This window comes from Oceanobacillus sp. FSL W7-1293, assembly GCF_037969815.1.
In the GTDB taxonomy this organism is placed as follows: Bacteria; Bacillota; Bacilli; order Bacillales; family Amphibacillaceae; genus Oceanobacillus; species Oceanobacillus oncorhynchi.
This window is the reverse complement of sequence record NZ_CP150212.1, coordinates 173,015-230,685: the sequence shown is the minus strand read 5'-3', so window position 1 is coordinate 230,685 and position 57,671 is coordinate 173,015. Positions and strand designations below refer to the sequence as shown.

Below are 57,671 nucleotides of genomic sequence, written 5' to 3'. Positions count from 1 at the left end.
ACATCTCTTTATTTTTGGGTATAGAGTTTACATACCTTCATCTTTCCCTAAACGTTATGGATATATTTATTCCATTTTTCTGGGATTCCCTCTAAAATGGAAAGGTATGAAAAAAATTTTTATTGGAGGCGACTATGGATATTAAACAATTCGGCAAAGATTTTATGAAACGTTTTACTGAGAATAATACGACATTACTTGCAGCTGCGCTTGCTTATTATTTTCTATTAGCCGTCTTCCCGCTTCTTATCGTTGGCTTTGCAATTATTCCTTATTTTAACATAAGTCCAGATGATGCTGTCGGGTTTCTCGGCTCCATCTTGCCGCAAGAGCTTGCAGCAACCTTTGAAGAAAATATCATCAGCTTGGTTGAGACCCCACGCGGCGGATTATTGACTGTCGGGATTTTAGGTACAATCTGGTCTGCATCCAACGGGGTTAATGCTTTCATCAAGGTATCCAACCAAGCATTTGAAGTGGAAGAAACCAGATCATTTATTAAAGCCCGGGGAATAGCTATCCTGCTGACTATCGGCGTACTGTTAGCGGCCATTTCGTCTATCATTTTGCTTGTATTCGGAGATGCTATTATCAATTTCTTGATTTCCTTTATCGGCATCAGCGAAGGCACTGGATTTATCCTGCAAATCTCACGTTTAGTGATGGTCATTGTGATTGTTACCGTTATTTTACTCGGCTTATATCGATTTGCGCCAAATAAACGGCTTCCTTTCCGCCATATTTTACCTGGAACATTAACAGCAAGTATTTTATGGCTGGTAAGCTCTTTTGCTTTTTCCATTTATGTATCTAACTTCGGCAATTACTCTGCAACGTATGGAAGTCTCGGAGGAATTATCATTCTGATGATCTGGTTCTTCTTAACAGGCATTATTCTTCTGGTAGGCGCGTTGTTAAACAGTATGTATCACCAGAAAAAAATAGATGATGCTACAAAAGCCAAAAAAGAAACGGCAAGCAGCAAGGAAGTCTAATGAAAAAACCAAAGTCGGTCTTCTTGATATAGAGGGCCGACTTTGGTTTTTATGATGGTTTAGAAAAAGTCTGCAAGATACGGATGTTTTTTCTTAGGGAGATACGTATCCAGCTTTACCATATTTTCTAATTCACCAGAGATAAACGCCTGCTGGTAAAGCTGCTCCAAGGTTTGTTTCCCTAACAAAATCATCGTTAATTGTTGAATTGTCACCGATGCTGTCACATTCTCTCCTGCCGTGTCCTCTGTTTTTTCTGCATAATGTGATCCATTTTGAAAATAAATCTGATAAACGCCGCTGTTTTCTTCCAAAACGTCATCTTCCACTTTCAACCTAAAGCTTTCTTCCTTTTCTGCCGGCGTCAAGAATGGATATACCTTTAGAAATGCTTCTACATCAACAATTCTTGTCATAAAATATGGCTTTTGTTCTTGCTTTGCCCTCGGTTCTTCCATAAAAAGCGTTAGTAAATCATCATCCGGCAGTGTCATTTGTACTTCCTTTGCCATCGAATCATGATTGGCAATAAACTGCAGCAGCCGCTTTTTACTTTCCGGAGTAACCGCAGCCCATTCATCGATGTCCAGCTTACTATTCTTTACCTGATAACGGACATATCCGTCTGCCATTCCCGCATCATCATAACTAATCGCTGTGATTAATTCTTCTTTGCTGAAAATCTTGTGCTCCCACCAATGATCATCGCGTACCAGCATCCCTGTATACTGTTCGGTATAAGCGTGATAAACCTCTTTTAAAATCGCTTCTTCACCCTTTTTCATCCGACGCACACAGCCTGTTATATCCTTAAATTTAGGTACATGCTCCATCGGAATCGTAAACTGCATCTCATTAATGGTCATTTCCCAGCCAAACTTCCGGTAAAATGGAACACTGAACGGCGCCAGATAAGAAACAAGATAACCTGCTTTTTTCATTTCGCCTAGAGCATGGATAAGCAGCTGCCGAACAGCTCCTTTCCTCCGATACTCCGGCCAAGTTGCCACAGAGGCAATGCCCCCTGTTTTGATAACCTTGCCATGGATACGTGTTTCCAATGGAATCAGATGGACCTTTGCAGCAAGATTTTCTCCTTCCATCCAGCCCCAAACCGTTTCATTCTTTTTTGCTTCTTTTTTCTTTTCTATTTCTCCTGGTGCGGGCGTAGCTTGAAAGGCAAAAGCGGACAGCTCATAAATTTCATCATTGGTTACTGGAATTTGTTTAATCATAACAATCCTCCTCTTTGACGAATAAAAACTTCATTCAGTGAAAATGATAGGGGCGATTCCTCGTGTTAAACCAATTATTTCTTCTGCTGGCGGTACAAATCAATCGATTTATATCCTTGAGACAAAATATCAAGCATCTGCTGTTTACGCTTGTCACGTGTTTTTTTTTGTTTCGCAGAAAAAAGGTAGCGCGCCCAGTCTTTTTGATAGCCAGGTGTCAGACTCCGGTAAAATGAAAGCACCTCAGGAAATGCAGCTAATAACGCTTCAATATCTTTCACATTCTCGGCATAATCTGCTATGCGCTGACTCGATGAGGCAGATTTCTTCTCTTTTCGCTCCTCGCGTTTTAAGCCAATTACAGTAAACACATCATCCATACGTACCATACGGGAAAATTTCAAATCACTGCCTGACACATACCCTTCTTCGTCCACCTTCATGGCGGGGAAAATCTCATCCCTATGAATAGAGGTATTATACCGCTTGTTTCCCTTTTTAGGGTAAGCAAAAAATAAATATCCTTTTGGGAGCAGTAATTGCTGCGCTACAATTTGATTTGTATATGTAATCATGTCATCCAACGTTTCTACAAAAATAAAAATCGCATCATGCGCTTGCTGCAATGCTTGATTTTGTTCCGTGAATACATCATAGTCATTCGGCTGGTTGATGACAGCCAAGTTTGTGTATTTATGAAGCTTTAATTTATCTATAATAGACATTATATTCACTCCCTGTCTTATGTAAATATATCATTTTTACCAAGAATCAAGAAAGCATATTGATAGGCAAATACGGTGTTCTCGTTCTTTTCTATTTAGTAAAGCACATAATGACTGAGTAATGAGCGTGTAAGCATCCTATTCTTTTTCTCATCGTTATCCCGCCCCATCTTATTTTTTCATGCTGCTTACTTTACACGGAGTGATATTAAAAAGTCCCGGAATCAACCAATTGACTCCGGGACATCATAGCATTATTAAAAATCAAACATCTTTCTCACAAATTCATTAAAACCATTGTGAATGGAATACACCATCTTTATCCTTACGCTCATACGTATGCGCACCGAAATAATCGCGCTGCGCCTGGATTAAGTTAGCTGGCAGGTCCTCTGAACGATAGCTGTCATAGTAAGCAATCGCACTCGCGAACGTCGGTACAGCAACACCATGCTGCACAGCTAACGAAACAACCTTACGAAGAGACGCTTGATATCCTTCTACAATCTCTTTGAAATATGGATCGAGCATCAGGTTTGGCAGGTCTCCATCGCGATCATATGCTTCTTTGATTTTTTGCAGGAAGTTTGCACGAATAATACATCCGCCGCGCCAAATCATTGCGATATCGCCATATTTCAAGTCCCAATTGTTTTCTTCAGACGCTGCACGCATTTGTGCAAAGCCCTGTGCGTAAGAAACAATCTTACTCATATAAAGCGCCTGACGGATAGCTTCAATTAGCTCTTCCTTGCTCTCAGCTACATCTGTTTTGGCAGGCCCAGAGAACACTTTGCTTGCATTGACGCGCTCGTCTTTTAAGGAAGAAATAAAGCGTGCAAATACAGACTCTGTAATTAATGGAAGCGGCACCCCTAAGTCGAGGGCATTTTTGCTTGTCCATTTTCCAGTACCTTTTTGGCCTGCTTTATCAAGAATCACTTCAACTAACGGTTTGCCCGTTTCCTCATCCACTTTTGTGAAAATATCTGCTGTAATTTCAATCAGGAAGCTATCAAGCTCTCCTTTATTCCACTCTTTAAACACTTCATGCAGTTCTTTTGCATCTAAGCCGACCACATTCTTCATTAAATCATATGCTTCGGCGATTAACTGCATATCTCCATATTCAATTCCATTATGAACCATTTTCACAAAATGACCTGCACCATTTGGTCCGATATACGTTACACATGGTTCGCCATCTACTTTTGCCGAAATTGCTTCAAAGATTGGAGCAACTAAATCATATGCTTCTTTTTGTCCGCCAGGCATCATTGAAGGTCCTTTTAATGCGCCTTCTTCCCCGCCGGATACACCAGTTCCAATGAAATGGATACCTGTTTTATCTAATTCTTCATTACGGCGCATCGTATTTTCATAAAGTGTATTTCCTCCATCAATCAACACGTCGCCGTCTTCTAAGTATGGCTGCAAGGATGCGATCGTTGCGTCTGTCGCTGGACCAGCTTTCACCATAAGCATTATTCTGCGGGGCTTCTCTAAAGATTGAACAAAATCTTCAATCGTTTCGGCACCGTAAAAGTTTTTCCCTTTTGCTTCGTTCGCCATAAATTCTTCTGTTTTCTGGTAGGTACGGTTGAAAACAGATACAGCGAAGCCACGGCTTTCTATATTTAACGCAATATTTTTACCCATAACAGCTAAGCCAATAACACCAATCTCTTGCTTCATATATACTCGATCCTCTCTGCCTAAAAATTTAAAATGAACCTTTTCTTATTATAACGGATTTCTTCTAAAGAAACCAAGTCCCACGCTATTTTTTCTCAATACTATGATAACTTGGCCGGTTTTTTGACAGAAAAAATCACCAATCCGCAGCATCACATCAAACTGCGAATCGATGATTTTTCTAGTTACACACAAATCTCCTTAGCACCCGCAAGGGCCTTGCGGCGGACAAGGATGATGCGGCTTTCCGCACATAACATGCTGTTCTTTAATATCATTTACAACAGATTCTGTATGAGGGAAATAGTGCTTGTGTGTTGTCATATGCTTATTAACATTTGTAGTGTGACTAGGATGGACATGCTTTACCTCAGTATTAGAAACGTTTGTTTTTACGTATTGCTTTGTTGGAGATACTTGTGTTGGACCTTGTTGTGTAGGTGATACTTGTGGTGCACAGTATTCTGGCTGCATTTGTTGCTGCGGCATTTGCTGTGGCATTCCATTGCCATTGCAATTTCCATTCATACCATTCATAGAAGCTCCTTGTACCTGTTGATTTTGGTTCCCCCAGCCTTGATTAAATTGTCCTTGATGATGTTTGTTACTACCTCTCACCGTAAAGGACCTCCTTTCCATTTCTTTAATCTTTCTCTATAGACTATGTGTCCCCCCCGTACTCGGTTTGATATAATAACCTATTTTTCAGGAATTTCTCTTGGATTCTTATTTAAGGGGTGTTCTAAAAAGGATTGGAAAGCTTTATTTTCCTGCTCTTTGTAAGAGAGAGGAATTAGGATAAAAGTGTCAGATTAATTACATCCAAAATCGGGAAACTTTATACAATAGAAGCGTCATATTTAGTTCAGTTACTGGAGTGATATAATGGAATTTTTAACAGGATACTTACCAATCATGCTTGGCGTTGCCGTTATTCTCATATTAATAAGTATATTTGTGAAAGAGAAGCGGATTGTTCCACCGATGGTTGTCAGCTCAATCAGTCTTATTTCTATCTTTATCAGTTATTTCTTTGAGGGGGAAGATGCTGCTCTTATCGGCAATATAAGTCTGGCTGCTTTTATCAGTTCCGTGATTGTTCTGATTGTAATGACAGCTATTTCCTGGTCTCGTACACGTCCAAAAGCATAAGACTGTCTATCTCCATCAAAGGAGTTACAGGAAATCTGGCTGTGAAAATATTGCTTATACAAAATCCCAGGATGTCTTCCGAGCAAATAATAGAAGACACCCTGGGATTTGTTTGTTTCTAAACCAAGAGTGTGAACCATTGAAAGATACCTTTCAGGTTATCGCCGACATTTTTTGGTTAAAACGCTTTGCAATTTCCTTTCCTATTTCAATCGAGCATGTTGCAGCAGGCGATGGTGCATTCAATACATGCAGACTTGACGCATTTTCTTCAAAATAGAAATCATCCAGCATCGTTCCATCCGGCTTCATCGCTTGCGCACGTACTCCCGCTTCCATCGGCTTAATATCCGCTGCTGTTAATGAAGGAATTAATTTTTGTGCTTCCTTTACAAATGCTTTTTTACTAAATGACCGATAATATTCACCGATAGCTTCCTTCATGTTTTTTATGCCCATTCGATACAGCCCCGGAAAGGTTATGATTTGCGACGTTTCCTTTAAATTAAAACCGATTTTTTGATACGCTTCTTTCTTAAACCCCAACACGGCATTAGGCCCTACATCGACTCCGCCGCCAATCATGTTTGTAAAATGGACACCCAGGAATGGCAAATCCGGATTAGGGACTGGATAAATCAATGTTTTCACATAATGTTCAATACGCTTATCTAATTCAAAATACTCGCCGCGAAATGGAATAATTTGAACATCTGTCTCGATATGGGCCATACGCGCTAGCTTATCACTATACAGTCCGGCGCAATTAATCAAATAATCCGCTTCATATGTCGTTTCATTCGTTACTACGGTTATTTTTTCTGTTTCCATTTGGATATCTTTCACTTCATTATGTAACTGCAGCATGCCGCCATTTTCTATAAACAGCTCGGCGTACTTCTCTGTAACCTTTTTAAAATCCACAATGCCGGTATTTTTAACGTGGATCCCGCCGACTGTATTTACAAATGGTTCAATCTCTTTCACTTCATCACGGCTTAAGCGCTCGACATCTAACCCATTTTCGATTCCCCGCTCATATAGCTTATTCATGTTCGCAAGTTGGGACTCACTTGTTGCCACAATTACTTTGCCACATTGGTTATATTCTATTTGATGCTTTTCACAGAACTCCATCATCGATTTCGATCCATTCCGGGCAAATCTCGCTTTGTAGGAGCCCGGTTTATAATAAATCCCTGAATGAATCACACCGCTATTATGTCCTGTCTGATGCTTCGCTACCTCTGCTTCTTTATCTACGACTGCAATGTTTTTATCTGGATGCATTTTCGATAGCTGGTAAGCGGTGCTCAAGCCAATAATCCCTGCTCCAACAATCACTATGTCTACTTTCACTGTGCTTCCCCTGCCTCTGCTTAAGTTGTTTGAATACCGCAAGCTTCCGCGACTACTTCCACAATATGCTTCACTGAAATCACATCCGATAAGCCTTCTCTTTCTACTCCTAGCTGCATTTGGATATGACAGCCCGGATTGGAAGTAATAATCAGCTCCGGTCTTGCTGTTTTAACGTTTTTCATCTTCATATCTAAAATTTGCATGGATTCCTCAAAATGCAGGATATTATAAATACCTGCTGAACCGCAGCAGAGCGATTTATCCTTTAACTCCATATAGTTCAGTCCAGGAATCCGTTTAATGATTTTTAATGGGTCCTCAAACACCTGCTGTACATTTTCCAAATGACACGACGGCTGAAATACAGCATTCTTCGGAATTTCATAGTGAAAATCCAAATCAGCCATTGCCATCAGCTCAGAAATATCTCTAACCTTTGCCGTAAACTTCAATGCCCGCTGATGCCATTCTGTTCCTTCTTTAAACAGCTTTGGATATTCTTTTAACGTTGCTCCACAGCCGCCAATGGTATTGACAATATAATCAAAGTCATAAGCTTCATAGGCTTCTATATTTTTTTTGGCCAGCTCTGCCGTTTGATCGTGTTCTCCTGCATGATGCTGCAGGGCACCACAGCATGTTTGTGACGGAATATTCGTTACTTCCATTCCATGTCCGTTTAAAATGTTAAAAGCTAAATCATTAATCCGGCTGAAAAATACGTCCATAATACAGCCTTGAAAGAAACCAACCTGAATTGCTGATTTTCTAAAAGGATTCGGCGGGTTTTTCAGCCGCTTACTTAGTTGGACTTCCGGCATGGCTTTATTCAAGTCTCGGTATTTCTCCATCGGTTTTAGAAGATTACGCCGATTAACCACACGCTTCACTCCGGTCACCTGATAAGCATATAAACTCCTATTCACCAATCTCAGAATCTGTTTGTTTTTCAAAACCACTTTAAAAGCAGCTGTTCTGACTCCCTTCTCGAATAGACCCATTTTTTTATTATCTTTCAGCACCTCGACGGCCGACATCAGAATATCGCCGTAACGGACATTGGTTGGACAAACGGTTTCACATGCCCGGCAGCCCAGACATAAATCAATCCCTTCCCGCATGTCCTCAATATCTATCTTTCCTTCCGCTGCCATCTGCACTAAATTGATACGTCCTCTTGGAGAATGCTTTTCTTTTTTGAAAGCCAGATAGGTGGGGCAAGCAGGCAAGCAGTACCCGCATTGCACACAATCAAAGGTTGCCTGATAATCCAATTTTTCAATTAATTGCTCAGTCATTTTTTAACACTAACCTTTTCTCTCCCGCTTCCGGGAATATTTTTCCTGGATTCAAGATATTCTTCGGATCAAGCGCTTGTTTAATCGCTTTTTGGAATAGCATGCCGGCTTCTCCCACTTCTTTTGGAAAAAACGGCTTTTTCATCGTTCCGATTCCATGTTCACCTGATAAGGTTCCGCCTAATTCAATGGCGTAATGAAAAATTTCTTCGACCGCATCCTCCACCCTGGAAACTTCATCCGCATCCCGCATATTGGTATTAATCGTTGGGTGCAGGTTGCCATCACCAGCGTGGCCAAATACAACAATATTCAGATTATACTTTTTCTTCATTTCATCTATCTTCCGAAACATGTCTGGAATCTTACTCAACGGGACGGTCGCATCCTCTGATATTTTGGTGTAGCCGCTTTGGACAATCGCAGGTGAAACTAATTTTCTCACCTGCCAGAGCCTTGCTTCTTCCTCTTTGGTTTTTGCAATTTGCACATTCTCTACACCAATTTCTAAAAGAGCTTGTTGAATAACATGCAGTTCCTTCATCAATACATCTGAATCCCCATCCACTTCAACAAGCAGAATAGCCGCGGCCGTTCTGGGTAAATCCAGTCCAGCATAATCCTCCACTTTATTTATCGCATTCTGATCAAGAATCTCCATTTTAGAAGGTCTTACCCCTGACGTTAAAATTTTGGAAATAGACTTTCCGGCGGTATACAAATCCTCGAATATAATCATTGCTGTCTTCGTATCCATCGGCTTTGGAATCAGCCTTAAAGTTGCCTCTGTAATAATTCCAAGGGTCCCCTCTGATCCGATTAAAAGCTTCGTTAAATCATAGCCGGTCACATTTTTAACAGTATTTCCGCCCGTACGGATAACTTTTCCTTCCGCAGTAACCACTTCCAGTCCTAATACATAATCCTTTGTCACACCATACTTTACTCCGCGGGGACCACCGGCGTTTTCTGCTAAATTCCCGCCAATGGTGCAGATGGAGGAGGAAGAAGGGTCTGGCGCATACATTAAGTTATGCTCCTCTGCCAATTGATGAATATCTCCTGTTTTCACACCTGGGCTTGCCTTGATTAACAAATCATCCGGAAAAATTTCCAGGTACTGATTCCATTGTGAAAAATCTATCACAATACCTCCATGTACAGGTAATGGTCCTCCGGAAAGGCTGGTGCTCGCCCCTCTTGGATAAATGGGAATTTCATAAGCATTCGCCAATTGCACAATTCTCTGCACTTCTTCTGTAGACATCACTTGAACCACATAATCCGGCATATATTGCCCAAAAGACGCATCATAGCCGTATGATATTCGGTCATCAACATCTATTAACAAACGCTCTCCTACTATTTCAGTCAATTTTTCTATTATTTTTTCTTTCATTATTTAACCCACCTATATTCTGTCGTCACCCAACTTTCTGCGCATGTTTGTCAGATGTAATTGCATCGCTTCCATGGCTTCTGCTGCATTTTGGGATTTTATTGCCAAATAAATACGTTCGTGCTCGCTATAAACCTCTTCTCTTTTTCTAGGTTTTCCTATATTCAGTTTCAGTGAATATTCCAATGCATTCCTGTGAACGCGCTCTAAGTTTTGAAAGGTTTGGATTATATAATTATTTTCTGTCGATTGAATAATCGCCTGATGAAAATTATAATCTGCCTTTAAACCAATCGAATATTCATTGCTTGTAATTTCTTCAAAGTCCTTCAGTGCCTGTTCAATTTTCGAAAGCGCTTCTTGCGTATGCCTTACTGCACTAAATCCTGCTGCTTCCACTTCCAATAGCGCTCGCATTTCTAACAGATCAAATAACTCTTTTTTTGTAAATTCGCCGTAAGTATATTCCTTAAATTCATCCGCCGCATCCAGACGTTTGACATAACTTCCCTTTCCCTGCATCGACTCTACGTAGCCGACAGAGACTAATTTACTGATTGCTTCCCGGATGGGTACTCTGCTGACATCAAAATATTTCGCCAGCTCATTCTCTGAAGGAAGCTTTTGTCCTTCAGCGTATTCGCCAGTTTTAATCATATTTTCTAACTGGGAAAAAATAATATCAGATAACTTTTCTTTTTTGAACGGTTTCATTTTATTATCCTGCCTCCAGGAGCCGCCTGCTTCTTATGAAATGGAAAACAAGTACGATTACAAATAATGCCAGTCCGATGACGTCTAATAATTGACTCGTAGAAATCAAGAAGAAGGCCACTCCGATTAATATGATTCTTTCTACTATATTTAATTTTACTCGAATATAGTTCCCGAATCCAACAGAGAGGGCATAAACTCCTATAACCGCAGAAATAAATGCTTGTGCTAATAAGAAATAATTAATTGGTCCATCATCCGTCTGCAGCAGCAAGATTGGATCATAAACGATAATGATTGGGATAATAAATCCTGGAAATGCTAACCGTAAAGCTGTCCAAGCCGTCTGCATCGGATTCGCTTTCGCAATTCCTGCTCCGGTATAGGCAGCTAACGCGACAGGCGGCGTTACGTTAGACATGGCGCCATAATAAAATACAAAAAAGTGAGCTGCTAAAGGATTAACGCCTACTTGAACAAGTGCCGGCGCAGCTGTTACAGCTACCACAATATATAATGCTGTGGATGGAAGCCCCAGACTAAGCACAATACAAGTAATCATAATCAGTATTAATATAATAAACAGATTTCCTCCTGCAAGATCCGCGACATTATAGGCAAGCATCGATCCGACACCGCTCATAGAAACAACAGCAATAATAATCCCTACAGAAGCACAGGCAATAGCGACCTGTACGGAGTTTCTGGCTCCATCAATAAGTGCCTCAAAGAGCTTAGAGAAGGTAATCCGATTTGTTTTGTCTTTGGTTAAATAAGAAGTGATAATTGTAGCAATAATTCCGGCAAAACCGGCAAAAATCGCTGTTTTCCCTAATAGAAGCACACCCATCACAACAATAATCGGCAAAAGTAAGGCGCCTCTTTCCAATAGTACCTTTTTGATATCTGGGATATTCTCCTTACTAATTCCTTTCAGTCCTAGCTTCTTTGCTTCTGTATCAATCGCAAATACCAAAGCAATAAAATATAACAAGGAGGGCAGGATACTGGCTAAAACAATCGCCGTATAAGGAATTCCTAAAAAGCCTGCCATAATAAATGCTGCCGCTCCCATAATCGGCGGCATCAGCATGCCTCCCGTAGAAGCTGCAGCCTCTACTCCTCCCACAAACTTCGGCTTTAATCCGATACTTTTCATCAGTGGAATCGTAAAGGCACCCGTTGTCGCCACATTCGCTACAGCGCTGCCGTTCAATGACCCTGTCAGTGCACTTGTAATAACGGCAACCTGGGCTGGCCCTCCCCGGCGCTGTCCTGCAATCGCCAGAGCTAAATCATTAAACAAATTACTTGCACCGCTCACGGTAAGGAATGAACCAAATAAGATAAACAATACAATATAAGTAGAAGCAATGGATAGCGTGCTGCCGAAAACTCCATCAGACGTCATGTAAATTCGATACAGCAATCTTTCAAATGTAAAACCGGAGTGAGCAAAATCAATAGGAAAGTACGCACCATAAATGCCATAAAGCAAAGCAATAACACTCAAAATAGGAATAAACCAGCCGATAGCCCGGCGTGTTATCTCAAACAATACTAAAATACATAAGACAGCAAATATATAATCAACTGTATTTGCCTGGGATAACCGATCCACATGCAAATTTGTATACGTGACCGTAATATATCCAATGGAAATAATCGACAGGAACAGCATAACGATATCTATTGATGATATTTTCCCTGTCTTCTTTTTGTTTGACGGATGAAGCAAAAATCCCATTACAAAGATTAAGATTAAAAAGATTGTATTTCTATAAAATTCCTGAATGTTTAGATAACTGGAAGTGAGTAAAACAAAGACTGATAAGATAATACCGACAACAGCGATAATTTTATTACGCAACGATTTCGGATCTGCAATCGGGTTATCATTTGGATTTTTCTCGATATCTACGTTTTTTGCCTGTGCATTCGCCATTAATTTTCCTCCTCTCTTAACTCTTCTGGTTTCAGATGCGCTTCAATCTCTATACCTTGCTCTTCAAAATAGCGGTAAGCTCCTGCATGAAGCGGTGTATTCAAGCCTTCCAACGCTGTCTCCACCTGCATTTCCCGGGCGGAATTATGAATCCCAATCATATATTCACGATTTTCAAATAGTATCTTGGTTAAGTTATAAACCATTTCTTCATCCATATCCGAAGTGGTAACTAAAATATTTGGCTGGGCAATCGTATCAATATCTTCTTCCTGCCTTGGATAAGAACCAGCTTCAATAGTATAGCGGTACCACGTATGAACGATATCATTAATATCGTCCATTTGTTCATCGGTCACCTCTAAAATAGCGGCATTCAATCCGCTTGCATACATATCTGTAATAGCAGATACGGGTACTCCTGCAGGAAGAGATCCACCATTTAACCGGCCATCCCTCATTGCCGAAATCGTATCATCATATCCAAGATACTCTGTTCTGATATCACTTTTTCCTAACTCAATCCCTTCCATCATTGTTACGGTAGATTGTTCTGTACCACTTGCCTGAGGACCTACAGAAAACGATCTGCCCGCAATATCAGAGATATCTCCAGACTCAACAAAATCTTCCATTAATACAAAATGCTCTACGTTTGGCCAAATCATCCCCACAGACCGAAGCTCTTCGTATTGGTCTCCTTCATAAATACCGCTTCCCTCCGCTGCCTGTGTCGAAATCAACCCTTGGAGTATGGCAAAATCAGCTTCTCCATTCTTGAGTAAATCGATATTCTCAACAGAACCTGCAGAGGCCTGTCCGTTAAATTTGATATTCTGTTCCCGGTAATGCTCTGTCCAAAGCTGCCCCATTCCGACCCCGATCGGATAATATGTACCTCCAGTGGTTGCTGTTGCGATGTTGTAAATTTCTTTCTTCTCAAAATTACATCCAGATAAAACAAAGGTAAAAATAAGTACTGTAAATAAAAATAGCTTACCTTTCATTCAAACACCCCTTTGTATGCGCTTTCAAATTAACTTGTAATACAATGTTACAACATTGAACATTTTGTGACAATACCTAAATATAAAATTCTGACAAATGATTTAAAATTTATTTTAAATTTCCCATTTTTTAAGGTTTATTCAATCCGCGTTCCGTATAGGCCCAAGCCTTGTTTTAGTAAGCATTAAAAACAGGAAGAGATATCTACCCTTGCACAAAAATAGTTAAAAAGACATAACAGCAGGGAATTTGCCACTTTTATTGGGCAAATCAAAAAACCAGAGTAATCCGAAGATCGCTCTGGTTTTTCCGTTGAGATAAATTAAATTCCTCCAAAGTCCACGCCAACCAAGAAATACGACGCAACAATAAGTACCAGCTGATATACCGTTAAGGTCCAAAAAACATCAAAACGAGATTTTTCCATAAGCGCTAAAAATAAATAAACATGTATAAAGCCGAAAAGTAATAATGAAAATACATATGTCACAATAAATAAATCAATGAATAATAAGCCAAAAAACAATGTCACGAGACAAAACACAAGGACAAACGGAATATTGACCACCACGTATTTCGTCAATAATTCCTTATGCTCCATTGTTTTATTCCCGAACTGCTTCAGCAAAATATAGAGCGAGAAATAACCTATCGCAAATGTAATAAGCCAAGAGACAAAGGTTTGTAAAACAAAGGTGAAATTAATGTCTCCCAAAAAGTAGAACAGCCCATCAAAGCCATATCGATAAAATAAATAATGGCAAATACTTACAAGCACAGCTAATAAAGCGAAAATAATGAGACTGGTTTCCACTTTTATCGACCGGCCGGAATGAATAAGTGTATTTGGCCTTAATGCTGCGTCTAATGCAATCCCTTTGATTTCATTAAAGCTTTCCTGAAAATCAAATTGCGATCCCTTTGTTTTTTCCTTCTGACCTGCCTCACTGGATTCGCCGGCAGCCTGCTCTAGATGTGTTTTGGCTTCATTCGGCTCTTGCTCCGGCTGATTCGAAGCATCCAGCTGCTGTGTCTCCTGCTCCATCGCCAGTTCTTCCATTTTCTCTCCATCCGGTGCTGATGCAGCGTGTTCCTCCTCTACACCTTTTTCTTGCTGTTTATCCTCTTTCTCCATCCTACCACTCCTTGTATAATTTTTTGAGTTATACTACTTCAAACAAATCTTCCTAAGCGAGATTTCTACCCAGATTCAATATGTTTGATATTTTAGTATATACTTAACATTAGCATAAATTAATTATTTTCAAACTCAAAACCTGCAGAAATAAGGGATTTAACAAAAAACAGGAAGGAAGTTTCATGTTTTATATAAAAGGGTCTTTAATCCTGTGAATTAAAATTCAAAACAAAACTAATTACCTATATACCAAATATCAGAATCGACTTCTATGCTTTATCAATAAATTTGATACGCATAACACCTATAAACGTTTGAAAAATCAAATGTTTTTAACGTATACTGTTAAAAAAGAACAAAGGAGGAAACTTTATGAACAAATTTTTTAGTTTTGAAGAGATGATTACACCTATTATCATCAAGGTATTATTTTGGATTGGACTTGCTGCGTCCGTTATATTTGGCCTTATTACTATTTTTACAGGAATTATTGAAGAAGAATTTTTACTTATTTTCTCAGGTCTTCTTACGATTGTTGTTGGAAGCCTCTTAGTGCGAGTTTATTGTGAGTTATTGATTATTATGTTCAAAATCTATGAAACCTTAAAACAAATAAGGGATAAATAATTCATCAGAGTAAAAAAAGAAAGGGAATGGTGTATCACATAAAGCGATACACCATTCCCTTTCAAACTTCAAACAAGAAATCTTATTTCAATTGTACTCCTTCAATAATTACCCCGCTCTCTGGAACAGGCGGAATTTCATTCATCTCATAATCCAAATCCTGTTCAATAAATGTAAACGAAAGATGGTTTACGAAAAAGTCGAGTGTCGTTTTTAAGACATCCATTGTCATCCATTCGCCGGCACAGCGGTGACCGATGTCAAATTCTCCGCCGCCCTGCGGAATAAAATTAAACGGAGACTCCTTCCACCCTTGAAACCTTTCCGGCTGAAACCGATTTGGCTGTTCCCAAATAACCGGGTCATGGTTTGTACCATATAAATCCAATAATGTTAATGTCCCTTCTTTAAAGGTATATTCTCCCCAGGTAAAATCCGCTTTGACCCGTGCAGGAGCAACTGGGAAAAATGGATAAAATCTTCTTACCTCCTGAATAAACCGATGCAAATCTTCTTCTGTCTTCAATTTCTCTGCTTCTTCCGGGTAATCGTGTACAGCCAGCAGAACAAAGTCTATATAAACAGCAATTGCGACGATTGGGCGCAACAGATTCAGTAATTCAACGGCAACAACGGAAGCATCCAGTAATTCTCCGTTCACGTCCCGATGCATTGCAAAATGGTATACGGCACTATCCTTACGAACCTCTTCTGCCGTGTTTCCGCGGACTCTCTCCACCAAGCCCGTTATTCGTTCTTCCGCTTTTGATCTTGATTGTCTGGCCTGCCAATGGCTCCATCCAACTGCACCGGCATCTTCAAACATGTCACTTAGCTGGTCTGCCCATTCTGGGATGTCTTCTTGTTTATAAGGAACCCCTGTCCATCGTAAGGCGGATTTCGTCAATACATATTTGGCTGTTTGATAAACTTGTATTTCTTCTTTAGAATTACGTTTCATTTCCTGCTCCCATTCCTCCCGAATGATAGCAGACATCTCGTTCAGCCTTTCTTCTGTCATCAGAGACATAAACATTGCTTTCCGATGATGGTGATCCGCTCCGTCTAATCCCTGAACGCCTCCCTCACCAAACAGCGTTTTCTGAATTCGGCCAGGCGAAGCATCTTTTCGAGAAAATTTAGCATTATCATAAAAAAGTTCTGCTTCCTTCTCACCTACCATACAAATGGTTTTCTCCCCTAACAGCCTTGTTTCAAACACACGGGATTCAAACTTATCCGAACGATTGGTTACAAATCGGTACCCTTCATCCAAGAGCTTCAGCGTATGATCCAAACCTTTGTCTTTTGGCATATGTGTCTCTGTCATTTCGTTTCACCCTCCATAAATAATGTACTTTATTATATCGTTCCTTTTTTATTTCTTATTTAAACAAAAAATAGTGATTCTCCACCCATTGGTGAAAAATCACTACCTGTTATCTATATAAATTGAAGCAAGAAATTACACTTTATTTTTCTTATAAAAATGACGAAATAATGATTGAAAACAGTAACTAGCGGAAGAAAAACACGGAGACTCCTGTGGGAATGCGCGGAGGGAAGACCCCGCAGAAAAAAAGCGAACTTCTTTTTTTCGAGGAGGCTGAGCTCAAGCCCACGGAAAGCGTAGTGTTTTTCTGTAGCGGTAGCTATTAATTTCAATTTATATAGCGTATATTTCTGTCCTAATCTTTTTTCCCGCTTATCTCTAAAACCGTATCATAAAGCACATTGGCGGCAATCACAATGTCTTCATCCGAACTGTATTCCAATGGGTTATGACTGATCCCATCCCTCGACCTGACAAATAACATCGCAACCGGAGCGGCCGCAGCGATATTCATGGCATCATGGCCGGCACCGCTGACTAAAGTATAAGGACGGATCCCCTGTTTTTCGATACTAGCTGCAAATTGCTGCTGCAGGGCTCCGTCAGCCTTTGCCGGCTTCGCACGCTGCAGTTCTACTACCGCTGCGGTGACATGCCGTCGCGCTGCTATGTCATTAATTTGCTGCTTCACTTCTTGTTCTAATTCACGGATAGTCTTTTCATCAATATCACGAATATCAATGGTAAAGGTTACTTTTCCCGGAATAACATTGACACCGTTTGGCTCGACCTGCAATTTTCCTACGGTGCCGACAGAATCGCCTTTTGTCTGGAAGCTTTGTTCCACTGCCAAAATCATCTCACTGGCTGCGGTTAATGCATCGTGCCGAATATGCATTGGGGTTGCTCCGGCATGCTCACTGATTCCATTCACAGTTACCTCTAACCACAATGGAGCGGCAATTCCAGTGACTACACCTACCGGCAAATCTTCCTTTTCCAGTACTTTTCCCTGCTCAATATGCAGCTCCAAATATGCTTTGATATCCTCCCGCTTTAATTTTTCTAAAGGAAAGGGGGATAATCCAAATTGCCGTGCTGCTTCTTCGATGGTGATATTCGCAGCATCGGTTTTCTGTAATTGTTCTGGCTTTAACAGTCCTGCCATCGCGCGGCTTCCAATCAGTCCGAAACCAAATCGCGTTCCTTCTTCATCTTTAAATGCAGTTACTTCCACCTTTTTATGAAGGGGAATCTGGTTTTCATGAAGGGTTTGCACGACTTCAATGGCCGTCAGCACCCCTAAAGCGCCGTCGAATTTCCCGCCATCCGGAACGGTATCGATATGCGAGCCCAGCATAATTGTTTCTTCTGCATCTCCATAAGAGCCAATAATATTTCCAATTCCATCCACATTTACCTGCATGCCTGCTTCTTTCATATATTCTATTACAAGGTCAATTGCCTGTTGCTCTTCCTTTGTAAAAGAGAAGCGGTTTATACCGCCTGTTTCGTGGTTCCGGCCAATCTGGCTTAACTCATCCAGTCGCTGCAACAATCTATTGGCATTTATCATGGTCTTACTCCTTCATCTGAAATTGGAAGTGACATTGGCCTTCACGTAGTACATATTGGTCATGCACAACTTCAAAATTTTTATTATATCCTTTCGCCACAGAAGGATCGATTACCTGGCAGTAAAGAATGCCGTATTTGCCCATATCATCATCTGCCCATTGCTGACCGAACGGACAATACGTAAAGGTTTGTTCTACTTCATTTTCTTTATGCACGGTATCTACTTCAAATAGTTCACTCCGGGCCATATCATAGTTTTTCAAGTAATTATCCGAATTATTTTCTAATCCATTGGCACGCGCACGCTGGGCAATCCCTTCTCCGCGCTTTCTTCCGTACCTTTCTACAGCACGCCGAATGACATCCTCACCCTCTTCTTCATATTTGTCTACGACCTGTTTTGAAATTTGGGCAAACATTTTGGAAAAACGTGCAAAGGTTGTTAATTCTGCATATTTTTCTTCTTCCTCCACAACTTGAGGTAAATATTCATAAAAGGCATGATTTTGTCCTTCTGCTGTTGCTTTTTGTGCCATGGTTTCGGCATCTTTTAATCCGAATGCTTCCAAACCTTGCTGTACAAGCTTTCGCCCTTCTTTTTCACCATATGCTTCTGTAATCGAAAGATGAAGTTCCGTAAACATTTTCGCTGTAATAATATCCATGGACAAAGCTTTCATCATCAGCTTTTCTTCACTCATCTTATCTATCTCCTTAAATTCTTATTATTTTACTTGGGTTTAAATCTATTATAAAATAAAATCAACTATAAATCGAATGAATATTTTAATATAGTACTATGAAATAAATTCATAAAAATATATTTAAAAAAGGAGTTTGTAATATGCCTACATTAGCGCAATACATCGCTCTTCACACGTTAATTGAAACCGGCAACTTTACGGAAACCGGCCAGAAGCTCAATCTGACACAATCATCCATCACGCATGCAATGAATAATTTAGAAAAGGAGCTGGACCTTTCCTTAATCATTCGGAATAGGAATAATATTATTTTAACAAGCAATGGAAAAATGGTCTATGAACACGTTTCGAAAATTCTGCAAGAGCAGCAAAAGCTTGAAAATACCGTCGCCAATTTAAAAAAATTGATTGGCGGAACGATTACCGTCGGTGTCCTTCCCAGTATCTCGCTTGTATTGCTGCCAAAGGTTTTATCCTACTTCGAGGAGCATCATCCGGACGTCACTATTCAGCTGATGGAAGGAGATTATGATCAAATTGAAAATTGGCTGCAGCATGGTGTGGTGGATATTGGATTTCTTGCGGAGCCAGTATCTGAAAATCTAGTATTTGATTTTATCTTTGAGGATGAGCTTCTGTGCATTATGGCAAAAGATCACCCGCTTGCTGCAGAAGAAGATCTGGTCTTGAAGCAATTAAAGGATGAGCGCTGGATTATGCCAAAACAAAATATTGACCGCGATGTATTACGTATCTTATCCAAGCATGACATTACCCCAAATGTCGTATATGAATTATCGGTCGATCAAGCCATTTTAACAATGGTTACGGAAAATTTAGGTGTTTCCATTGTTCCCAAATCTATTTTACACCATGCGCCTGCAAGTCTTGTTCAAAAGAACTTTTCTGAACACCATGCACGCACCGTTGGCATTGCTTATAAACGAAACACGTATCCATCACCGGCAGCAATGAAATTTGTAGAAATATGTAAAATATTAACGGAGGATTTTCCAATTAATGATTGACAAATCTTTAAAAACAGCATAATATCTGATAAAACTAATAGGTTTTATCTCATTTTAACTATAGATGGAGGAAAAAGCTTGTGCAAACGGTAATTTACGTAGAAATTATTCTCTATTTGCTCGCCATGCTTGCAATAGGAATTTATTTTAGCAAAAAAGATTTAACACATAACGATTATTTTCTGGGAGGCAACAAAGTCCCGGGCTGGGTCCTCGCTTTTTCAGAACGTGCTACCGGGGAATCTGCCTATATGTTCCTTGGAGCGATTGGATTTATTTATGTCGCCGGTTTATCCGGTATCTGGGTATTATCAGGAATGTTCTTTGGAGTGCTCGCTTCCTGGTTATTCCTGTCCAAACGATTTATGATGGAGCAGCAAAAATACAAGGTGAATAGTTTAACTGATTATATTGCAGTTAAATTTCCGAAGCATGCGGATATAATCCGCTGGTTAGCATCGATTGTCATGGTATTTTTCTTTGTCTGTTATTTAGCAGCCCAGTTTTCTGGAATGGGAAAAACCATTTATTCTATTTCCGGATTCAGCATTACCTGGGGAACGATTATTATCGCAATGATTATTATCGCCTATTCCTGTTTGGGCGGCTTTATGTCCGTTGTCTGGACAGATGCTGTACAAAGCTTTTTAATGCTGTTTTCTTTTATTATCATACCTATCGTTGCCTTTATAGAGATTAAGAATCAAGGTTTGAGCGTCTCTGCAGAACTCTCTTTAAGAGGCGGAGGTGCTGACAGCTGGACTGGCGGCCTAAATGGTCTCGCCTTAGGAGCAATGCTATTTACCAACTTCTCTTGGTTTTTTGGCTGGCTCGGCGGACAGCCGCAGCTAAGCTCCCGGTTTATGGCAATTACAACAGAAAAAGAACGGGTTACCGGCCGAAACATGGCTATTATCTGGACAATGATTGTCTATATAGGAGCCTTTCTATCAGCTATTTTTGCCTCTGCTCTATATTCACAAGGCACACTGGCTGATCCAGAAATGATTCTGCCACACATGATTTTTGAAATTTTACCGCCATGGGTTTCCGGAATTATCATTGCCGGGATTCTGGCTGCGATTATGTCGACAGCATCTTCGCAGTTATTAGTCATTACTACTTCCATCAGCGAAGATATTATCCATAAAACGCTCAGGTGGAATATTACCAGTAAAAAACTCGTACATTTATCCAGGTTCGTGGCATTAATCAGCGGGATTATCGGCATTATTATTTCACTGAAATCAGAATCTGTTATTTACAGTCTCGTTTCCTTTGCATGGGCAGGGATTGGAAACACTTTTTCCGTCGTTGTGCTGCTCATTTTCTTTTGGAAACGCGTTTCGGGAATCGGTGTTATTGCAACCATTATTGTCGGCGCAGTCAGTGCTGTCGCCTGGTCTCTTTCACCGCTCGAAGCAATTGTATCTGCCAAAGCTGCAACCTTCTTTATCTGTTTGATAGTCGGGATTGTATTTTCTTTACTTTATCCGGATAAAGAACCAAAAGCTGCAGCTTAAAATAAGAAATAGATATAAAAAGAGCTCATTCTCCAGATGGAATGAGTTCTTTTTTGTCCTTATGTTACTGTTTACCCGCATGTGCCGTTATTCGGGAACAGGCAATTGTTTATTTTATTCAATATTATCCGGAAAAACCGATTCATCTAAATCATACGCATCTACCGCTTCTTGCACGCTGATTTCCGTATCTATCAGTTCTGCTTCATAGAAGGTATCAGCTAATTGCTGCTGGTTTGCAATCACTTCTTCTGTCATTCTTTGCACGCCAAACTGCCGTCGCTCATTTGCAGCCTCCAGCGGTTCCGGATCTAATCCTAACTCGTCTGCCAGTATTTCAGCAGCCTCTCTTTTCTCTTCATTTGCCCACTGATCCATATTTTCCAATTCCTCTAAAATAATGGTGAGCGCTTCTGGCTGTTCATCAGCAAAATCATCTCTTGCTAAATAGAACGTACGATTTTCAATGAGGTCTGTTCCATCAAGAATCGTATGTGTTTCATTCTGGTCCTGTACAATCGCATAAAAGGGGTCCCATGTTCCAAACACGTCAAATTCATCGTTGGAAAAAGCCATCAAGCCTTCGGAGGCGTCCTTATAAAACTTCATATCTACTTCATCCCAATCGATACCAGCCTGCTTTAATGATTCTAATAGAAGATAGTGCTGATTCCCGCCATTGGTCACACCGACTACTTTCCCTTTTAAATCTTCTAAGGTTTCAATGCCTGAACCTTCTCTTGCCAGTAACGCAACGCCTTTTGGATAAGGGGACTCCGAAGCTACATAATTAACGTTATGCCCTCCAGATTGCATCAGCACACTATGTACATCCGAGGAATGGCCAAAGTCGATATTATTCGTATTCAACGCTTCAATCAATGGAGCACCCATTGCAAATTCTTTCCATTCTACATTATAGCCGGCTTCATTTAATGCTTCATCTAACGTACCATGGGCTTTTAATAGATTCATAGTATTCCCTTTTTGATAGCCTAGACGGATCGTCTCGCCATCTTCAGACGCATCTGAATCAGCGCCGCAAGCTGCCAGTACAGCTATGAAACTAAAAGTAATCAGTGCAAAGAGTAATTTCCTCATCATTTATCCTCCTACGATTTGGTCTAGTATTTTCTTTTCATAACTTGTAAACTTTTCATTTCGCTCCCGCGGCCGCTCTAAATCAATCTCCTGATCCAATTTCACGCCGCCTTCATCCAGTACAATAACACGATCTGCTAAATGAACCGCTTCAGATACGTCATGCGTTACTAAAACAGAAGTAAAATTTTGCTCTTGCCAAAGTCCTTCCATTAAATGCTGCATATCCATCCGGGTTAAGGCATCCAGCGCTCCCAGCGGCTCATCGAACAATAAGACATCCGGGCTGCTTGCCAGAGCTCTCGCTAGTGCCACACGCTGTTTTTGCCCGCCAGACAATTCATCTGGCCAATCCCCTTTTTTACCACGCAGTCCTACCTTTTCTAATGCTGCTTCCGCGTCTGCCTTATTTACTCCGCCAATAGCGATATTCTTTAAAATATTTTTCCATGGAAGCAGGCGATCATCCTGGAACATAATGCGTATATTCGATTTTTTTGCTTCTGCACCGGTATAAGCTAAAGAGCCGCCCGTCACCTCTTCCAGTCCAGCAATCACTCTTAACAGTGTACTTTTCCCACAGCCGCTTTTTCCTACAATTGCTGTAAAGCTGCCTTTCGGTATGGATAAATCAATATTTCGTAGAACCTCATTTGCCCCAAAACGTTTCCCTACGTTCTTTAACTCGATACCAAACATGTAACCCCTCCTGACTGACTTTAGCAGTTAATTCTTCCGGTATGCCGGGTCCCATTTCAACAAGCGCTGTTCACATACTTTAGCAATGAAGTCAGACAGCTTTCCTAAAATTGCATAAAGTACAATCGTTAACACCACAATATCCATTTGCATAAACTCGCGAGCTGTTGTTGCCAAATAGCCAATCCCTGCATCAGCACCTATTGTCTCCGCAACAATTAGCGAAATCCATGTCACTCCAAGCGCATAACGAATTCCGACCAAAATATTCGGCATGGCTCCAGGTAAAATAATATTCGTGAACATCTGCCACTTCGACATGCCGTACACTTTCCCCATCTCGATTAATTTATAATCCACATTCTTGATACCATTAAACGTATTGATATAAATCGGAAACATCACGCCGACCGCAACAAGAAATATTTTGGCGCTCTCTCCAATTCCAAACCATAAAATAACGAGCGGGATAAGCGCTAAATGCGGAATCGTCCGTATCATTTGAATCGATGTATCGATTAATTTTTCTAAAAATAGAACGGTTCCATTAAACAGCCCAAGCAGAAAACCAATCGTTCCGCCTATGAGGAATCCGATGACAGCACGCTCTGTACTTATATATACATGCTTCTGCAGCTCCCCCGTTTGAAATAAGTTTTTCCCGGCTTCGACAACTTCGAGCGGAGTCGGCAGCATAGTAGACTTAATCAAATCGCGGTCGCCAAGCACCTGCCATAAAAGTACCACAACAATCGGTAATAACCACGGAAATAGCTGGTTATTATACCACTTATTCTTTTTCACTCATTCTGCCCCTTTCGTATGTATGAATTTTTCGACAAGATTTTGTATCTTACTCCCTGCACTCTGTTTCAATTCAATCAACAAAAATATGTAAACAGATTGATTGAATCTGGCAAGAATCGAACAGAATACACTTGCTTCATGATAATATATGTATATTCCTAAAGCTTTAAATATCTTTACTCTATTGAATAATGCTTCAATTATAACCTTTCCTCTAGGAATTGTAAACATTCAATATTTGTATCGCTACAATTTATATAACTGTACCATATTCTAATTAGTTTCACATGTTAAATTTATATAACAGGTTTTATTCAATGAACAAAGGATAAGGTATTTTATCCATTTTGAAGAAGAATAACTGGCTAATTTTCTATCATTTTTTTAGTGAAAGTACAAGCTTTCTTGTAAAAATAAGCACATAAAATCGGCCTCATAGCATATTTGCTCCATAAAAAAATACCCCCTGGCCAGGGGTAAGGTGATTCGTTAATTTGAATAGCAGAAAAATCACTTATACAGCAGGTTTAATCAGCTGTTTAATGCGTTAAACAAACCGGTAAATGGCATCCTTTACTTTAAATTGCTCCTGCCGATTTCCTCCTGAAATAGTAACGATAAAAGGTTTCTCACCTCTTTTTTTCAGCGTATCAGAAACTATCCCTTCACCTTCAGGCTCATAAAATAGAATGTCTCCGCCTGGCAGCTTTAAACGGTGTCCTGTCGCATCTAGACCTTTATCAAAGAACGCTTCTCCCTGCTCCAATCCCAAATAAGTCTCCCACTTTTCGATAACAGCTTTTGCATCTTTCACAGCAAAGCCGACAGATTCTAAGGAAAGGTTTCCTTTTTGATGAGCGGCAATCGTTCCTTGCTCTTCCAGGCTTTTTCTGCGTTCTTCATCTGCTTCTTCCCATTCAATAAAGAATGGCAAGACTAGCTTTTCTTCCGGCTTCCCTGCAAATAACAGCTTCCAATTTATCGTGCTGCCATCGGCTCTTTTTCTCCCTAAAGGAACTGGACCAATAACCTCCAGTCCAAGTGATTTAAAACGCTTTGCTTCCTCCTCCAGATTACGGGACCTTAATGCAATTCTGGATAAACCTGAAGCATAACCATCTTTTTGAAAGGTATCTCTCAGGCTATATTTTTCGGCTGGCTGATCAGCTAACTGCTGATCAAACACGCCAATCAGTTCGATATAACTTAAACCAAAATAACTAAGCGCATTATAAGTGCCGCCATTATCATGCTTTCCTCCATCTACAGCGTGGAGACCAAGCTTCTTTAACTCCTCTTTTGCTTCTTCTGGACTGTCAACAAAATGAACAAGGTGGTCAAACTGAAAAGGCATTTGTATTCTCTCCTTTTTACATTTCATTTTATAGGAAATAACTAATGAATTAAAATATTATTCAGAAAAAAATTGTAGTTCTTCGTTATTTAAAATACCACCTGCATGATTTACTGTATTCTACCCTCTAACTTTCAGCGTGATTCCCCATCGCAATAGACAATCTATTCCACGTATTGATTTGAATAATGACCATTACAAGCTCCACATATTCCTTTTCATCAAAATATTCCCTTACCTTCTCATACAACGCATCACTGACTCCATTTTCTGAAACTAGCGTCATATTCTCTGCCAGTTCAAATGCAGCCCGATCCATCTCCGTAAATATTTCTTCCGTTTTCCAATGCTTCAGTGCATCTATCTGTTTGTCAGATACGTTTAACTTTTTAGCCGTCTTGGTATGCATGCTTAAACAATAGGAGCACCCATTAATCTGTGAAACTCTAATCTTAATAAGCTCTTTCAGCTTCCTGTCAATCGAAGTCTTCCTGACATATTTTTCAGATTCCATAATGGGTGCCATTGCACCTGGAGCAACTTTAAAATAGTTTATTCGATTATCCATTTTCATCATTCCTGCCGCTTTCACAATCCCTTTGTTGACCAGTTTCGCCATATCCATTCTCCTTTTTGTAAATGTTTTAAAATCCACGTACCTTCTTATTTCCCATCAAATAAGTGCAACATTTGTTGCATTGTTAAGGGTATCGTATACTAGCAGTAATAAAGAATCAATACAATTTAAGTAAGTCCTACAACCCCCCATTATATGTAGGATGTACAAAGAGGGGTGGAACAAGATGTCTGATACAAGCAATAATCCTTCTGCCATCAGGTCTCAAGAATGGCTTACAGACGCACTTTTATCTCTTTTGGAAGAAAAATCCTTCCATAAAATCACCATTAAAGAGATTGCTGAACAAGCCGTTTTAGACCGAAGTACCTTCTACCGGCATTTTGATTCGAAAAATGCTGTTCTGGAACGATACCTCCATCAGCTGGCACAAGAATACCTGCGAAGGCTGGATGCAGGAGAAAATATGGACATGGGGAAAGTGGCAAGCATTTTCATCATTTTTTGGATGGAAAATATAGACTTTATTCGTATCATTCGAAAAAATGATTTAGATAGTTTACTATTAAAGACTTTTAATAAACACCTGCCTTCTATCCATGGACTCACTGAAAACAAATTTGCCTATGCCATCAGTGAAGAAAATATTGAATTTGCTTTAGCTTTCAACGCAGGCGGAATGTGGAATATCCTGATGAAATGGGCAGATAGTGATTTTCAACATACGTATGACGATTTGATAAAAGCTTTTGAGGAAATAACGCGGTTTAACTATGTTAGGCAGGATATGAAAACAAAAGAAAAGTGAGCTGAACTTTTTAGCAGGGCTCACTTTTTTACTACAGTATAAGGAAGAACCGGCTTCTTTGATGGTGGATTACTTCAATTTATTGGCTGGGTTATTCTTGGGACATTAATGACTGTCTTCACACTAGGAATTTGTTATCCTTGGTCAATTACAATGATTTATGGGTGGAGAATAAATCATACATTTGTTGACGGCAAACGAATGCATTTTTCAGGTTCAGCTGTCGGTCTTTTTGGCAACTGGATCAAATGGTGGGTTTTAACGATTATCACATTAGGTATCTATGGATTCTGGGTGTTTATTAAACTGGAAGATTGGAAAGCACGTCATACTCATTTTATTAAATGATTTTTATACTGCAAACATGTTGGTTTTTTTAAATAGAAACTCCTCTCATTACAAATTTGTAATGTAGAGGAGTTTTGTTGAAGCAGTAAAGAACACTTTTTTCGCTTTTACCTTCAAGCTCTAGTTTACTTCCTTTTCATCTAATTTCTTTTCAATGGCAGCAATTTTACTGTCAAAAGTACTTTTATAGTAAGCATTGTTTACTTTGTACTCCAGGTTTTCGATATATTGCTCCATCTCTCCAAACTTGGAGAAAGGTTTTTCTGATGATTCATCCACGACCCGATTAATTTGGTGATTCGCTTTGGCTATATTTTCGCGGCCCATCAATTCCATACGGCGCAGGTGCATATCCTTCAGACGATGCTTCATTTCTTCGTATTTCTGCTCCAGATTTTCCAGCTGCGTGATTGCCTCTTCTCTGGACGCTTTCATGCGATCAGCACGATTTTGATATTCTTCATGTTCTTTTAAAGCAAATTCATGCATTTCCTCTTCTTGCGCACGATCGGCAATTTGTGCTTGTTTTAAGCGCTTATCTGCAAGTTCTTGTGCTTTTATATACTCACGTGCAAACTCTTCTTTCAATTTATACTGACGGTCAATCAGCTTTCTTACTTTTTCTTTTTCCTGCTCACTTTGGCGTAAATAATGGTTTAGTGCTGCAATCGGATTTTTTTGTTCCTTTTTGTCCATCATCGTGTGTAAATCTGCTGAAATAGAATCCTTCATTCGTGTAAAAATATTTGTTGACATAGTCAATCTCTCCTTTAAATTTTTTTATTTATTTAACTCTGCCCACTGTTTTTCAAAATTCGTAAATGGATCATCATCTTCCTTTATTTCGTGGACAACAGAGCCTTCCGGTGTGTTCCAGTTTTTATAGATAAGGTAAAGTGCATAAGCCGCTGCAATGCCTAAAACAGCATAAATGTTAGAGAATGTGATGCTTAATACGATTAACCCTAAAATCACCCATCCTATTTTTGCGGCAACTGAATCTGTTTTAATAAATTTTTTAAAGCATACATAAAGTAAGCCTACACTTAACACCAGCAATACCATTGGACCTAAATTTGCGAGAAGGACAAGTACTGCAATGAGTCCTCCGATAAACAACATGAATTTTTTCATTTTGTTTTTTCCCCTTTCGTTATCGTATCTTTATCTTATCGGTTCTAGCATTTTTTCGTAATGAGCCTAAGAAATATCTTTGTCTACGCCTTAAGGTCTATTTGCATCTAATCCATTGTGGAAGGGGCGGCAAATTAAAGCTTCATCTAGACGTAAATACTTGCATGTCGCAGATATAAAATGGACAGATAAATGCTTTGAACAAGCTTATAACGTTTTGTAAAAGCTAAAAATGCTATTTTAAACCGGGAACTAAATTGAAGGTTATGGAAACAATAAGACTAAAGAAAAATGAGCAGCTCCGTCTGAGCTCCTCACTTATGTTCGACAAATTATAGTTGATTATCTGATCAGCACATTCTTTTATTCCTCCCATAAAAAAACTCCAAACTACTTTCCATTCAAATGGTAGTTGGGAGTTTCCTTATTGCCTTTATTCTCAGATATACTTTACAAATTTCCTTTTCTCAATTTCTATTCCAAACTACTAATTTCATTTCCGTCATTTCTTCGATTGCATATTTGATACCTTCCCGGCCAATCCCGCTTTCTTTCACTCCTCCATAAGGCATGTGATCGACACGAAAGGTCGGAATATCATTTATAAGTACTCCTCCTACATAAAGCTTATCAATAGCTTCTAATGCTGTCTCGATATCCTTTGTATAAATACCTGCCTGTAGTCCAAACCTGGATTCATTAACAAAATGGATTGCTTCTGCTGCAGATTTTACTTTATTTAAAATGACAATAGGAGCAAAAGCTTCTTGGCAAGATACCTTTAATCTATTCTCTGCCTCCAAAATGACTGTTGGACATAACACAGTTCCTTCCTCTTTTCCACCAGTTGCTATTTCTGCACCTGATTCCTTCGCTTCACGAATCCACGATAGTCTGTCTTCCAATTCTCTTTTGGAAATCAATGCCGATATATCTGTATCTGAATCTAATGGATCTCCAATTTTTAGTTTATTTGCTGCTTCTATAAACTGCTCCGCAAATTTATCATATATATTTTCATGTACGTACATTCTTTGTATCGAAATACAAACCTGACCATTATTAGAAAAAGCACCCGTAATGCATCTATCTATTAATTTTTTATTCACTTCTGTATCCTTATCAATAATAACTGCAGCATTGGATCCCAACTCTAATGTTACTTTTTTTAATCCTGCTTTATTACGTATTCCTACACCTACTTCCGGACTTCCTGTAAAAGTTATCATATTTATTCGCGAGTCCGTCACCAATAAATCACCAACTACACTTCCATGACCAGTGACTACATTAAATACCCCCTTTGGAAGACCAGCTTCTTCAAGAAGTTCTGCAAGATAGAATGAAGATAGCGGTGTTTGTCTTGCTGGTTTTAATACAATGGAATTTCCTGATGCAAGAGCAGGACCTATCTTATGAGCAACCAGATTTAGAGGAAAGTTAAATGGTGTGATTGCACCAATTACTCCTAAAGGCTCTCGGATTGTATATGATACTCTTCGCTCTCCTCCTGGCGCCGCATCTAAGGGAATTGTTTCACCATGTATCCTTTTTGCTTCTTCAGCAGCAAACTTGAAGGTTTGAATGGTCCTGGAAACTTCCATTTCAGCTAATCGAATTGGTTTTGCTGACTCCATAGCGATAATTTCCGCTGCTTTTTCCAGATTTTTCTCATATAGCTTTGATAGTTTTTCTAGGATGCTAGCTTTTTCATGTGCTGGTATCCTTGCCCAAGAATCTTTCGCCTTAAATGCTCCATCAATAGCCAAATTAACTTCTGTTTCTTTAGCAATCGGTATTTCTGCAATTTTTTCCTCTGTATACGGGGAATAAAGATATTCAGAACTTTGGGTCGTTACCCATTCTCCATTAATGAATAGTTTTTCCATTACATCTATCCTCTCACGACAATAATAAAACGCTTTCAAAATAACATTAATTATTTTTCCCAACATTAAAATTAAAAGTTAAGCATGTCTAATCCCCAAACCATAGGCAAATAAATGGTTGCGATTAATAGAATTAAAAAGAAGGAAATAATATTTAGAGCTCCTCCAACTTTTATCATTTCTAATATAGAAACTTTTCCCGTCCCAAACAAGATTGCATTAGGAGGGGTTGCTACGGGCAGCATAAACGAAGCATTTGTCGCAAATGCACTAGCTAACATTAAAATTATCGGGTTCACTCCAATAGCTACGCCTAACATTCCTACAATCGGCATAAGCAGCGTAGCAGTTGCCGTAGTAGATGTTATCTCAGTAAGAATAAGCACAGAAGCAATTAGTACACTTAAAATCAAGAGGTAATGTGCACCTTCCAGCAGCACCAGTTGTTGACCAATCCATTCAGCAAGTCCTGTATTTGTAAATGCTGCAGCTATCGCTAATCCGCCACCGAAAAGTACTAAGATTCCCCATGGTATTTTTTTCGTATCATCCCACTCCAAAATTCTTTCCTTTCTGTTAGCTGCAGGAATAGAGAACAGGAGTATTACCGCTAACATGGCAATCATTCCATCTGAAACCTCTATTAAAATATTAGTCCAGATAAAAGATCTGGTAATCCACATAAAAGCAACAAAAGTAAATATAATAAGAACTATTTTTTCTTCGAAAATCATTTTTCCCAGCTTTTTCTTCTCATCTTTAATTATTTCAGAACCACCTGGGAAATATTTTATTTTCGTTCGATATTTCACTTTTGTTAAATACAGCCAGACCAGCGTAATAAATATAGCAACAAATGGTATACCTACCATCATTATCTGCCCAAAAGTAATATCCACATCAAATAATTTCTTTGCCTGAGCTGCCATAATTGGGTTAGCCGTTCCACTAATCAACGTTCCTGAACCGGCAATTGTTGCCGCATACCCAATCCCAAATACAATTGACTTTTCAAACTTCTTTAAATCGTCTATACTCTCGGGTTTATTCTCAAATGATTTTGCTGCTTGGGTAATTATCGCCAAACCAATTGGAATCATTATCATCGCCGCAGCTGTATTGGATATCCAAAGCGATAAAAAGCCTGTAGATACCATAAACCCTAATACTAGCCGATTCGAACTGACTCCTATCAGGTTGATAATAAATAACGCAATTCTTAAATGAAGATTCCACTTTTCCATCGCACCTGCAATTAAGAAGCCGCCCAGGAACAAGAAAATGATGTCATCTCCATATGAAGACACGACCTCTCCACTTCCCAGCGCCCCAAATGAAGGAAATAAAATGATAGGCAATAAAGCAGTTGCAGGAATTGGAATAGCTTCCGTAATCCACCATGTGGCTATCCAGAGTGTTATCGCTAAAGTTGCTACCCCTTGAGAACTTAAATCTGATGGTTGAAAGAATAATAAGGTTACTAAAAATAATGCTGGTCCTAAAATTAATCCAATTAATCTTGCTTTTGTATATGTGGGTTTAAAATTAGGATCATTATTATTTGTTTTTTCTTCCTCAATACTGTTATCTTCAATTTCTTTTAAGCTTTCTTTCTTCTTCATATACGAAGAAAACTGAAACAATTCTTTAATTCTGTAGTGTTGTTTCCACATTGAATTCCACAAATCGGCCGCAGTATTGGTTCTGGACATACATATCCTCCCTTACCCCTGTCTTTGATTGATTTTGAATGGAAGGATTCCCTAAACCTGACCCATTCAGGAAATCCTTTCATCAGCTTTATGAATTAGCGTTATAATCCTCAATAACTTCTTTTGCCGTTCTAAAAGCATCAATCGCAGCAGGAACACCACAATATACGGCTGTCTGCAGCAACACCTCTTTGATTTCATCTTCTGTTAAACCATTATTTAGCGCTCCTCTTACATGAAGCTTTAATTCATGCGGACGATTTAATGCTGTAATCATAGCCAAGTTAATAATACTTCTAGTTTTTTTGGGTAACCCTTCTCTTCCCCAAATCTCTCCCCAGCAATATTCTGTAACAAACTTTTGGAGATCCATATTAAAATCAGTTGCATTATTGATAGACGTTTCCACATACTCCTTACCTAACACTTCTTTTCTAATTTCAAGACCTTTATCAAATTTTTCAGTCATTTATAACTCTCCTTCATCTTTAATTTTTTAATTACTTACATACATCGTTTTCTTCGCCTATTAAGTTAATTTTTCTTCACTAATACGTTCTAGAAATTTAATTATTTCTGTATGATCTTGTTTATCACCCCCTGTAATGCTAGCTGCTTCATAAATTTCAATTAAACTGGAGCCAAGGAGCATAGGCATATGAACATCTGAAGCCATATCCTTCGCCATATTGATATCTTTAAGCTGTAAGCCCAATGAGAAATTAGATACAAATTCTCTTGGTAAGACATAGGTCGGGTACTTAAATTCCGACGAATGACTTCTTCCAGTACTCGTGTTAATGGACTCTAAAGCGGTTTCCGGGGCTATCCCTACTTTTTTAGCTAACATGAGCGCCTCAGCAGTGGCATACATTGTTGCTGCTGCTAAATAATTATTAATTGCTTTCAAAGCATGTCCAGTCCCTGTCTTTCCAATCAGCTTGATTTGGGTGCCTAAATGTCTGATAACTTCATTTGCCTCTTGTAAATCATCCTTATCCCCTCCAACCATAATGGTAAGCTCTCCACTTTTAGCTTTAGGAACTCCTCCAGAGACTGGCGCGTCCAGCAATCGTATTCCTTTTTTATCCAAAAGCGCTTTCATTTTAGTAGTTTCAAAGGTATAAGAACTACTCATATCAATAATCAAAGCATTTTCTCTTAGTGAATTTATCAATCCTCCTTCTCCGAGAACAACATCTTGAACTATCGTTGAATTAGGAAGCATTAAAATAACAAGATCTGATTTCTCTCCCACCTCAGCTATTGAATTCGCCAAGTCAATATGCTCGTGCTCAAACATCTTTAATGCTTTTTTATTAGCATCAAAAATAATTAGACTTTCAACATGGCCAACCAAATTTTTAACCATCCAATGCCCCATGGCGCCCACGCCGATAAAACCAACCTTCTTCATAAACTTCACCTCTGTTATAATAATCAAAACATCTTGTATCGTATTTTGGTACAATGTATCATATATTGAGATTATATTACAACATTGAAATTATGTTGTCAACAAAAAATAAACCCATTTCATAAGTTTATGAAACGGGTTTATTTTACTTTGTTGCACCTAAGATGGAAGAAATTTCTTTAGCTGTATTTTTTATATCAACCGATGCAGATTCTATTACTTCCTTCGTAACTCTGGGTGTTGGCGCTGTCAGGATGATACTCGCTATTGGCTCATTATCTGAATTAAATATAGGAGAACCGATTCCTGAAGATCCTTCCAGTCTTTCACTAACTGAATAATGATATCTTTCTTCTCTTATTTTGATTAACTCTTTTTTTATAGTAGCTACTTCTTTTTCAGTGAATTTGTCGTCTTTCAAAATCTCATCAATTATATCTTCATCCAGAAATGCTAATATAGATTTCCCGCTGCTTCCATAGGGCAGTGATTGCAATTCTCCCAGAGGTATAATATATTGCAGCGGTTTAGGGCCGTTTACTTTATCTGCCCAAAAAATTTCTCTGGTATCTTTTCTTAACATCAAAAGGCATATTGTCTCCTCATATTTCTTTGCAAGTGCCTTCAAGAACGGTCTTGCTATACTTTGTAAACTGGATCTAGACGCCACTTTAGCACTTATTCTTATCAGTTCTGTTCCAACAATATATCTATTTTTATGTTCGTCATAATCTAAGATACTATGTTCTTTTAATTGTAATAAAATCCGGTGAGTGGTCGGAACGGTATAATCCAAATACGCAGCTAATTCTCTGACTCCCCAACTCTCATTGTGATCAATAAATGCTTGAATGATTTTTAATGATTTATCTAAAAGATTATCTTTTGCTTTTTTCTCCATTTTGTATGTACTCACTCCTTTATTTTCTTAGATTCAATAGTAATACAATTAATCATTTTATTACCAAAAATTCTTCTTTATATTATTTTATACTATTCAATAACAACTTTATTCCTGTCCTACTCGTAAAGAGAAAGTAACTTCATTTTACTTTTAATTAACCATCCGGCAATACAGCAAATCATCGCGCTCATATTGAAAGGTAAAGAAAAAGCTTTTCTGTCTACCATATCTGCACTAATAAATAGCACACTAAAAAAACAAATACAGCTGATAATTCCCACAAATAAAGAGGAAACTTATTCCTTTTTTTGAGAAGCAGATATCCGATTAAAACAAATAAATATAGACTTATCACAACCATGATAAGGAGATAGATTGGTGAATGTTTCGCTGCATATACAAAAAAACCCAAACAACTAAGTCACTTGCTTTTGTTATTATTCCATTAGACGGATTAAACATTGTAACAGAAGTATTCCATGCGTCTGAAGAGATGATTATTCCGCTTCCTTCGTACCAGGCAATAACGGCACATATAGCAATAAAGCAAAAGCATAGCCCGATTTGTAATCCGATTATACTGCTTTTCAACTCCTTATTATCGTACTTCTAATTTTAGACGATAAAACGAACGGAAACAACGTACTTTTTCTTTTATACGCGCTTTTACTTCTACACTCCTCTCATAAAAAAACAACTAACACCTCAACTACCTTTCTATATAAGATAGTTGACAATTATCTTTCATTCAACTATAGTGTATTATAAGATAGTTAAGGAGGTACGACATGTCAGTATCTGATCAGATGATGAAGGGATTATTAGACGGTGCAATACTAGGATTGATTTCGCAAGGAGAAACGTATGGATATGAAATCCTTGAGAAATTAAAAGAACGAGATTTTCCGGAAATCAGTGATGGTAGTATCTACCCTGTCCTTCTTCGCTTAAGCAAAAAAGGGTATGTTCAAACCGAACTTAAAAAATCCGATACGGGCGGCCCGAAACGAAAATACTACACCATTACAGATAAAGGATTAGAAGAATTAGCTGTATTTCGCAATAAATGGTCTTATTTGAATAAGGGGATGAATAATTTGATGAGGAGTGTGGAGGATGCTAAGTAAAGAAGCGGAAAAATTCTTATTGAATTTGCGTCTGGAATTAATGAGCCGGGGAAAAAAGGATAAAGATATTCAAGAAATAGAAGAAGAATTGCGAGATCATTTAAAAGAAGCAGAAGCACATGGACAAAGTGTCGAAAGCATTACCGGAGGCTCTGTCAAAGATTATATCCGTTCCATTTCCGAAGAACTGCCGCGGGATAAAGGCTTTATAAAATACAGTATTTTATTGCTTATCTATTTGCTGGGGGTATTTATCATTCCCGATTTAATTAGCGGGGATTTCGAGTTAAATACTAGTGTCATCCTTTATAACCTTGCAGTGTTGGCTATTGGAACAGTTGGTACAATTATTATTGTAAAAAAAATCGTTACAAAATACGGGGATAGTAAAAAAACCTATATTAGCTATGGAATTTTCTTTTCCCTTTTCATAGCATCTATGGTCGGCGCACAGTTTATTATCCGAAACTACCCGGGAATTGTTATCGCAGAAAGTAATCAAACTGTAAACCTTATTATCGGGGCTATTCTCTTAAGCATATTCATTATCGTTCCGCTTATTATGAAACAAGGCTTTTTGGCTTTGTTTATATTCTTGATCTGCTTGCCCGAGATCATTGCAAAAATAGTAACTGGCGGCAGCAGCCCAGAGAGCGAATCTTATGTATGGATCTCTGCCATTGTATTTTTTGTTATCGCTATTACTGCGATAGGAATTTTAATATACACATCGAAAAAAGAGGATAAAAAGACCTCTAATTAAGAATTTTATAACGAAGCAGCACGTATAATACAGAAAACGTGCTGCTTTTTTCGATTATTCTTTTCATTTCTCCAATCTATTCTCCATCTGCTCTGCAATCCGCTCAGAATCAGAATCCCCCTCCTTCTTCAAATGATCAATAATACGCTGATAATCTGTCTCGTTCCGATTCTGACTTAATTTATACGCAGCCTGCACCTCTGTCACTTTTATCTCCAAACCCACAATGGCTTTCAACTGTGCATCCAATAGCTTCGGCGTATAACCCTCCACTGAAAAGGAAGGGTCCCGATGATTTTCATACGTATCCGATAACGTTTTTAATGATTCCAAAAGTTCTTCTTTTTCCAATATACGCGGCGTTCCATACATATGGACAGCCTGATAATTCCATGTCGGAACATTCTCATGGGCATACCATGTCGATGAAACATAAGCGTGAGGCCCTTGAAATATCACTAATGCATCATCCACGCTTTCAAATGTTTTCCATTGCAGGTTGGCATACGCCATATGACCTGTGATTCGATAATCATCATCCGCCCTGCTCACAGTTACTGGCAGATGTGTCGCAACAGGTATATTATCTTCTGCTGTCACCAGCGTTGCAAAAGAATGCTGTTTGACAAATTCCCATATTTCTTTCGTATCGGTTACTTTAAAACGCTTCGGTACATACATTGTCTGCCTCCTTTAAGCGTATACTTTCAGTGTTTTCGTCATGATATAATCCGTCTGTTCATCGCTTCCCATAAAAAAGGAATGTGATCCCGTCTGTACAAAACCATTCTTTTCATAAAAAAGAAGCGCCTGTTTATTATATTCCCAAACTCCCAGCCATACTTTTTTCTTCTTTTTGTCCTTCGCTATTTCAATTGCTTTGTCCATCAAATATTTTCCTAATCCCTTTCGCTGGAACCCGCTTCGAATATAAATCCTTTCTATTTCCAATGCGTCTTCTCCAACTTCTTCTGATTGCGCATCATCGGTATTCACTTTCATATATCCAGCATGCTGGTCATTATAAAAGATGAAAAAGAATGTTGAATCACTCTGTGACATTTCCTTTTGAAGCTTATCCAATGTATATGCGTTTTCTAAATACGCTTGCATATTCTCCGGTGTATTCTGTTCTTGGAATGTTTCCGTAAATGTTTCGATACTGATTTCTTGGAGCGCCTGCAAATCATCCTGACTGCAAACTTTTATTTTGATAGCCATCTTTCTATCTTCCCTTCTTCCCATTTAATATGCACGCTTATTACCCTTCTTCACAAATTCCCAGTCTACCTCCATATTTTTTCGAACCTTTTCGAGTAAATAAACCAGGGCTGCTGCTTCTTCCTCTGTCAGTCCTTCTAAAGCAACCTGATTAGAGTAATCATTTTCCTTTTTGATCATTGGATAAATGCTTTCTCCCTTTTCTGTGGGGAACAGCTTTTTTATCTTTCTGTTATTCGCATCCGACTTCTTGTGAATAAAACCATTTGTCTCCAGCTTTTTGATGGCGCGTGCTGCTGTTGTCCGGTCTACTTTAATCATTTCAGCGAGCTTTTCTTGAATAATACCCGGATTTTCACAAATACGGACCAGGTATAAATATTGACCTTTGGTAAGATCATATTCTTTAAATTCGATGTTGCTGATAGAATCAAGCGCTCTCGCAATCATTCCAATTTCACGCAGGATTTCAGCCATGCTTTCACCCCCGGCGATTTCTGTTATACGTAAATTTTAATTTATTTTTGTTGTATTTACAACAAAAAATACTCAACGAAATTTAAACAGTTCGCTGAGTATTGATTACTTATTACTCCATATTACTTTCCCTGCCCGCTCCTACAATTAAAACTGCAGCCTTTTTCTTTCAGAAAATCGATAATAGAATTAGCAAACATTTCCAAAAGGAAAGGATTTTCGTTTTAAAAACAGGTGATGACTGTCCGCTTCTCACAGTCATCACCTGTTTAGTAAATTTCTATTCCACCGGACCATCCGTCACTTTAGTCAATGTCTCATTGATCCCGAACACTTTTGCCCGTACATTCTCCAGCCCAAATTGTGCCAGACGTTTTGTATGCATATCTAAATATTTCTCAGCAGCTTCCTTTGTTTCAAAAACATAAATGCCGCCAGCTTCTTTTGTATCCGGATTTTCTGTCCATATCTTCCATTGGAAGCCTTCCTCTTCGCGAATGCTCATTGCCAAATCATGGAATGCAGTTGCCATCTCTTCGCCAAAAGGTCCTTCCATCGTAAAATCGATTTGTAAAATATATGCCATTCTTACGCACCTCTCTTATTTTTTAAGGGTATAATAATTTTCTCCAAGAAGATTATGAATCTGATAATCTTCCGCTTCCAGCTCTTTCTCAGCAAAGCTGCCGACTTGGCTGTGCTCCAGGTCATATAGTACTTCCACTTCTTTAGAGAATAAAAGGTTCTCCTGTTTTAATAAATCCGCAAATGCAGGAGTCTGTTTCGGCTGCAGTCTGTCTTCTGGAAGCACCTGCTGCAGACCTCTGACATAATCATCAAACGCACGGGCACCGACTATTTTAATTCCTTGTCCTTCCTGATTCACCATAATAATCGTCGGGAATCCTCTGACACCAAGATTGTCTTTCAGGTTGAAGTCTTCCTCCAGCAATTGATGCCCCAATGCTGAATCAGCCTGCTGAACAATTTTTTCTCCATCCAGACCCAATCCTTCTATCAGTTCAACAAGTATTTTAGAATCGGAGATGTTCTGGTTAAAAGCAAATAATGCTTCTCGTGCATGTCTCAAAAACGTATACGCCAGTTTGTCATTGTATTCTTTTTGAATTACTTTAAAAACGCGGGACGGCGGGTACGATGAGGTGACATAGTCATCCGCCATTAATGACCCATCAATCGGCATTCTGGAATGCTGCCCAACCTCTTTCCAATGCGCTACGACGTCAGCTGGTCCTGATATGCCATTAGCCGGGTCAACTGGCGTATCGCTCCATTTTTCCAAAAGTCCGCCCATCACAGTATGAAACTTAAAATACGATCCAAATTGTAGCTGAAAACGCCGTAATACCGGCTCGAGCGCCCAGCAATGAGAACAAATCGGATCTGTCACATAATAGATATCAATTTCTTTCTTGGGCTGGTTGAATTGAACTGCCTCCATCTCTTCCCCGTCAGCTTCTCCACACAGACCTGTTTCCACATCGCATACCATCTTTTTTTGACTCATTCTTCAATCTCCTTATTCTAAATTACTTTAAATAGCAGCTATTTCATCCTAATTTCTTTTATTTACACTGTTCTTATTCTATTATAGGATACAAGCAATAACATAAAAACCAATAAACTTCTAGATTTATCGTATATACAACATATTTTAAAAACTGTTGAAAAACAGGAGGGATTCCGGTGACCGAAGAGAAAACAGATTTGAGAATATTACGGACGCGAAGACTCATCATGGATGCATTTATTGCCCTTTCCGAGAAGAAAGAATTCAATGATATCCGCATCACCGATATTACCGAAGCAGCGATGGTCAATCGCGCTACTTTCTACTATCACTACGAAGATAAATATGATTTATTAGAAAAAGTGTTATCTGAAGTCCTGCTTTTTAATTTAGATACGAAAGCAATCCATCAAATGACATGGGGGGACCATGCTGCCACCCAGTTATTTATTGCGGTGGCAAACTTTCAAACCACTTTATCATCCCGTTGTCACCAAGGGTATGAAGAAACAATTGCGCGTATTATTAGAGAACATCTGGCAGTTATCATCTATCCGCTGCTGCAAAAAGAGAATCCTGCTAAAGAAGAAGATATCCTTCGCAAAATGGCAGCCATCCTAAGCTGGACCATTTACGGAGCTTCCGTAGAATGGAAAAAAAGCACGTTGTCTCCTGAAGCATTCATTCAACCACTGCTTTCTTTTATTCTGCATAAACTGGAATGAGGATACAGGTGAAATGAGGTAAAATGAAGAGAATTCGGAAGGAATGAACTAAAATGCATAAACAAAAAATGATCTCTGGTTTACTTATTTCATTAGGCGGTCTAATATCCGCTATCCAGTTCTTTTTTATCTATTCCAGCTTAGACAGTTATGAATTTTCCGAGATAGATACAATTTTTCCATTCTTCCCAATCATTGAATTGACTTCCGGATTATTTGATCTCGTAAGCGGGATTTTTCATACAGGGTATATGATATATACGTTCATTATTATGTGTGCAGCTATTGTTGTCTTTTTCCTTGGGATTATCATGTCAGTCAAACCGCATATATCCGTAGCTGTCATTGCCATGATCTTTTCGTTTTTTCTCGGAAGTATTATTCCTTTATTGCTTACTTTATCTGGGGGCAGCTTGGGATTATATGCCATTTCAAATGAAACGCAACAAGCCTCGAAGGACGATGAATTTAGTGCATAATACAAAATCCTGCTTAAGATTTTTGGATATCTATCATTTCAGCCAAGAGGACTCCTTCCTCAAAAATTCGATGGAATTTTAGGTGGGAGGTGAATTGGCGGTTTTCGCTTTTTTTTGCTAGAATTTTTATTCCCTTTATAGTAAAATAAGTTATAGAACATTAGTTCGATATAGAGGGGGGTGAAAAGTAAATGGCGAATTACCAAACAATGCAAATATGGGTAAAAAAGAATCACCGTATGCACGGATATTTCAAAGAAATGTGTCAACATGCAAAGAATATGCATAACACGACCAATTTTTATATCCGGCAGGTATTTACAGCTTTCACGCAGGAAAAAGCGTTTCAGCCGCTTCAGGAAGAAGTGTTAGATACTATCCAAAAACATATGCCAATAATCAACGCTAACCAATTCGTTGTTTATCAAAAGAAGGTCGTAAAAGAACATTCAAAACCCGCCCGAGAACGAAAAGAAATCAAGTGTCATTTATTCAAAGAACCTTCTAGAGAAAACCCTTATGTTGATTACAATTTTTTGGATGCTCTTTTTAAATCCATGGCACAAGAAGATTATCGCTCTCTGCCAACGCAATCGAGTCAAGGGGTTATGAAAACGGTGTTCCAAAATTGGAAAGCATTTTATGGCAGTTTACGAGAATATAAAACGAACCCTTCCAAGTTTAAAGCAAGACCAAAAATTCCAGGATATCGTCGTAAGAAAGAAAAAGAAGTTCTTTTTTCAAACCAAGATTGTGTCATAAAAGAGAATAAATTTTTGAAGTTTCCTAAAACGAAGGAACGTTTAAACATCGGTAAATTAGGGTTTACGGAAGGAAGACTGAAACAAGTCCGCCTTATCCCAAAGTATGGTCACTACATGGTAGAGCTGATTTTTCAAATGCCGTCAGAACAAGAAATGAAAGCATCGAAAAAACGGTACATGTCCGTTGATTTAGGAATGGATAACCTTGCAACCATTGTCACCAACACAGGACGAAAGCCTGCTATAGTGAAGGGCAAAAATATCAAATCCATCAATCAACGCTACAACCAATTGAAAGCGCATTATCACGGAATTCTTAGACAGGGTAAAAACACCAATGAAGGTCTGTTTACGTCGAAACGATTGGAGAAAATCAACTACAAACGCTTTAATCAAATCAAAGATTTATTTCATAAAGCGAGTTACCGAATCGAAAAAATAGCCCTGGAAGAGGATATTGATACCATCATTATTGGGCAAAATAAAGCGTGGAAACAACATGCCAAAATGGGGAAACGAAACAACCAATCGTTTACAACCATTCCGCATCGTCTTTTGATGCAAATGATCAAATACAAAGCCCAGAGACATGGAATCAAAGTTATTGTGACAGAAGAATCCTACACATCGAAAGCGAGCTTTCTTGATCGGGATGAAATTCCTGTTTACGGTGAAAAGATTTCCAAAAAATCCTTTTCAGGTAAGCGAATAAAACGCGGGCTGTATCAGTCCAAGCATGGAGTTATGGTGAATGCCGATGTCAATGGAGCCGGAAATATTATGAAGAAAGTCTTTCGGGAAGCATTTGAAGAACCCTTCGCTTGCATTGAGATGCTGCTTCGACCGGCAGCAATCATTCTTAAATAAAAGTAGTCCCAAAGGCAGGACCAATGGGATAGCGGGGTTGGGTGTTTTTAGCACACCAACGTGTCAACTCCACTGGCGGTTAATCGTCATAAAAGTCGATACCCCAGAAACCCCCCCCCTTCAAATTTCAGCAGAAATGAAGTGGCGGGAGTATTCATTACTTTAATAACTAACACTGGATGGGGGAATGGTTATGTTTAAAATCGGCAGTATCTTTATTCCTGTCACTAATATTGAAAAAGCTGCAGATTGGTATGAAAAATATCTCGGAGCACAAAAAATTGACAGTTGGGATAACGGAGCCGGGTTTTATTTAGCCGCCGGTTCCACACAATTAGCTCTGATAAAAGCAGAATCCGAGCAGCCTGTTGCATTTATCACGGAGGGGCGCCAGAAAAATGCTTATTATAATTTTGTTGTAGATGACATCGAAGCAGCACATCATCACTTTCAGATCCATAATGTAGAAACTACTGAAATAAACAATTTTGGCGGTATGAAATGCTTTGACTTTTTCGATTTGGATGGAAATCCTTTTAGCGTGGTGAATGAAGCAGAAGATTCTCCTTTTCATTCAGATAATGTTAGAAAAATGCAGAGAAATGGAAAATAAAAGCAAGAGAAATTACATTATAGGAAACCGGCAATGGATGCAGATTAGGCTTGCATTTTAATCCATCATTTTCTTAAAAGCAGCATTCCCTAAATTTATGTAAACTTAGGGAATGCCTAAAAAACTCTTTTCATGCCTGATGAATCTATTACTTTTTTAAAGAGGACAAGAAAACATCTTGCGCCGCTTTTACCCCGGCGCCGCTCTCGAATGAATACGAGAAATCCTGCAAGCCTGCTTCGATCAAGGAAACTGCTTGTAATATATCGCTTGGGAAGCAATAGCCCATATGTCCAAATCGAAAAACGTTGCCTTGAAGGTGACCAAGACCGCCTGCGAAATCAAGATGATACTTTTTCTTTAAATGTGCTAAAAAGTCGGAAAGCTCCACTCCTTTTGGAGCGCAGATCGTCGTTAATGTTGGGGAGGCATGCTCATCACTTGTTAACAAGTCAATAGAGAGAGCTCTCATGGCTTCCCGAACCATATTTTTCATGAGTTCATGACGTTCTACGGTTTTTGAAAATCCGCCCTCTTCCTCTATTAAATCGCAAACAGCAGATAATCCCATAATCAATGAAATCGCCGGTGTATTTGGTGTCATTGATTTTTCTGCCCAATCACGATAGCTTAATAAATCTAAATAATAAACTGTCGTACCATTTGCTTCTATGACCTTCCATGCCCTTTCACTTACAGCCACAAAAGCAAGTCCCGGCGGAAGCATGATTGCTTTTTGCGAACCAGTCACTAAAATGTCGATCCCCCATTGGTCCATTTCTGCAGGAGCGCCTCCAATACAGCTTACCCCATCCACAATAAACAGCGCATCTGAGTGCTCGTGTACTGCTTCTGCTAATTGCTTAACCGGGTTTAAAATCCCTGTAGACGTTTCATTATAAGTAACAAAAACCGCCTTGATTCCGGATAAGGGTTTTAAAAAGTTTGCGAGCTCTTCTTTCGTACACGCTTCACCCCAGTTTTTTTCAAGCTTATGAACATGCAGACCATGCTTCTCGCAAATTGAAACGAAATAATCCCCAAAAGCTCCTATCGTGACAACGACTACTTCATCACCAGCGGAAGCAGTATTGGCCACAGCCGCTTCTAAAGCTGCCGTACCGCCTGAAGGAAGCAGCATAATATCCTGTTTCGTTCCGAATAAGGTTTTCACACGTTCCGTTGTTTCCCGATATAGCCTGGTAAACTCCTCGGAACGATGGCTGATCATATTTTGTCCCATTGCCATTTCCACTTTTTTAGGAATTGGCGTAGGCCCAGGATGTCTAAGAATATTGGAATACATAACCTTTCTCCTCCCTTCCTTTTTATTCAAGTTTCGCATATTTAAGTAAATTCTCAATTATATGAATCTATATTAGAAATAATATCATTGTTCCTTTATAAAGTATAGTTTACGCTTTCCATTTAATGATAAAAATTTTCCAGTTGAACTTTCATGCCTTCTCCATTTTTGGAAGCAGCGGAAGGTTTAAAGGCATTTTGGTGTAGAAAAGTTTCATTTTCTAAAAAGAATTATTTACTCCAAGAAAATGATGTGTGTAGATAATTGTCCATATTAAAACACAGAGATCATGACAGCAAAAATACTCTCTGTGTTTTAATATGGGCTTTTTATTTATCCTCTGATTCCTTCACAACAGCTCCCAGCGAGTTTTCAAAATGTTCCAGCGTCCAATCATGCCCTGCCTGATTAAAGGAAGCAACCGCATCTTTATACACAACAATGCGAAAACCCTTATTATAAGTATCAACTGCTGTATGCAGCACACAAATATCGGTACATACACCAACCAGATGTACTTCTTCAATATTTCTTTCCCGTAATTTAATTTCTAAATCTGTGCCGGCAAAGGCAGAATATCTCGTTTTATCCAGATAATATACGTTTTCTTTATCCCGATTTGCTTCATATGTTTCCTGCAGCTCTCCATATAGGTCCCTTCCGCTTGTCCCGCGGATATTATGGGGCGGAAACAGCTTCTGTTCTGGATGATAAGCATCGTCTTTATCATGCACATCTACTGCAAAGACGGTATAATCGCCTTCCTTGATAAATCGCTCCGTTATAGCAACCATCCTATTTTCCAAATCCTGGCCGGGTTTCCCGCATGTCAATGCGCCGTCATCTGCCACAAAATCTACCGTATAATCAATATTTATCAATGCTTTTTTCATGGATTATTCCTCATTTCTTAAATGTTATGAAGCTGGTAATGATAATTAATGAATGCTATTTTATCTCTCCATCCACTTACTTTTCCCAATCCTCCAGTACACCCCAAGCAATATCCGGTTCTCCATTCAACGATTTCATCGTGCCTACATATACTTTATTTGTTGATTTGCCAATTTCCATATAGTGTTTCATCATTTCTTTCGTAGTGGCAGTGACTGCCTGATGAACAATATCCTGCGCATTCACCCAAGATAACTCTCCTTCATCACTTTCAAGTAGATTAGAATGGACTGATACGCTTCCAAAATAGACATATTGGATTCTAATTTCACTGTTATTTCTCATTCTGTGTACAACATAGCGAAGTCTCAGATTGTTTAACTGCTTCTCTGTTAATCCTGTTTCTTCTTTAATCTCTCTTATACATGCATGATATGGTGTATTTATTTCCCCCGCCTCTATATGTCCGCCAATTGGAACCATTCTCCCGGGGAGAAAGGGACTGTTTGATTTTTTCTGAAGAAACAAAACTTCCTGCTGATCATTAAAAAGAAAAGCGACCGCCATTTGCCGAAGCTTCATTATATTTCCTCCCGCCATTTTAATTTGATAACGTTTCTATACAAATAATAACCGCCCTTTTTAAATCATCATGGCTCCAGCTGGGGATTTTTCCATGCTCGATTGCAAGCTCATGGGAGGCAGGAAGATGAATAAAACCAGCAGGTAGATGGCGGTTATTTGTCTTCGCATAATGCAAAGCTTGATACATTACATGATTACAGAGATAGGTTCCCGCTGTGTTCGAGATTTCAGCAGGAAGACCTTGAGTTTGTAATTGTTCAACCATCCTGCTTATCGGCAATGTAGAGAAAAGTCCGTCTGCTCCATCCTCTTGTATCACTTCATTTTCCGGCTTGTAACCTTGATTATCCCTGGGTCCATCATTCACATTAATGGCAATGCGTTCTGGATTAACCTTGAATCTGCCGCCGGCAAGCCCAAGCAAAATAATAGCATCAGGTTTCGTCTCCTCTATTAATTGGAGGAGCTGCTTCCCAGCCTTACGAAAATCTACAGATAACACATGGGAGATAACCGTGTAATCACCCATCACTGCCCCGTTTAATTCTCCTGCAATTTTCTTCGTTGGATTCACAGAAAAATCGAGAAAGGGTTCAAACCCAGTTAACAACAGCTTTTTTGTCATCTACTGCACCTGCCTTGTTTAAAAATATATATTTGATTTCAGTATAGCATACGATATGTGATTTCTAATTGAATGTAATCACTAAACCCACCTCATCATAACCGTCCCGATATACAGACGCTGCCTCTTCCAACAATGCAGTAAACCATGATTTCAACTGCGATTCATCCACCTGTTGAAACCATAAAATGCTTTATCTTGACAGTTAACGATATATCGCTTATTATTACATTACGATATATCGTTAACTTTAAAGTAAAAAATAATAACAGGAGGAATATATTATGTTTCAACGAGAAGAACATCCCTTTTTCCAAAAGCAGGCTCATTTTAATCATCATCCTTTTGCTGGAGACAACACATTTCATAAGGATTTCTTAAAACGGAATAAATTTGGAATGGGGAATGAACATTTTGAAAGACGAGGCGGCCCTCATTTCTTTGCAGGACATGACGCTAGAGGCGGAGGCCGTGGCGGCGAACGTTTTTTCAAACGCGGAGATATTAAAATTGTTTTGTTGAAGATATTACAAAAACAGCCAAGACATGGCTATGACATTATCAAGGTGCTGGAAGAAAGATTTAAGGGTTTTTATTCACCCAGCCCCGGTTCAGTTTATCCAACCCTGCAAATGCTGGAAGATCAGGATTTTGTAGAAGCCGTTAAAGAGGGCAGGAAAAAGGTATATCACATTACCGAGGAAGGCAATGCCTATTTAGACCAACATCAGAAGGAGGATCCGTTTGTTTCACGGATGAATCAATTTGAAAATGTAGATATTGAGGAAATGCAGCACTTACGATCTGAGATGCAACAGCTATTCCATGATTTCTTTAAGACAGGTCGCCAGGTTATGGACAATCCCGAAAAGAAAAAACAGCTGCAGGAGCTGCTTGAAAAAACACGGGAAGAGCTTTTAGAAATTGCCGGCGATGAGAAAACAACGGATGATGAATAATCTAAAACTTCATTCCATGGGTGCAAAAAAACATGGAATGAAGTTTTACTTTATCATTTATTTAATCTATCTGCTGCAACAGCCAAGCTGAATACCTGTATAGATACAAAGATATTAGCTGCCATTGCTAGAATATACATACATCATTTCCGAAACCGATACCCCACGCCCCAAATCGTTTCAATAAACTGCGGCAAGGACGGATTCTCCTCTATCTTCTCCCGGATTTTCCGGATATGAACCGTCACGGTCGTATTATCTCCGACAGCATCATATCCCCAAATTTGTTCAAATAAATGCTCTTTCGTGAAAACGATATTCGGATGAGATGCTAGAAAATACAATAAGTCATACTCTTTTGCAGTAAATATTTTCTCTTCATTATCCAGAAAAACCCGTCGTGAATCAGAATCCATCATCAAGTTCCTAATATGAATTTCATTTAATTTCTTATCACGTTTGGTTAAGCGGTCGTATCTTGCCATATGTGCTTTCACTCTTGCGATCAGTTCATTCGGATTAAACGGTTTTACAATATAATCATCCGCTCCTCTGCCAAAGCCGCGGATTTTATCAATATCTTCTTTCCTGACCGTCACCATCAATATAGGCACATCCAATGTCGCCCGCAGCTTTTTACATAAATCAAAACCATCGATACCCGGCAGCATGAGATCTAATAAAATAAGGCTGTAAGAATTCGCCGCTGCAAGTTTCAATCCCTCTTCTCCCGTTGCAGCAATATCACTCTCAATTCCATTTATCTCCAAGTAGTCTCTTTCTAATTCTGCAATATCCTTCTCATCTTCAATAATCAATACACGTTGCATTTACATCATCCTTTTCAATGTAAAATAGATACTCGTTCCTTGCCCGCGCCGGCTCTCTGCCCATATCTCTCCCCCATGCGCTTGAATGATTTTCGCAGCAATCGATAACCCCAGACCGCTTCCGCCGGTTGCAGAGTTCCTCGACGCATCTGTCCGGTAAAAGCTTTCGAAAATATAAGGAATATCCTCCTCCCTTATACCACTGCCATTATCTCTCATTTCTACAACGATTCGATCTGTATCAGATGTCAAATTCACTTGAATTTCTTTCTGCTTTTTATCGATATATTTTAAGCTGTTTTGAATAATATTCATCACAACTCTTCGTAATTTTTCCCGGTCTGCTTCTACCATATAGTCTTTCTTAGGATCAGCTGCTAAAATCGCTTTCCCTTGTTCCTTTTCTAAATTAAAGGCCAGTTCCTCCATAAAATCCGCATAGAAGGCATATAAATCTACTTTTTCAAATTGAAAGGCTTCCTTCTTTAAATCAAGTTTGGAGTATAGAAATAATTCATCAATCAGTCCGTCCATATCATTGGCTGTTCTATAAATCGTATCCATATACCTGTCCAGCTTCTCCGGCGTGTTCGCTACCCCGTCTTGAATCCCTTTCACATAGCCTTTGATGGAGGTCAGCGGTGTTTTTAAATCATGAGAGATACTGGCAATCAGCTCCTGCCGGTTCGCTTCATACCGCTTTTGCTCTCTATCCGCTTCTTTCAATTTAAGGCGCATGGTCTCAAATGTATTCGCAAGCTCGCCTAACTCATCTTTTTTATCCGACTGGACGCTGTATTCCAAATCGCCTTCACTGATTTTTTTAGCTGCAGTTGATAATTTAGAAATAGGGTTGATAATACTCCTGGACATAAAATAGGTCAATAAACCATTGGTCAGGATTAAAATAAGAGCAATCGCGATAAATCGAAATTGAACAAAAACCTTTAAATCATCCCCTTGCGGATTGCCGTTAAAAACAACAAATAGGAGATAGCCGAGAACAATTTCTGCTATCAACAATAAAGCACCCGGGATAAGAATCATCGCTATATTAGATAAAATCAGCCGTTTTCTGATAGACAATGGAAACACCTTCTTTCCCTTCTATTATAATAAAATCCAGGCTGCCATGCTGTAAAAAGAAGAGACAGCTGTCCCTTCTTTTATCCTTGACGAAATGTCTCGAATCTATAAAAGGGCGCTTTTCCTTCGTTCGGAAAAACGCCTTTTCCAAAACAACTATCCCTTTTTATATGGTATTGCTGCAGCAATGACACCCAGTACAAATCCCCAAACAATATTGGTAATAAAAACACTGACCAATGCAATTGGATTTGTCAATGGCCCCTGTAATCCGCCGTCAAGAACAGGCGACAGGATACCGCTTAGGATAATTGCAAAAGCTGCGTAGCTGACGCCTGCTAAAACAAGAACTGGAATTGGATTAGATAACCTTTTCTTGATAACAATCAGAATCCAGGCTATGGAGATTAGGATTGTCATCGCAATACTTCCTATCGCTTCACTGCCAAAGATATGGATTAATCCGGTTATTTTCATCAATGGTCTGATAAGTGCTAACGCACCTAATCCTAAAATAAGTGTTCTAGTTTGCTGCTTTGCTTGGTTAGTTGTCATTTACAGTCATTCCCTTTCCAAATATATTTTCGGCTTGCTTTCACGCTCCCCGTTTAGTTGTCTTCTGCATCATTCGATAGAATAGATATTACAGCCCGTCTATTATTAATTTCTAAAGCATTTATTAAATTTTTCTTAAACTGCAGGGAAACGTCTAGTTAATGAAAGAAAAGAAAGTCGATAACCGCAAAAATCCCGCTTTCCTTTATTGGAAAGCGGGATTTTCATGTATTATGAAGCAATGCTATTGAAATTATGCTGGGTGATGCTGGACAAATATTTCAAATGTAGATATTTCCGAACCAAGAATCGGATTGTCTTCTTTTTCTTGTTTGTCCTGTGATTCATGGGCTTTTCTAGTTTCTCTGCTTTCTCTCCAAACTTCAAAGGAAGCATGATCTTCCCATGTTGTGCAGACCTGCAGCTCATCATATTCCTCTGTGTTCTCTTTTATCAGTACCTCCATGAATACAAATCCATTAAAGGTATGCACCGATTTAGCCTTGCTGAATAACGCTGCGACTTCATTTACTTTTCCTTTTTTGACGCGTAATGTATTTACAACTTTAATCATCGTTCACAGCCTCCTTTGATTTGGATAATCATCCTTATATCTATTCTAATACCGCTCCTGCTTGTTTTCCACCCATTACCGCATGCTGAATGAGCGGAATGCCATGCAAACCTCTTGCATGAAGCGCACTTTGCTGACTTTCAACAATATCATGAACAATAGCTAAACTCCCATTCCCTACTCAAAAGCTTATATTCAATACAAATCGCGAAATTATACGATTCAAATTATTGTGCAGGGATTTTCTATGCAAATCGTGTCTGAAAAAATCGCATCAAAGAATATTTCCGGGGAAATAATGTCGAAAAAAGTCACATGTATCAGTTTAACGGATGGTAAGACTCCATATGCAAATGGATATACCGCATCATTCTACCATATTCAAAATAAAAAGAAATATATCATTTCCCACAGCACAATAGAACAAAGTATGGCGATTTATGGAAGTAACAGCTGCGAAATGATATAAAACCCCCTCCTTTAAAACAGAAATCCCAATATAAAACACCTCTCATCACGCAAGCTGACTAGGATAAAATAAGTTTGTGAAACATTTCACAAATATGTAACAGTTTTTTTTATCACAAACACGCTGAAAGATGCTATGCTTAAGTCAGAAAATACAAAGGGGTGATTAAAAATGATTCTAAATGAATGGAAAGAGTTTAACACGGATGCTGAATCGTACTCACAAGAAATCTTTGAACAGCATATCGGCGATACCTTTGAAGCGATGTGTCTGGAAGAAGGTCATGACATACCAAATTATATTTGGACGAAGCATTATACCGTAGTTATCAAACCGAATACATGTCTCATTAAAGATATAGCTTTTGTCAAAGTCCCCCGTCACCCGTCAACAATGTAGTTTTATTTTTTTGGAATATCATGCTCAATGTTTCACAAACTAATATAAAGGAGCTTTTAACATGATTACAAAAGAGAAGATGAAACAGGAAGTAACCGTTGAGGAAAGTATTGATAAGCTGGTCCAGAACGCTCAGACAGCATTAACCGAAATGCGGCAGTTAAATCAGGAGCAAATCGATAACATTGTAAAGGAAATGGCGCTTGCAGGATTAGATCAGCACATGGAGCTCGCAAAATTAGCTGTCGAGGAAACCGGCCGCGGCGTCTATGAGGATAAGATCATCAAAAATATCTTCGCCACCGAATATGTCTATCATAATATCAAGTATGATAAAACGATTGGTGTCATCAGCAAAGATGAGCAGGAGGGCATGATTGAAATAGCTGAACCAATTGGTGTGATAGCCGGTGTAACGCCTGTAACGAACCCGACTTCTACCACCTTATTTAAATCTATTATATCTATTAAAACAGGAAACCCGATCATCTTTGCCTTTCATCCATCTGCCCAAAAATGCAGCTCGGAAGCGGCAAGAGTTGTCCATGAAGCAGCTGTTAAAGCCGGGGCGCCAAGAAATTGTATTCAGTGGATTGAAAAGCCGTCTATTAAAGCAACGCAGGCACTCATGAAGCATAACGGCGTCGCAACCATTCTGGCAACTGGAGGACCGGGAATGGTGAAATCGGCATACAGCTCCGGAAAACCGGCATTAGGCGTAGGAGCCGGCAATGTTCCCTGCTATATCGAAAAGTCAGTCAATGTGAAACGTGCAGTTAATGATGTCATTCTATCTAAATCCTTTGATAACGGCATGATTTGTGCCTCTGAACAAGCAATCATCGTCGATAAAGAAATCTATGAGCAGGTAGAACAGGAAATGATAGATAACAACGTATATTTCTTAAACAAAGAGGAAAAAGCAAAGGTAGAAAAGCTGGTCATTAATGCGGACACCTGTGCCGTGAACCCTGTTATTGTTGGGATGAAAGCATCGAAAATTGCTGAGATGGCTGGTATTCAAGTTCCTCAGGATACGAAAATACTTGTTGCTGAATTAACCGGTGTGGGAGCCGAGCATCCGCTTTCCCGCGAGAAGCTGAGCCCCGTCTTAGCTGCTTATAAAGTAAACAGCACGGAAGAAGGGCTGCAGCGCGCGGAGGAAATGCTGGAATTTGGAGGACTGGGACATTCTGCCGTGCTTCATTCCGATAATCAGGAGATACAGGATGCTTTCGGTAAAAGGATGAAGGCAGGACGAATCATCTTAAACTCCCCATCTTCTCACGGAGCGATTGGCGATATCTATAATGCTTATATGCCATCACTGACACTTGGCTGTGGCTCATACGGCGGCAACTCTGTTTCCTCCAATGTAGGGGCAATGCATTTAATGAACATTAAAAAAATGGCGAGAAGGAATGTAAATATGCAATGGTTCAAGGTACCTCCTAAAATATATTTCGAAAAAAATGCGGTTCAATATCTAGCGAAAATGCCAAATATATCTAAAGCCTTTATTGTTACTGATCCGATGATGGTGGAATTAGGCTATGTTGACAAGGTGCTCTATTACCTGCGCAGACGCCCGGATTATGTTCACTGTGAAATCTTCTCTGATGTAGAAGCAGACCCGTCAAAGGATACCGTCATGCGCGGCGCAGCAGCAATCGATGCCTTTCAGCCAGATGTCATTATTGCACTTGGAGGCGGGTCAGCAATGGATGCAGCTAAAGGAATGTGGCTGTTCCATGAACATCCAGACACAGAATTTAATGGCTTAAAACAAAAGTTTATGGATATTCGTAAGCGTGTCTATCAATATCCGAAGCTGGGTCAGCAGGCACAGTTTGTCGCGATTCCGACTACATCCGGAACAGGCTCTGAGGTGACTTCCTTCTCAGTAATTACCGATAAAGAGACCAATACAAAATATCCGTTGGCAGATTATGAATTAACACCGGATGTAGCGATTATTGACCCGCAATTTGTTATGACAGTGCCGAAAACCGTTACAGCAGATACCGGAATGGACGTATTGACCCATGCGATTGAAGCTTATGTTTCAAATATGGCTAATGACTATACGGACGGACTGGCAATCAAAGCGATTCAGCTGGTGTTTGAATACCTGCCTCAAGCGTACCATGATGGCAGTAACGCTTTAGCAAGAGAAAAAATGCATAATGCTTCTACGATAGCCGGTATGGCATTCGCCAATGCGTTCTTAGGCATCAACCACAGCCTGGCCCATAAATTAGGAGCCCAATTCCATATTGCACATGGCCGCGCCAATGCTATTCTCTTGCCGCACGTGATTCGATATAATGCCAAGAAACCGACAAAATTCGTTTCATTCCCTAAATATGAGCATTTTATCGCTGACAAACGCTATGCAGAGATTGCACGTGTATTAGGGCTGCCAGCAGCAACAACAGAACAGGGAGTAGAAAGTCTTGTGCAGGCCATCTACCAATTAGCAGAAGAATTAAATATTCCGATGAGCATCGCGGAAAACGGTGTCGATGCCAAAGAATTTGAAGCGCAGGCAGATGACCTTGCCGACCGTGCCTTCGAGGATCAATGTACCACAGCGAATCCTAAATTGCCGCTTGTAACGGAATTGGCTGAGGTTTACCGCCAGGCGTATAAGGGATAGTTCATAGCAATAGATAAGACATAAGAACGGTATAGCGAATAGAGCTATGCCGTTTTTTGTATGTTATAACATCTAAAAGTATGTTATATTATTAGATAATGATTTTCTAAATAAAACAGAAGAATTTATGAAGGAGGAAGGCGATGAAGGAAATCACAGAGTATATCAGTAAAAACCTGCAAACTATCCGCAAAGAACGGGGCTTAAGTTTAGATAAAACGGCAAAACTCACTGAAGTAAGTAAAGCCATGCTTGCACAAATCGAGCGCGGAGACTCTGTCCCAACAGTAACCACACTCTGGAAAATTGCCAATGGTCTGAAAGTATCCTTTTCATCTCTGATCAGTCAACAGACAAATCCGATTAGAGTGATTAAAAAACAAGACAGATATTTGGTTACCGAAGCAGAAAACCATTATAGAGTCCATGCAGCTGTACCTTTTTCCCCGGAAAAGCAATTTGAAGTTTTTATGGTTGAGCTGGACCCTGAAAATGAACATAAATCATCTCCTCACAATCCAGGTGTGGAAGAACACGTATTTGTACAAGAGGGTCAATTAGAAATGGATATTGACGGTACTGTCGAAAAAATTGAAGAAGGAGAAGCAATTATTTTTGACGGGGATCAAACCCATATCTACAGAAATATCGGTGATAAGATACTTCACCTTCTTGTTTTAATCTATTATGCAAAATAAATAGTTTCCATTGTTTGAAAGCGAGTGAATGAAATATGTCTTTAAATGAACATCTATCTACGTTGAAATATGCCTTTCCAAAAACGTTGCCGATACTGGCAGGATTTACTTTTTTAGGCATTGCTTATGGCGTTTACATGCATTCTTTAGGGTTTCCGCCAATCTATGCCATTCTAATGAGTGTTCTTATTTTCGCCGGTTCCATGGAATTTGTAGCTGGGAGCCTGCTATTGGGAGCATTTAACCCATTCAGTGCATTTTTATTAACGCTAATGATTAATGCCAGACACCTTTTCTATGGTATCTCTATGTTAGATAAATTCAAAGGAACCGGCAAGAAAAAAATGTATCTCATCTATGGGATGTGCGACGAATCCTTTGTTATTAACAATACCGCCCGCACACCTTCTGACATAAATAGCGGATGGTTTATGTTCTATGTCACCTTATTAAATCAAATCTACTGGGTCAGCGGTGCCACTGTCGGCAGTTTATTCAGTTCGCTGATTACCTTTAATACGGATGGTCTGGAATTCGTGATGACGGCACTGTTCGTGGTTATCTTTTTAGACCAGTGGATGAAAGAGCGTAATCATATCAGCTCCCTCATCGGGATAGCCGCTTCCGTTTTATGTTTAATTCTATTTGGCACAGAAAACTTTATTATTCCTGCCATGCTTATCATCTTGATTTTTCTGAGCCTCATTAAAAAATTCATTACGAAAAATGAGGTGATTTCATCATGATGTCGATAACCCAGCAAATCATTATGATTGCTTGTGTGGTTGCAGGCACCTTGTTAACGAGATTCCTGCCGTTTATGATTTTTAAAGCAGATAAGCCTACGCCAAAATATATTAAATACTTAGGATACGTCTTACCGCCAGCTGTATTTGGATTATTAGTTGTTTATTCCTTAAAAGATGTGCAGGTTACATCATTAGAAGGCTTCCTGCCAGAGCTTCTGGCAATTGGGTTAATTATCGGCCTGCACTATTGGAAGCGGAGCATGCTGCTGTCTATTGCGGGCGGGACCATATTTTATATGGTTTTGGTACAGGTTGTTTTTTGATGTGAGAAAACGAGGGTTAAGTAGACATACCTTCTGCTTGATTATATTCGCATTTTAATTACTTATAGAGGATAGGCAGTAAGCACGCATCACAAATAGCGTTTCACTGCATATCCTCTATTATTTTGGTTCTACTTTATTCAAGATTAGCATGCTTACCATACATCTTATGTGAATCCAAACCTTTTTTCTCCATACAGCACAGAATCAAGGCATCATAAAATAATAAGGACGTTTGTTCAAAAAGAGATCCCATCGGCTGAATCGTCTTATAACCGCCTTCAGACTGATCCTTTGTTACCCCTGGTAATTCAATCGTAATATCAGCTAACTCACCAATAGTGGATTGAGGAGAAATGGTTACAGCCGCAACAATTCCTCCAAGGCTTTTTGCTTTCTCAGCAATAGCTCCTAATGTTTTCGTTTCCCCTGAGCCTGATCCGATGATTAATAAATCATCCTTCTCTAAATTAGCCGTTACCGTCTCCCCCACGGCATAAGCTTCCAGACCCATATGCATCATTCGCATGACGAGGGATTTCGCCATGAATCCAGATCTTCCTGCACCAGCCACAAAAACCTTCTTGGATGCTAATATCTGATTCACTAATTTCTCTGTTTCTGAATCAGATATAAGTTCTGCTGTTTGACTTAGTTCTTGAACAATGTTGGTTAAATATTGGGTTGTTTTCATCTTTACATTACCCTTGCAACATTAATTCTTTCATTTCGCTTGCAGCAGCTTTTTTATCTTCTTTACTCGTAATTCCTCCGCCTACAATAATTAAATCAGGCTGATGCTTCACGACTTCAGCAAGTGTTTCTAATTTGATTCCGCCTGCAATCGCTGTTTTCGCATTCTTGACAACGCTCTTGATGGTATGCAGATCTTCAAAAGAATTTTGCCCTACAGCTTGCAAATCATATCCTGTATGAACGCAAATATAATCTGCACCAAGTTCATCCAGCTCTTTTGCACGAGTTTCGATATCTTTTACAGCAATCATATCCACCAGGATTTGTTTGCCTTGCTTTTTCGCTTCTTCTACAGCGCCTTTTATGGACTCATCCTCCGCAGCGCCAAGAATGGTGATAATATCCGCACCTGCAGCAGACGCTTGGCTTACCTCGTATCCAGCCGCATCCATAATTTTCAAGTCTGCTAATACCGTTAAGTCAGGAAAAGCAGTCTTTACTTCCTTCACCGCTTTTAGTCCTTCATTAATCACGACAGGTGTTCCAATCTCTACCACATCGACATGCTCTTCTACCTCTTTTATTAAATCAATTGCTCCTGGAATATCGACAAGATCTAGCGCTAATTGTAATTTCATTATTTTCGCTCCCTCATTTTTTAAATTTATTGTGCTAAATGGTTTTTAGAAGGCAAGCTCGCATTACCGCTTCAAACCCTATTTACGCATCAGCATGTCATCAAGTATACTGAGTATATCCGGAAATGAGAAGTACGCACTTTTACCGCATATAGTGCTAAAAAGTATACTATTGGATGAAATAAAGCGGAGGTGAAGGAAATGCCGAATTTAGGAGAGAGAACTTTTAATTGTGAAAAGGAATTAACACTTGCGGTCATTGGCGGGAAGTGGAAAATGTTGATTTTGTGGCATCTGGGCAAGGAAGGGACAAAACGTTTTGGTGAATTAAAGGCACTGATGCCCGGTATTACCCAAAGAATGCTTGTTAATCAATTACGCGAGCTGGAAGACCATTTAATCGTTCACCGTGAAGTATATCCCGTTGTTCCGCCCAAAGTAGAGTATTCTCTTACAAAGCACGGCGAAAAGCTGTTGCCGATTTTAGATGCAATGTATGAATGGGGCAAGGATTATATTGAGAATGTGTTAGAAAAAGAGGATCAGACCGCTATGAAATAGATACATTCTTGTTGACATGCTATGTGGTAATTATTTTTTATCACGCTTCATTTACAACAAATGTATGACCAAGCCTTGAACAGCGATAATCGTTCAAGGCTTTTTATGCGCTTCATTATTTTAGCCCTTTTGCAATAAACTCGAAAAAAGACTAAAATAATCAAATAGGCACTTAACCAATCCATTACAATACACATTGGTTCGACAAATTTGTTTAACTGCCCTTTCTTCGGCAGAAAATACGACTGTAATTTACATACATAAGGTGATGCATACAATGACAGAAACG

Annotated in this window: 62 protein-coding genes and 1 pseudogene (1 of these 63 cut by a window edge); 22 read left to right on the top strand and 41 right to left on the bottom strand. The window is 39.2% G+C overall.

Features of this window, described 5'->3' with window-relative positions:
* The first annotated feature begins 134 nt into the window (after positions 1-134).
* Positions 135-995, top strand: a complete 861-nt coding sequence (locus MKY65_RS01220; RefSeq protein ID WP_339181568.1) for a YihY/virulence factor BrkB family protein — start codon at positions 135-137, stop codon at positions 993-995.
* 59 nt (positions 996-1,054) lie between these two features.
* Here the strand turns inward: MKY65_RS01220 and MKY65_RS01215 are convergent, their stop codons facing one another.
* The 4 genes from MKY65_RS01215 to MKY65_RS01200 all read right to left on the bottom strand — a co-directional run bounded on the left by MKY65_RS01215 (position 1,055) and on the right by MKY65_RS01200 (position 5,124).
* A complete protein-coding gene (locus MKY65_RS01215; protein ID WP_339181566.1) occupies positions 1,055-2,230 on the bottom strand; it encodes a GNAT family N-acetyltransferase in 1,176 nt (391 codons plus the stop codon).
* A 74-nt stretch (positions 2,231-2,304) separates the two neighbouring features.
* Positions 2,305-2,955 (bottom strand): YdeI/OmpD-associated family protein, encoded by a 651-nt coding sequence (locus tag MKY65_RS01210; RefSeq protein WP_339181563.1) that lies wholly within the window; start codon positions 2,953-2,955, stop codon positions 2,305-2,307.
* A gap of 288 nt (positions 2,956-3,243) precedes the next feature.
* Entirely contained in the window at positions 3,244-4,650 is a 1,407-nt protein-coding gene (gene gndA, locus MKY65_RS01205) for an NADP-dependent phosphogluconate dehydrogenase (protein WP_339181559.1), read from the bottom strand.
* Positions 4,651-4,851: 201 nt separating this feature from the next.
* On the bottom strand, positions 4,852-5,124 hold the full coding sequence (locus MKY65_RS01200) for a CotD family spore coat protein (RefSeq protein ID WP_042535874.1): 273 nt from the start codon (positions 5,122-5,124) through the stop codon (positions 4,852-4,854).
* 411 nt (positions 5,125-5,535) lie between these two features.
* Here MKY65_RS01200 and MKY65_RS01195 point away from each other — a divergent pair, with 411 nt between their 5' ends.
* A complete protein-coding gene (locus tag MKY65_RS01195; RefSeq protein ID WP_339181557.1) occupies positions 5,536-5,802 on the top strand; it encodes a hypothetical protein in 267 nt (88 codons plus the stop codon).
* Positions 5,803-5,955: 153 nt separating this feature from the next.
* On the opposite strand, the gene lhgO is transcribed toward MKY65_RS01195, so the two are convergent.
* The 7 genes from lhgO to MKY65_RS01160 form a co-directional block, all read right to left on the bottom strand.
* Complete coding sequence (lhgO, locus tag MKY65_RS01190) at positions 5,956-7,161, bottom strand: L-2-hydroxyglutarate oxidase (RefSeq protein ID WP_339181554.1); 1,206 nt, start codon at positions 7,159-7,161, stop codon at positions 5,956-5,958.
* A 20-nt stretch (positions 7,162-7,181) separates the two neighbouring features.
* On the bottom strand, positions 7,182-8,462 hold the full coding sequence (locus tag MKY65_RS01185; RefSeq protein WP_339181549.1) for a (Fe-S)-binding protein: 1,281 nt from the start codon (positions 8,460-8,462) through the stop codon (positions 7,182-7,184).
* Positions 8,455-9,861, bottom strand: a complete 1,407-nt coding sequence (locus tag MKY65_RS01180) for an FAD-linked oxidase C-terminal domain-containing protein (protein ID WP_339181547.1) — start codon at positions 9,859-9,861, stop codon at positions 8,455-8,457. The genes MKY65_RS01185 and MKY65_RS01180 overlap by 8 nt, the downstream gene beginning before the upstream one ends.
* Positions 9,862-9,873: 12 nt before the next feature.
* The gene (locus tag MKY65_RS01175) at positions 9,874-10,575 is read right to left on the bottom strand and encodes a FadR/GntR family transcriptional regulator (RefSeq protein ID WP_339181544.1); all 702 of its coding nucleotides are present in this window, start codon (positions 10,573-10,575) and stop codon (positions 9,874-9,876) included.
* A 4-nt stretch (positions 10,576-10,579) separates the two neighbouring features.
* On the bottom strand, positions 10,580-12,520 hold the full coding sequence (locus tag MKY65_RS01170) for a TRAP transporter permease (RefSeq protein ID WP_339181541.1): 1,941 nt from the start codon (positions 12,518-12,520) through the stop codon (positions 10,580-10,582).
* A complete protein-coding gene (locus MKY65_RS01165) occupies positions 12,520-13,527 on the bottom strand; it encodes a TAXI family TRAP transporter solute-binding subunit (RefSeq protein WP_339181539.1) in 1,008 nt (335 codons plus the stop codon). Before MKY65_RS01165 ends, MKY65_RS01170 begins: the two co-directional genes overlap by 1 nt.
* 323 nt (positions 13,528-13,850) lie before the next feature.
* Entirely contained in the window at positions 13,851-14,663 is an 813-nt protein-coding gene (locus MKY65_RS01160) for a hypothetical protein (RefSeq protein WP_339181537.1), read from the bottom strand.
* Between the two features lie 375 nt (positions 14,664-15,038).
* Between MKY65_RS01160 and MKY65_RS01155 the strand changes: the two genes are divergently transcribed.
* On the top strand, positions 15,039-15,293 hold the full coding sequence (locus tag MKY65_RS01155; RefSeq protein WP_339181535.1) for a DUF4282 domain-containing protein: 255 nt from the start codon (positions 15,039-15,041) through the stop codon (positions 15,291-15,293).
* Positions 15,294-15,375: 82 nt separating this feature from the next.
* Here MKY65_RS01155 and MKY65_RS01150 read toward each other — a convergent pair whose 3' ends face one another.
* From MKY65_RS01150 to MKY65_RS01140, 3 genes are all read right to left on the bottom strand, one after another.
* Positions 15,376-16,623: a cytochrome P450 gene (locus MKY65_RS01150; RefSeq protein ID WP_339181533.1), complete on the bottom strand. Its 1,248-nt coding sequence runs from the start codon at positions 16,621-16,623 to the stop codon at positions 15,376-15,378.
* A 358-nt stretch (positions 16,624-16,981) separates the two neighbouring features.
* Positions 16,982-18,202, bottom strand: a complete 1,221-nt coding sequence (locus MKY65_RS01145) for a Zn-dependent hydrolase (protein WP_339181530.1) — start codon at positions 18,200-18,202, stop codon at positions 16,982-16,984.
* Positions 18,203-18,206: 4 nt separating this feature from the next.
* Positions 18,207-18,905, bottom strand: coding sequence for an L-2-amino-thiazoline-4-carboxylic acid hydrolase (locus tag MKY65_RS01140; protein WP_339181528.1), 699 nt, complete (start codon positions 18,903-18,905; stop codon positions 18,207-18,209).
* A gap of 143 nt (positions 18,906-19,048) precedes the next feature.
* On the opposite strand from MKY65_RS01140, the gene MKY65_RS01135 reads away from it, so the two are divergent.
* Both MKY65_RS01135 and MKY65_RS01130 read left to right on the top strand, forming a co-directional pair.
* Positions 19,049-19,936, top strand: coding sequence for a LysR family transcriptional regulator (locus tag MKY65_RS01135; RefSeq protein WP_339181526.1), 888 nt, complete (start codon positions 19,049-19,051; stop codon positions 19,934-19,936).
* 80 nt (positions 19,937-20,016) lie between these two features.
* Positions 20,017-21,459 (top strand): sodium/proline symporter, encoded by a 1,443-nt coding sequence (locus tag MKY65_RS01130; protein ID WP_339181524.1) that lies wholly within the window; start codon positions 20,017-20,019, stop codon positions 21,457-21,459.
* Positions 21,460-21,573: 114 nt separating this feature from the next.
* Here MKY65_RS01130 and MKY65_RS01125 read toward each other — a convergent pair whose 3' ends face one another.
* From MKY65_RS01125 to MKY65_RS01105, 5 genes are all read right to left on the bottom strand, one after another.
* Complete coding sequence (locus MKY65_RS01125) at positions 21,574-22,563, bottom strand: aliphatic sulfonate ABC transporter substrate-binding protein (protein WP_339181521.1); 990 nt, start codon at positions 22,561-22,563, stop codon at positions 21,574-21,576.
* Positions 22,564-23,259, bottom strand: coding sequence for an ABC transporter ATP-binding protein (locus tag MKY65_RS01120; protein WP_339181519.1), 696 nt, complete (start codon positions 23,257-23,259; stop codon positions 22,564-22,566). It lies immediately after the preceding gene.
* A 27-nt stretch (positions 23,260-23,286) separates the two neighbouring features.
* A complete protein-coding gene (locus tag MKY65_RS01115) occupies positions 23,287-24,063 on the bottom strand; it encodes an ABC transporter permease subunit (RefSeq protein WP_339181517.1) in 777 nt (258 codons plus the stop codon).
* Between the two features lie 550 nt (positions 24,064-24,613).
* Positions 24,614-25,420 (bottom strand): VOC family protein, encoded by an 807-nt coding sequence (locus MKY65_RS01110; protein ID WP_339181514.1) that lies wholly within the window; start codon positions 25,418-25,420, stop codon positions 24,614-24,616.
* Positions 25,421-25,547: 127 nt separating this feature from the next.
* Entirely contained in the window at positions 25,548-25,988 is a 441-nt protein-coding gene (locus MKY65_RS01105) for a carboxymuconolactone decarboxylase family protein (RefSeq protein ID WP_339185070.1), read from the bottom strand.
* A 235-nt stretch (positions 25,989-26,223) separates the two neighbouring features.
* Between MKY65_RS01105 and MKY65_RS01100 the strand changes: the two genes are divergently transcribed.
* On the top strand, positions 26,224-26,805 hold the full coding sequence (locus MKY65_RS01100) for a TetR/AcrR family transcriptional regulator (RefSeq protein ID WP_339181511.1): 582 nt from the start codon (positions 26,224-26,226) through the stop codon (positions 26,803-26,805).
* Between the two features lie 81 nt (positions 26,806-26,886).
* Entirely contained in the window at positions 26,887-27,153 is a 267-nt protein-coding gene (locus MKY65_RS01095; RefSeq protein ID WP_339185069.1) for a hypothetical protein, read from the top strand.
* Between the two features lie 120 nt (positions 27,154-27,273).
* Here MKY65_RS01095 and MKY65_RS01090 read toward each other — a convergent pair whose 3' ends face one another.
* The 7 genes from MKY65_RS01090 to MKY65_RS01060 form a co-directional block, all read right to left on the bottom strand.
* Positions 27,274-27,909: a PspA/IM30 family protein gene (locus MKY65_RS01090; protein ID WP_256705507.1), complete on the bottom strand. Its 636-nt coding sequence runs from the start codon at positions 27,907-27,909 to the stop codon at positions 27,274-27,276.
* Between the two features lie 24 nt (positions 27,910-27,933).
* Positions 27,934-28,287, bottom strand: a complete 354-nt coding sequence (locus tag MKY65_RS01085; RefSeq protein WP_339181507.1) for a flagellar basal body rod protein — start codon at positions 28,285-28,287, stop codon at positions 27,934-27,936.
* 467 nt (positions 28,288-28,754) lie between these two features.
* Complete coding sequence (locus tag MKY65_RS01080) at positions 28,755-30,176, bottom strand: aldehyde dehydrogenase family protein (RefSeq protein WP_339181505.1); 1,422 nt, start codon at positions 30,174-30,176, stop codon at positions 28,755-28,757.
* A 71-nt stretch (positions 30,177-30,247) separates the two neighbouring features.
* Positions 30,248-31,888, bottom strand: coding sequence for a DASS family sodium-coupled anion symporter (locus MKY65_RS01075; protein ID WP_339181502.1), 1,641 nt, complete (start codon positions 31,886-31,888; stop codon positions 30,248-30,250).
* An 88-nt stretch (positions 31,889-31,976) separates the two neighbouring features.
* A complete protein-coding gene (locus tag MKY65_RS01070; RefSeq protein ID WP_256705504.1) occupies positions 31,977-32,357 on the bottom strand; it encodes a carboxymuconolactone decarboxylase family protein in 381 nt (126 codons plus the stop codon).
* A gap of 60 nt (positions 32,358-32,417) precedes the next feature.
* Entirely contained in the window at positions 32,418-33,305 is an 888-nt protein-coding gene (locus MKY65_RS01065; RefSeq protein WP_339181500.1) for an NAD(P)-dependent oxidoreductase, read from the bottom strand.
* Between the two features lie 145 nt (positions 33,306-33,450).
* Positions 33,451-34,206 carry an IclR family transcriptional regulator gene (locus MKY65_RS01060; RefSeq protein WP_339181498.1) on the bottom strand — a complete coding sequence of 252 codons (756 nt, stop codon included), beginning with the start codon at positions 34,204-34,206 and terminating at the stop codon, positions 33,451-33,453.
* A 385-nt stretch (positions 34,207-34,591) separates the two neighbouring features.
* Between MKY65_RS01060 and MKY65_RS01055 the strand changes: the two genes are divergently transcribed.
* From MKY65_RS01055 to MKY65_RS01045, 3 genes are all read left to right on the top strand, one after another.
* Entirely contained in the window at positions 34,592-34,822 is a 231-nt protein-coding gene (locus tag MKY65_RS01055; RefSeq protein WP_339181495.1) for a hypothetical protein, read from the top strand.
* A 175-nt stretch (positions 34,823-34,997) separates the two neighbouring features.
* Entirely contained in the window at positions 34,998-35,336 is a 339-nt protein-coding gene (locus MKY65_RS01050) for a PadR family transcriptional regulator (RefSeq protein ID WP_042530912.1), read from the top strand.
* Positions 35,326-36,099 (top strand): hypothetical protein, encoded by a 774-nt coding sequence (locus tag MKY65_RS01045; protein ID WP_339181491.1) that lies wholly within the window; start codon positions 35,326-35,328, stop codon positions 36,097-36,099. Before MKY65_RS01050 ends, MKY65_RS01045 begins: the two co-directional genes overlap by 11 nt.
* A 63-nt stretch (positions 36,100-36,162) precedes the next feature.
* On the opposite strand, the gene MKY65_RS01040 is transcribed toward MKY65_RS01045, so the two are convergent.
* The 5 genes from MKY65_RS01040 to MKY65_RS01020 all read right to left on the bottom strand — a co-directional run bounded on the left by MKY65_RS01040 (position 36,163) and on the right by MKY65_RS01020 (position 39,325).
* Entirely contained in the window at positions 36,163-36,780 is a 618-nt protein-coding gene (locus MKY65_RS01040) for an FMN-binding negative transcriptional regulator (protein WP_339181489.1), read from the bottom strand.
* Positions 36,781-36,792: 12 nt separating this feature from the next.
* Positions 36,793-37,320 (bottom strand): N-acetyltransferase, encoded by a 528-nt coding sequence (locus tag MKY65_RS01035; protein WP_339181488.1) that lies wholly within the window; start codon positions 37,318-37,320, stop codon positions 36,793-36,795.
* A gap of 24 nt (positions 37,321-37,344) precedes the next feature.
* On the bottom strand, positions 37,345-37,797 hold the full coding sequence (locus tag MKY65_RS01030) for a MarR family transcriptional regulator (protein ID WP_042530905.1): 453 nt from the start codon (positions 37,795-37,797) through the stop codon (positions 37,345-37,347).
* Between the two features lie 280 nt (positions 37,798-38,077).
* Positions 38,078-38,383, bottom strand: a complete 306-nt coding sequence (locus MKY65_RS01025; protein WP_339181486.1) for a monooxygenase — start codon at positions 38,381-38,383, stop codon at positions 38,078-38,080.
* A gap of 15 nt (positions 38,384-38,398) precedes the next feature.
* A complete protein-coding gene (locus tag MKY65_RS01020; protein WP_339181484.1) occupies positions 38,399-39,325 on the bottom strand; it encodes a DsbA family protein in 927 nt (308 codons plus the stop codon).
* Between the two features lie 179 nt (positions 39,326-39,504).
* On the opposite strand from MKY65_RS01020, the gene MKY65_RS01015 reads away from it, so the two are divergent.
* From MKY65_RS01015 to MKY65_RS01000, 4 genes and pseudogenes are all read left to right on the top strand, one after another.
* Entirely contained in the window at positions 39,505-40,053 is a 549-nt protein-coding gene (locus MKY65_RS01015; RefSeq protein ID WP_042530901.1) for a TetR family transcriptional regulator, read from the top strand.
* A 53-nt stretch (positions 40,054-40,106) separates the two neighbouring features.
* Positions 40,107-40,532 carry a hypothetical protein gene (locus tag MKY65_RS01010; RefSeq protein WP_042530899.1) on the top strand — a complete coding sequence of 142 codons (426 nt, stop codon included), beginning with the start codon at positions 40,107-40,109 and terminating at the stop codon, positions 40,530-40,532.
* Positions 40,533-40,723: 191 nt separating this feature from the next.
* Positions 40,724-42,088, top strand: a pseudogene (locus MKY65_RS01005) (transposase); the annotation flags it as partial.
* A gap of 268 nt (positions 42,089-42,356) precedes the next feature.
* Positions 42,357-42,776: a VOC family protein gene (locus MKY65_RS01000; RefSeq protein ID WP_339181479.1), complete on the top strand. Its 420-nt coding sequence runs from the start codon at positions 42,357-42,359 to the stop codon at positions 42,774-42,776.
* A gap of 148 nt (positions 42,777-42,924) precedes the next feature.
* On the opposite strand, the gene MKY65_RS00995 is transcribed toward MKY65_RS01000, so the two are convergent.
* From MKY65_RS00995 to MKY65_RS00980, 4 genes are all read right to left on the bottom strand, one after another.
* On the bottom strand, positions 42,925-44,082 hold the full coding sequence (locus tag MKY65_RS00995; RefSeq protein WP_339181477.1) for an alanine--glyoxylate aminotransferase family protein: 1,158 nt from the start codon (positions 44,080-44,082) through the stop codon (positions 42,925-42,927).
* A 329-nt stretch (positions 44,083-44,411) separates the two neighbouring features.
* On the bottom strand, positions 44,412-44,975 hold the full coding sequence (locus MKY65_RS00990; protein ID WP_339181474.1) for an isochorismatase family cysteine hydrolase: 564 nt from the start codon (positions 44,973-44,975) through the stop codon (positions 44,412-44,414).
* 76 nt (positions 44,976-45,051) lie between these two features.
* Positions 45,052-45,558, bottom strand: a complete 507-nt coding sequence (locus MKY65_RS00985) for an NUDIX domain-containing protein (RefSeq protein WP_339181472.1) — start codon at positions 45,556-45,558, stop codon at positions 45,052-45,054.
* A gap of 19 nt (positions 45,559-45,577) precedes the next feature.
* Positions 45,578-46,186: a pyroglutamyl-peptidase I gene (locus MKY65_RS00980; RefSeq protein WP_339181469.1), complete on the bottom strand. Its 609-nt coding sequence runs from the start codon at positions 46,184-46,186 to the stop codon at positions 45,578-45,580.
* A gap of 284 nt (positions 46,187-46,470) precedes the next feature.
* Here MKY65_RS00980 and MKY65_RS00975 point away from each other — a divergent pair, with 284 nt between their 5' ends.
* Positions 46,471-47,145, top strand: a complete 675-nt coding sequence (locus MKY65_RS00975; RefSeq protein WP_084612874.1) for a PadR family transcriptional regulator — start codon at positions 46,471-46,473, stop codon at positions 47,143-47,145.
* A 143-nt stretch (positions 47,146-47,288) separates the two neighbouring features.
* Here MKY65_RS00975 and MKY65_RS00970 read toward each other — a convergent pair whose 3' ends face one another.
* The 4 genes from MKY65_RS00970 to MKY65_RS00955 form a co-directional block, all read right to left on the bottom strand.
* Entirely contained in the window at positions 47,289-47,975 is a 687-nt protein-coding gene (locus MKY65_RS00970; protein WP_339181466.1) for a response regulator transcription factor, read from the bottom strand.
* Positions 47,976-49,070, bottom strand: a complete 1,095-nt coding sequence (locus MKY65_RS00965; RefSeq protein WP_244882344.1) for a HAMP domain-containing sensor histidine kinase — start codon at positions 49,068-49,070, stop codon at positions 47,976-47,978. It lies immediately after the preceding gene.
* Between the two features lie 147 nt (positions 49,071-49,217).
* The gene (locus MKY65_RS00960; RefSeq protein ID WP_339181463.1) at positions 49,218-49,616 is read right to left on the bottom strand and encodes a hypothetical protein; all 399 of its coding nucleotides are present in this window, start codon (positions 49,614-49,616) and stop codon (positions 49,218-49,220) included.
* Between the two features lie 253 nt (positions 49,617-49,869).
* A complete protein-coding gene (locus MKY65_RS00955) occupies positions 49,870-50,190 on the bottom strand; it encodes an antibiotic biosynthesis monooxygenase (RefSeq protein WP_339181462.1) in 321 nt (106 codons plus the stop codon).
* A 640-nt stretch (positions 50,191-50,830) separates the two neighbouring features.
* Here MKY65_RS00955 and MKY65_RS00950 point away from each other — a divergent pair.
* The 5 genes from MKY65_RS00950 (at position 50,831) to MKY65_RS00930 (ending at position 55,487) form a co-directional block, all read left to right on the top strand.
* Complete coding sequence (locus MKY65_RS00950) at positions 50,831-51,058, top strand: hypothetical protein (RefSeq protein ID WP_042530880.1); 228 nt, start codon at positions 50,831-50,833, stop codon at positions 51,056-51,058.
* A gap of 61 nt (positions 51,059-51,119) precedes the next feature.
* Positions 51,120-53,717 (top strand): bifunctional acetaldehyde-CoA/alcohol dehydrogenase, encoded by a 2,598-nt coding sequence (adhE, locus tag MKY65_RS00945; protein ID WP_339181459.1) that lies wholly within the window; start codon positions 51,120-51,122, stop codon positions 53,715-53,717.
* A 143-nt stretch (positions 53,718-53,860) separates the two neighbouring features.
* Positions 53,861-54,415 carry an XRE family transcriptional regulator gene (locus MKY65_RS00940; RefSeq protein ID WP_339181458.1) on the top strand — a complete coding sequence of 185 codons (555 nt, stop codon included), beginning with the start codon at positions 53,861-53,863 and terminating at the stop codon, positions 54,413-54,415.
* Between the two features lie 35 nt (positions 54,416-54,450).
* Positions 54,451-55,161, top strand: coding sequence for an AzlC family ABC transporter permease (locus tag MKY65_RS00935; protein ID WP_339181455.1), 711 nt, complete (start codon positions 54,451-54,453; stop codon positions 55,159-55,161).
* The gene (locus MKY65_RS00930; protein ID WP_139089184.1) at positions 55,161-55,487 is read left to right on the top strand and encodes a branched-chain amino acid transporter permease; all 327 of its coding nucleotides are present in this window, start codon (positions 55,161-55,163) and stop codon (positions 55,485-55,487) included. Before MKY65_RS00935 ends, MKY65_RS00930 begins: the two co-directional genes overlap by 1 nt.
* Positions 55,488-55,623: 136 nt before the next feature.
* On the opposite strand, the gene hxlB is transcribed toward MKY65_RS00930, so the two are convergent.
* The gene (hxlB, locus tag MKY65_RS00925) at positions 55,624-56,181 is read right to left on the bottom strand and encodes a 6-phospho-3-hexuloisomerase (RefSeq protein WP_042530870.1); all 558 of its coding nucleotides are present in this window, start codon (positions 56,179-56,181) and stop codon (positions 55,624-55,626) included.
* A gap of 7 nt (positions 56,182-56,188) precedes the next feature.
* Positions 56,189-56,821, bottom strand: a complete 633-nt coding sequence (hxlA, locus tag MKY65_RS00920; protein ID WP_339181452.1) for a 3-hexulose-6-phosphate synthase — start codon at positions 56,819-56,821, stop codon at positions 56,189-56,191.
* A 201-nt stretch (positions 56,822-57,022) separates the two neighbouring features.
* On the opposite strand from hxlA, the gene MKY65_RS00915 reads away from it, so the two are divergent.
* The gene (locus MKY65_RS00915) at positions 57,023-57,382 is read left to right on the top strand and encodes a winged helix-turn-helix transcriptional regulator (RefSeq protein WP_042530866.1); all 360 of its coding nucleotides are present in this window, start codon (positions 57,023-57,025) and stop codon (positions 57,380-57,382) included.
* 277 nt (positions 57,383-57,659) lie between these two features.
* On the top strand, positions 57,660-57,671 hold the 5' end (the start) of the coding sequence (locus MKY65_RS00910; RefSeq protein ID WP_339181451.1) for an MFS transporter. The gene runs 1,341 nt beyond the window's last position; only the first 12 of its 1,353 coding nucleotides appear in the window; its start codon is at positions 57,660-57,662; its stop codon lies beyond the right edge, outside the window.

Coding starts and splice junctions, on each gene's coding strand:
- MKY65_RS01220 (WP_339181568.1), top strand. CDS start 135: ATGGATATTAAACAATTCGGCAAAGATTTTATGAAACGTTTTACTGAG.
- MKY65_RS01215 (WP_339181566.1), bottom strand. CDS start 2,230: ATGATTAAACAAATTCCAGTAACCAATGATGAAATTTATGAGCTGTCC.
- MKY65_RS01210 (WP_339181563.1), bottom strand. CDS start 2,955: ATGTCTATTATAGATAAATTAAAGCTTCATAAATACACAAACTTGGCT.
- gndA (WP_339181559.1), bottom strand. CDS start 4,650: ATGAAGCAAGAGATTGGTGTTATTGGCTTAGCTGTTATGGGTAAAAAT.
- MKY65_RS01200 (WP_042535874.1), bottom strand. CDS start 5,124: ATGCAGCCAGAATACTGTGCACCACAAGTATCACCTACACAACAAGGT.
- MKY65_RS01195 (WP_339181557.1), top strand. CDS start 5,536: ATGGAATTTTTAACAGGATACTTACCAATCATGCTTGGCGTTGCCGTT.
- MKY65_RS01185 (WP_339181549.1), bottom strand. CDS start 8,462: ATGACTGAGCAATTAATTGAAAAATTGGATTATCAGGCAACCTTTGAT.
- MKY65_RS01180 (WP_339181547.1), bottom strand. CDS start 9,861: ATGAAAGAAAAAATAATAGAAAAATTGACTGAAATAGTAGGAGAGCGT.
- MKY65_RS01175 (WP_339181544.1), bottom strand. CDS start 10,575: ATGAAACCGTTCAAAAAAGAAAAGTTATCTGATATTATTTTTTCCCAG.
- MKY65_RS01170 (WP_339181541.1), bottom strand. CDS start 12,520: ATGGCGAATGCACAGGCAAAAAACGTAGATATCGAGAAAAATCCAAAT.
- MKY65_RS01165 (WP_339181539.1), bottom strand. CDS start 13,527: ATGAAAGGTAAGCTATTTTTATTTACAGTACTTATTTTTACCTTTGTT.
- MKY65_RS01160 (WP_339181537.1), bottom strand. CDS start 14,663: ATGGAGAAAGAGGATAAACAGCAAGAAAAAGGTGTAGAGGAGGAACAC.
- MKY65_RS01155 (WP_339181535.1), top strand. CDS start 15,039: ATGAACAAATTTTTTAGTTTTGAAGAGATGATTACACCTATTATCATC.
- MKY65_RS01150 (WP_339181533.1), bottom strand. CDS start 16,623: ATGACAGAGACACATATGCCAAAAGACAAAGGTTTGGATCATACGCTG.
- MKY65_RS01145 (WP_339181530.1), bottom strand. CDS start 18,202: ATGATAAATGCCAATAGATTGTTGCAGCGACTGGATGAGTTAAGCCAG.
- MKY65_RS01140 (WP_339181528.1), bottom strand. CDS start 18,905: ATGAGTGAAGAAAAGCTGATGATGAAAGCTTTGTCCATGGATATTATT.
- MKY65_RS01135 (WP_339181526.1), top strand. CDS start 19,049: ATGCCTACATTAGCGCAATACATCGCTCTTCACACGTTAATTGAAACC.
- MKY65_RS01125 (WP_339181521.1), bottom strand. CDS start 22,563: ATGATGAGGAAATTACTCTTTGCACTGATTACTTTTAGTTTCATAGCT.
- MKY65_RS01120 (WP_339181519.1), bottom strand. CDS start 23,259: ATGTTTGGTATCGAGTTAAAGAACGTAGGGAAACGTTTTGGGGCAAAT.
- MKY65_RS01110 (WP_339181514.1), bottom strand. CDS start 25,420: ATGCCTTTTCAGTTTGACCACCTTGTTCATTTTGTTGACAGTCCAGAA.
- MKY65_RS01105 (WP_339185070.1), bottom strand. CDS start 25,988: ATGGATAATCGAATAAACTATTTTAAAGTTGCTCCAGGTGCAATGGCA.
- MKY65_RS01100 (WP_339181511.1), top strand. CDS start 26,224: ATGTCTGATACAAGCAATAATCCTTCTGCCATCAGGTCTCAAGAATGG.
- MKY65_RS01090 (WP_256705507.1), bottom strand. CDS start 27,909: ATGTCAACAAATATTTTTACACGAATGAAGGATTCTATTTCAGCAGAT.
- MKY65_RS01085 (WP_339181507.1), bottom strand. CDS start 28,287: ATGAAAAAATTCATGTTGTTTATCGGAGGACTCATTGCAGTACTTGTC.
- MKY65_RS01080 (WP_339181505.1), bottom strand. CDS start 30,176: ATGGAAAAACTATTCATTAATGGAGAATGGGTAACGACCCAAAGTTCT.
- MKY65_RS01075 (WP_339181502.1), bottom strand. CDS start 31,888: ATGTCCAGAACCAATACTGCGGCCGATTTGTGGAATTCAATGTGGAAA.
- MKY65_RS01070 (WP_256705504.1), bottom strand. CDS start 32,357: ATGACTGAAAAATTTGATAAAGGTCTTGAAATTAGAAAAGAAGTGTTA.
- MKY65_RS01065 (WP_339181500.1), bottom strand. CDS start 33,305: ATGAAGAAGGTTGGTTTTATCGGCGTGGGCGCCATGGGGCATTGGATG.
- MKY65_RS01060 (WP_339181498.1), bottom strand. CDS start 34,206: ATGGAGAAAAAAGCAAAAGATAATCTTTTAGATAAATCATTAAAAATC.
- MKY65_RS01055 (WP_339181495.1), top strand. CDS start 34,592: ATGTTTCGCTGCATATACAAAAAAACCCAAACAACTAAGTCACTTGCT.
- MKY65_RS01050 (WP_042530912.1), top strand. CDS start 34,998: ATGTCAGTATCTGATCAGATGATGAAGGGATTATTAGACGGTGCAATA.
- MKY65_RS01045 (WP_339181491.1), top strand. CDS start 35,326: ATGCTAAGTAAAGAAGCGGAAAAATTCTTATTGAATTTGCGTCTGGAA.
- MKY65_RS01040 (WP_339181489.1), bottom strand. CDS start 36,780: ATGTATGTACCGAAGCGTTTTAAAGTAACCGATACGAAAGAAATATGG.
- MKY65_RS01035 (WP_339181488.1), bottom strand. CDS start 37,320: ATGGCTATCAAAATAAAAGTTTGCAGTCAGGATGATTTGCAGGCGCTC.
- MKY65_RS01030 (WP_042530905.1), bottom strand. CDS start 37,797: ATGGCTGAAATCCTGCGTGAAATTGGAATGATTGCGAGAGCGCTTGAT.
- MKY65_RS01025 (WP_339181486.1), bottom strand. CDS start 38,383: ATGGCATATATTTTACAAATCGATTTTACGATGGAAGGACCTTTTGGC.
- MKY65_RS01020 (WP_339181484.1), bottom strand. CDS start 39,325: ATGAGTCAAAAAAAGATGGTATGCGATGTGGAAACAGGTCTGTGTGGA.
- MKY65_RS01010 (WP_042530899.1), top strand. CDS start 40,107: ATGCATAAACAAAAAATGATCTCTGGTTTACTTATTTCATTAGGCGGT.
- MKY65_RS01000 (WP_339181479.1), top strand. CDS start 42,357: ATGTTTAAAATCGGCAGTATCTTTATTCCTGTCACTAATATTGAAAAA.
- MKY65_RS00995 (WP_339181477.1), bottom strand. CDS start 44,082: ATGTATTCCAATATTCTTAGACATCCTGGGCCTACGCCAATTCCTAAA.
- MKY65_RS00990 (WP_339181474.1), bottom strand. CDS start 44,975: ATGAAAAAAGCATTGATAAATATTGATTATACGGTAGATTTTGTGGCA.
- MKY65_RS00985 (WP_339181472.1), bottom strand. CDS start 45,558: ATGAAGCTTCGGCAAATGGCGGTCGCTTTTCTTTTTAATGATCAGCAG.
- MKY65_RS00980 (WP_339181469.1), bottom strand. CDS start 46,186: ATGACAAAAAAGCTGTTGTTAACTGGGTTTGAACCCTTTCTCGATTTT.
- MKY65_RS00975 (WP_084612874.1), top strand. CDS start 46,471: ATGTTTCAACGAGAAGAACATCCCTTTTTCCAAAAGCAGGCTCATTTT.
- MKY65_RS00970 (WP_339181466.1), bottom strand. CDS start 47,975: ATGCAACGTGTATTGATTATTGAAGATGAGAAGGATATTGCAGAATTA.
- MKY65_RS00960 (WP_339181463.1), bottom strand. CDS start 49,616: ATGACAACTAACCAAGCAAAGCAGCAAACTAGAACACTTATTTTAGGA.
- MKY65_RS00955 (WP_339181462.1), bottom strand. CDS start 50,190: ATGATTAAAGTTGTAAATACATTACGCGTCAAAAAAGGAAAAGTAAAT.
- MKY65_RS00950 (WP_042530880.1), top strand. CDS start 50,831: ATGATTCTAAATGAATGGAAAGAGTTTAACACGGATGCTGAATCGTAC.
- adhE (WP_339181459.1), top strand. CDS start 51,120: ATGATTACAAAAGAGAAGATGAAACAGGAAGTAACCGTTGAGGAAAGT.
- MKY65_RS00940 (WP_339181458.1), top strand. CDS start 53,861: ATGAAGGAAATCACAGAGTATATCAGTAAAAACCTGCAAACTATCCGC.
- MKY65_RS00935 (WP_339181455.1), top strand. CDS start 54,451: ATGTCTTTAAATGAACATCTATCTACGTTGAAATATGCCTTTCCAAAA.
- MKY65_RS00930 (WP_139089184.1), top strand. CDS start 55,161: ATGTCGATAACCCAGCAAATCATTATGATTGCTTGTGTGGTTGCAGGC.
- hxlB (WP_042530870.1), bottom strand. CDS start 56,181: ATGAAAACAACCCAATATTTAACCAACATTGTTCAAGAACTAAGTCAA.
- hxlA (WP_339181452.1), bottom strand. CDS start 56,821: ATGAAATTACAATTAGCGCTAGATCTTGTCGATATTCCAGGAGCAATT.
- MKY65_RS00915 (WP_042530866.1), top strand. CDS start 57,023: ATGCCGAATTTAGGAGAGAGAACTTTTAATTGTGAAAAGGAATTAACA.